This is a genomic window from Acinetobacter johnsonii CIP 64.6 (assembly GCF_000368045.1).
GTDB lineage: Bacteria > Pseudomonadota > Gammaproteobacteria > Pseudomonadales > Moraxellaceae > Acinetobacter > Acinetobacter johnsonii.
On sequence record NZ_KB849236.1, the window covers coordinates 675,325 to 727,532 of the forward strand.

Consider the following 52,208-nt stretch of genomic DNA (forward strand, 5'->3'; position numbering starts at 1 on the left):
CAGCGCCGCAAGGTGTGAGAGTTCGAGTCTCTCCGTCCCCACCATCAGTAATGAAGCAAGGTATTAAGCCTTGCTTTTTTATTGCCTGAAATTTAATAGATGATTCATATATAAAAAAAGCCCCTTTAAGGGGCTAAATTTTGATTCATCACGCGAAGTAAGTATGGAGCAATTTAGGCTTTCAAATGGTCTTCGAATTCTTCACCGAGCTGCATGGCCAAGTTATTGCCCGCTAGGTCGCAGGTCACCAGTCCATATTCTTTTTTAAAGCTAAAAGTAAAGCCACGGTTGTCTGCTAAGGTTTTAACTGAATAACCTAATTTCTCTAGCCAAATGCGAAAGGCGATGAGGTTTTTTGCTTTCACTACTTTTTTCACGAGGATATTCCTTTTTCACTGATAAATTATTAATAGGGATATTTCACGCTTTTTTAAAGGGGATTTTTTTATATATTTTTGTTTTTGTCTCTTTTTAAAGCAATCTAAACTAAGGCGAAAACGTATAGAAAGCATAAATGAGAGTATTTCATTGTTTAAAATAATTTTATCATGATGAAAAATAAGAATATTTTGAGATGAGTCTCAATACTTTAGAATTATGTGCATTCGTTGTAGAGAAATATTTTGTCGTAAATAGAAATGTAATGATTTTTTTCAAAGGCTGGGTACTTTGAGACAGTAATGCCATTCAGTCTTGCTCGTGATCATTCGATTATGGCATCGTGTGGCTTGAAACTGCATTGGTTGAAATTTTGAGAGCTCAAAGGTTAAGGGTAGAAGCCCCAACTGATCGTTTTAACTCAATAGAAGCATACATACATAATAGGAGACTGCGTTCGTTAGCAGTCTCTAGAAGGGGGGAAGCCAATTAAAATTGATCCTTCAGATCACGCAGTCGTTTAAACTCTTCAACATTTTCTGTACGTAAAAAAGGATTGGTTTCGAGTTCGATCTCAATACGGCTAGGAAGGGTACATTGACCCAAATAGCGCATGGTTTCGACACGGTCTAAACGCTCTTGAATAGCGATATTATCTGGTTCGACATGGTTGGCAAACTTCGCGTTAGAGAGCGTGTATTCGTGCGTACAATAGACTTTGGTTTCGGCAGGCAAAGCTGCTAAACGATTGAGCGAATGGTACATCTGCTCATGTGTACCTTCAAACACTCGCCCACAGCCCATAGCAAACAGGGTGTCACCGCAAAATAAAGTCTGGATGGATTCAATAAAGTACACAATATGGCCCAGTGTGTGGCCAGGAACTGCTAAAACGTCGACATGTAAATCATGAAATGAGAAATAGTCATCATCCATCAATGCATGGGTGATGAATGGAATTTTAGATAATTCCTCACGTGGCCCATACACAGGAATATTGCGACTCGCAATCAGGTCGGCGACACCGCCAATATGGTCTTTATGCCAATGAGTCAGCCAAATTTGAGCAATGCTTAAGCCATGTTCAGTGCAATAATCTTCAACTAATCCAGCCTCAGTTGGATCAACCACCACGACTTGCTTTGATGAGCTGTGTTCCAGCAGCCAAATATAGTTTTGGAGTTGGTTTTTCACATCAATCATATGAACTTGATAAGTCATTTTTCTTCTTCAAAGAGCTGCATATATTCACTCTACTGTAGCGGGTACACGCAATGAATTCCAGTCATGAATCATTTACAGAGCATAGAGGATAGGTGTTTATTGTTCTGTATTTTTCTCTTTCTTGTCATATTGTACTGTTATCTTGGCCATAAAAAAACCACGCTAAAAAGCGTGGTTTTTTATGTGTTCAATCTAATTTAGATTAGATTTTACCTACTAGGTCGATTGAAGGAGCAAGAGTTGCTTCGCCTTCTTTCCATTTAGCTGGGCAAACTTCACCTGGGTGAGCGTGAACGTATTGAGCTGCTTTAACTTTACGAAGTAATTCTTGAGCATCACGACCAATACCACCAGCGTTGATTTCAACGATTTGGATTTTACCTTCTGGATCGATTACGAAAGTACCACGGTCAGCAAGACCAGCAGCTTCGATTAGAACGTCGAAGTTTTTAGAAAGAGTCCAAGTTGGGTCGCCAATTAATGGGTATTGGATTTTACCAATAACTTCAGAAGTGTCATGCCAAGCTTTGTGAGTGAAGTGAGTGTCAGTAGAAACACCGTAGATTTCCACGCCTAATTTTTGGAATTCAGCGTAGTTGTCAGCAAGGTCACCAAGTTCAGTTGGGCAAACGAAAGTGAAGTCAGCTGGGTAGAAGAATACTACAGACCATTTGCCTTTAAGATCTGCTTCAGTTACGTCAACAAATTGACCTTTGTGATATGCAGTAGCTGCGAATGGTTTTACTTCAGTATTAATCAAGCTCATCATTGTCTCCATGATTGGGGTTTGTATTTAATGTTGAATAGGGTATCGAAATTTTTGTTATTGCTGAAACAGTATTTTTACATTACAAGAATCGGAAAAACCGAATCTTACTCCAGACTATTTCAGCGAATGTGATCATTCTGTTCATTTAGCATGATAAATATGATGACCAAATGACAAAATCATCTATTCCGCAACTCGTTTACAGACATGATGTCCCTAGGCTTAAAATTCAAGGGGATATTTGAAAAAAAGTTAAAATTAAAAAATTATGCTGTACTTTCGCTTCGCTGTATTACCACGTAAACTAAGCGATTGATGTTTTTGATGTGGGTTTTTTTCTGTGCAGCGTCCTTTAAATATAGAGCAATTGGTGATGGTCAAAGACCGTCATCGTTTAAACCGACTCAAAAAAGGAAAAGATGCCAACGAAAAGCAATATCAAGCATTATTTGAACAGTCGCATTTAAAAGTTCTAGAGCGTATTGAACGCATTCCGAATATTAAACTGAATCAAGACCTGCCTGTTACGCAGTATGCAGATAAGTTAATTGATGCCATTCAAGAGCACCAAGTGATTATCGTTGCAGGGGAGACGGGTTCGGGTAAAACCACACAGCTACCGCAAATTGCGATGTTGGCGGGTCGTGGTTTAACCGGTCTGATTGGTCACACACAGCCACGTCGTTTGGCTGCACGTAGTGTGTCCCAGCGTATTGCGGAAGAAGTTGGTGAGAAGCTTGGCGAGTCCATTTCTTTTAAAGTTCGTTTTAATGAACAAGGGTCGCAGGATTCCATTGTCCGTTTAATGACAGATGGTATTTTGCTGGCAGAGTTGGCCAATGACCGTTATCTCAATAAATACGACACCATTATTATCGATGAAGCGCATGAGCGTTCGCTTAATATCGACTTTATCATGGGGTATCTCAAACAACTTTTGCCTCGCCGTAAAGATTTAAAAGTCATCATCACTTCGGCAACTTTAGATGTAAACCGTTTTAGTCAGTACTTTAATAATGCACCTATTTTTGAAGTAGAAGGTCGTAGCTTTCCAGTCGAACTACGTTATCGCCCTGTATCTGAGATGAGCATTGTCGGTAGTGATGATGATGAGTTTGATGACTTTGAAGAAAATCTACCTCGTGCTGTCGTGCAAGCTGTAGAGGAATGTTTTCGGGATGCACAAGAAAAAGGCCATCCTGAATATGCCGATACTTTAATTTTTGCCAGTACCGAACAAGAGATTCGTGAATTACAAGAAACTTTGCAAAAGCATGGGCCGCGACATACAGAAATTTTGCCTTTATATGCGCGTTTGGCCTTGGCTGAACAACAAAAAATCTTTAATCCATCAGGTGGTGGGCGACGCATTATTATCGCCACCAACGTTGCAGAAACAGCGTTGACTGTACCCAATATTCGTTATGTGATTGACAGTGGTTTTGCGCGTATTTCTCGCTATAACTATCGTTCACGCGTACAGCGTTTACCGATTGAAGCAGTTTCTCAGGCCGCAGCAAATCAGCGTAAAGGTCGTTGTGGTCGTATTGCCCCAGGTGTATGTATTCGTTTGTATTCTGAGGAAGACTTTCAAAGCCGCCCTGAGTTTACCGAACCCGAAATTAAGCGAACGAACTTGGCATCAGTTATTTTACAGATGCAAAGTTTAGGGCTGGGTGCTTTAGAAGATTTTGATTTTATTGAGCCACCAGATCATCGTTTAGTCAACGATGGTCGTAAGTTGTTGGTTGAACTTGGGGCTATGACGGAGAAAAGTAAAGCCCCTCTTTTGCTAAGAGGGGTTGGGGGAGATTTAACAGAATCGAGTCAGGTTAAAGAAGAAAAATCAAATACAAATCCTCCTAAATCCTCCTTTAATAAAGAAGGACTTCAAAGCAGTGGATTAACCAAAATTGGTCAACAAATGGCCAAAATGCCAATTGACCCACGTTTGGCCCGTATGATTTTGGGTGGGGCACATTTTGGAGTGTTGAATGAAGTATTGGTGATTGTTGCCGCCTTGGCCGTACAAGACCCACGTGAACGCCCTGCGGATAAACAAATGCAGGCAGATCAAAAACATGCATTGTTCCGTGAAGCCGATTCTGACTTTTTATTTTATATCAAACTTTGGGAAGCACTGGTTGCCAACCGGGATATGAGTGAAAACAAACGTCGTACTTTTGCGCGTAATCACTTTTTAAGCTGGTTGCGTTTACGTGAGTGGAAGAAAACTCATGAGCAATTGGTTGATTTGGCAAAAGGCTTAAAGTTGTCTTTTAATGAGAAAAAAGCCAGTTATGAAAATTTACACCGTGCACTTTTAACAGGTTTGTTGTCTTTTATTGCCAATAAAACCGATGAACGCAATGTGTTTATGGCTGTGCGTCAGCAAAAGGCCCGCATTTTTCCAGCATCTACCTTACATAAGACCAATACGCCTTGGGTCATGGCTTTTGAGATGGTAGAAACCTCACAGGTCTACATTCGTACACTAGCAAAAATTGAACCTGAGTGGATTTTGCTTGCAGCAGGTGATTTGCTGAAGCACCACTATTTTGAGCCGCACTGGTCGAAAAAAGCAGGTGTGGTTAATGCCTATGACCAAATTTCATTGTTTGGCCTAATTATTGAGCCAAAACGTCAGATCAATTATGAAAAAGTCGATCATGTTGCGGCACATGAAATTTTCCTTCGAGATGCACTGACGACAGGACATTTAGGCATTACGCCACCATTTTTAAAACACAACCTGCTTAAACTTGAAGAAGTAGAGCGGGTCGAAGATAAGCTACGCCGCCGTGATTTGGTGGTGGATGAAGAGACTATTTACCAGTTTTATGCGGCTAAAGTTCCTGAAGAGGTCGCAAGCCGTCGTAGTTTTGAAGACTGGCGCGCTACGGTTGAACCGCAAAACCCACGTTATTTATTTATCGATGATGATGCGCTGTGGATGAACGACCGTCCAACCACACAACAATTTCCCGATTTTTTACGCAATGGCGAACTGCGCCTAGCAGCCAGTTACCGTTTTGATCCAAGCCATGACGAAGATGGTGCAACAGTGAAAATTCCGTTGCAAGCCTTGCCTCAGGTGGATGAAAACTTGTGGTCGTGGGGCATTCCCGGCTGGCGTCAGGATTTAATGGAAGCCTTACTCAAAGCACTGCCTAAAGATAAACGTCGTCACTTGGTGCCTATCCCTGATACGGCTGCAAAGCTAATGGCGAAAGTAGATGCGATGCATTTGCAGCAGCATATTTTTAGTTTTTTAGCTTTCCAGTTACGTGGCGAACAAATCACTGAAAAAGACTTTAGCTTTGAGCGGGTTGAACAATATTTGTTGCCGCTGATTAAAGTGATAGATGACAAAGGCCGTGTAATTGAACAAGGTCGTGATTTGTCTGAGTTAAAAGCGCGTTGTCGAACAGAAACTCATAGTCCAGTCAAACAGCTTAAAGGTGAGTTCCAAATTTTCCCTGAAAATTTTGTGTTTGAAGCATCACAAAAAGTGACGGGTGTGGTGGTGAAGCAGTATCAAGCTTTAGTCCCGACCAAGGCCTTTGCTGCACTGGAACAAAAGGATGAGTCCGGTGTGGTGATTCAGACCTTTAATGATCAAGCTGAGGCGATTAAACGGCACCGCGAGGGTGTACTTCGTTTGGTGCATATACAACTGGGGGATTTGGTCCGTCAGTTGAAAAAGCAAATTTCCAAACCGTTGGCATTGGCGTATTCACCTTTGGGCGATAAGGCGCAGCTGGAGCAAATGTTAGTTTATGCCACACTGCAAATGTCGATCAATGAACTGCCTGTCAACGCACAAGAGTTTGAAAACTTGGTTGCAAATGTCAAAAAAACTTTTCTGACCCATGGGCAAAAAGCACTGGCAGATGTGACAGAGATCTATATTCAATGGCAGGATATACGTCGAAAACTGTTGGTCTTAGATGATGCAGTGTTTGGGAAAAATATTGATGATGTTGAAGATCAGCTAGATTTGATGTGCTTATCAAATTTTGTTTATGTGAAATCTTCCGACATTTGGCTTGAATTTCCTCGATATTTGAAAGCATTGGTCTTGCGTTTGGAGCGCCTGCCCAATAACCTACAGAGGGATAATTCTGCCATTGATCAAGTTGACTCGTGGATGGAAAAATTATTTAAGTTTAAAAATGACACTCGCCTTAAAGAATTGTATTTCATGGTTGAGGAGTTTCGGATTTCTTTATTCTCTCAACCGATGAAGACAAAGATGCCCATTTCTCCGACTCGCTTGCAAAAAGTATGGGAAAAACTTGGAATCAGTTAAGATATAGGTAATTTAAAGAAGGAGTTTTACATGGGCATCCGCATTACAGGTACGGGTCTTTATCATCCTGAAGACATCATTACCAATGAAGAGTTAGTTGAAAGTTTAAATGCTTATGTGGAACAGTATAACCTAGACAATGCTGACAAAATTGCTTCGGGCGAGTTGGAAGCCCGTCGTGGGTCAAGCGCAGAGTTTATTGAAAAAGCATCTGGTGTAAAACGTCGTTATGTGGTTGAGAAAACAGGGATCTTAGATCCGAAGCGTTTACGTCCATTGTTACATGAGCGTTCAAATGATGAACTCTCGATTCAAGCCGAATGGGGCGTGATCGCTGCAAAACAAGCGATGGAAAATGCAGGCGTAACTGCAGAAGATATCGATGTGGTAATTTTATCGTGCTCTAATTTACAGCGTGCTTATCCTGCTGTTGCAATTGAAATCCAAACAGCATTGGGTATTCAAGGCTATGCCTACGACATGAACGTAGCATGTTCGGCCGCAACCTTTGGCATTAAACAAGCGTATGATGCGATTAAAGCGGGCGGACGCCGTGTATTATTGGTGAATGTAGAAATCACCTCTGGTCATACCGACTACCGTTCACGTGATTGCCACTTTATCTTTGGTGATGTTGCAACGGCTTCAATCATTGAAGAAACCGACAGCAAAACTGGTTTTGAAATTGAAGACATTAACTTATTCACACAGTTTTCAAATAACATCCGCAATAACTTTGGTTTCCTAAACTTAAGTGAAGTCGATGCAGACATTGAAAATAATCGTTTTGCTCAAGACGGTCGTAAAGTGTTCAAAGAAGTTTGTCCACTGGTTGCCAAAATGATTACAGCGCAACTTGAGAAAAATAACATTGCACCGACTGATGTGAAGCGTTTTTGGTTACACCAAGCCAATGCCAGCATGAATGAGTTGATTCTGAAACTGGTCGTAGGCAAAGAAAATGCTCAGCCTGATTTAGTGCCGATCATTTTAGATGAATTTGCAAATACCTCTTCAGCAGGTGTCATCATTGCGTTGCATCGCACAGCAGACCAAGTCAATGACGGTGAATACGGTGTCTTGTGTTCATTCGGCGCAGGTTACTCTGTTGGTGCTGTGCTTGTGAAAAAACACGTCGCATAAGCCCGTATGTTGCAGGTTGAGCATGATGCAAAATGGATTAAACGCCTGAGTGCTTTATCCAAAGTTTATTTCACACCGACATTTATTGGTGCTGAACAGTTAGATGCATCACAACCTGCAATGTATGTAGGAAATCATTCTATGTATGGTGTGCTTGATTCACCTATGTTGATTGATTATCTCTACAATGAGCATCAGGTGGCTGTGGTCAGTATTGCTGATCATAGCCATTTTTATTTGCCACTGTGGCGCAGTGTGGTGAAAAAATTTGGTGCGGTCGATGGCGTCCCAGCCTATGTGCGTGAAGCCATGCAACAAGGCTATTCTATTTTGGTTTTTCCTGGTGGCGGACGCGAAGTTCTAAAACGTGAGGGCGAACAGTATCACCTGATTTGGAAACAGCGCTACGGCTTTTTAAAGCTCGCTCAAGAATTTGGCTATGACATCGTGCCGTTTGCCGCGTTAGGCGGAGATGAAGTCTTTGATATTGGTTTTGATGCAAATAAAGTGGTTCAGCACCAATATTTTCAAAAGTTGCTACAAGTGCCACAGTTGAGTCGCTTGCTGCGTAAAGGGGAGGTGATCCCATCTTTGCCGAAACATTTGATTCCGAAACGCTTGCCTTTTTATTTTAAGTTTATGCCCAGACAACGTTTGATGCATATTGAAAACCTAGAACAGTTACAGCAGTTCCGAGACCTGATTGCAGCAGAAATTTATACTGGGCTTGCAGACTTAAGAGTATTGCGTCAACAGCAGCATGGTGACCGATTTGATTGAGCATTTACAGGCGTAAAATCTGCTTAGTCTTCTTGTAAATCTTTCAACAAATGTGCAATTTTTAAAGTATGGGTCTTATTCCCTTTGACTTCCATAACCTTATTTTCCACCCACCATAAATATTCAAAAATTTCAGTTTCACTGGCTTGTTCGCAAATGAATCGAAATAAACTGGGTAAGTATTCCTCATATTCATCTTGTAGTGCAGGATTACGATAGATCCGCAGGGGATCCCAGTCTTTAATCAGTATTTTGTTAATCGCATGTAATAAAGAAACATGTCGATTTTCCTCGGTAAACATAATACACCCCGCTGTCCTTGGGTTAGTTTGACGTTTAAAAAAGAAGTTGTGATGAAGATTATTTATCTATTGTTTTCATGTGTTAAAAGATATTAGCGTGTTTTTCGCATGAGTAAATAGCACGCTCAGATAAATGGAAACTAAAGAAAAATGTCTGATAAAGTGGTAGTAAAGTTAGATCACAGATTTACTTCAAAATATTTTTCAGAATAAATGTTTCAAAATAGTGCGTAATTACGGATTAAGTAACATATAGTAATAATTTAAAAATCAAGTTTTTGTTTGAATGACGCAATTTTCACTAATGCTGTGAATTTCATCACTTTCTAAATTTACATCATCCCATTTTTGCATTTGCTGTGTGAGCCAAACAAAATCCGAAACTTGAGGCTGGGCTTGTTCGGGAATAAAACCACGAATGATGTTCTGAATCAGGTGATATTTTTCAACGTGAACACTTGCTGAACACGCAAAGCGAATGATGTTGTAATCGACCAAGACTTGCCAAACAGGCTCAAGATCTTGCATTTGTTTAAGTTCAACTTGTGCTTTTTGGATGGCTTGGACGAGGGCTGCAAGTGTATTGGGATTGGAGATAGCCCATTCTTGAGTCACAGCCAGTACTTTGTCTGCGACGCGAGGAATAATTTCTGAGCCAGTCGCAATGATTTGGCTATAGCCTTGAATTTCCGCTTGTGTGTTCCAAGGTTCCCCAACACAAAAACCATCGATCAATTGGTTTGAAATGGCTTCCACCATATAGGGCGGCGGTAAAGTGCGGAGATGTACGCGTTTGGCAAATTCAGTATTGGCCAACGCCAACCACTCACGTAAACAATAATGATGAATAGACTGCTTAAACACATGGGCAATCGGAAGATACTGTTCATGCTGCATGGCGCTAAAAAATTTCTGTGCAGTGGTGGCTGCTTCGTCAGTTTTTTTGATATCAAGCGCGTAGCATAGTTTTTGGCTTAAGCTGATAAAAGCACTGTTGTAGCTTAAGACGAGAGGGGTTTGTAGCGGAATACCGAGTTGATCTTGAGCGAGTGCAGCAGCAGGCAACATGGCAGATAAACAATGCGCGGCATCTAGAAAACCAAAAGCCAAACGATCTCTTAAGCTTGCCCAAGACGCTTCTTTGACTAAGCTTACGTCTAAGCCCACGTCCTCAAAAAAACCGCGTTGTTTAGCCCACAGTAAAGGAACACAGTCTAAAAGTGGAATATAGCCCAGATGAAGTTGTGACTTTTCGAGTTGAGCCATGACTTAGTCCTTGAGTTGAGATTGTAAAAGCTGTTGAGCATCCAACAGACGTCTTGCCATTTCACCGATGGTCATACGGTGGCTCATGGCATTTTTACGCAGCAATTGAAAGGCATCATCTTCAGATAGTCCATGTAATTGCATCAGCAAGACTTTCGCACGCTCCACATCTTTACGATCGGCGAGTTTATTTTTAGTGTCTTGTAAGTCTGTGAGCAACTTTTTGTGTTTACGAAACTGTTCGATCGAGATTTCTAAAATATTTTCTAACTTTGAAGGATCTATCCCGTCCACTATATAAGCCGTCACTCCAGCATCTATGGCACTTTTAATGGTGTCTTTATGGCTATTTTTAGTAAATAAAACAGTGGGTAGGTTAAATTGACTTACACAGCTTTCAATAATGTCACGTTGCGGATGGTCCATATCTAACAAAATGACGTCAGCACTTAATTGTTCAAGACGGCTAATATTGATGTGATCGATAATCAGGCAGGCAACCACATCAAAATCATGTTCGATGAGGGAACTTCGAATATATTGTGCGCGTTCTTGATTGTCATCAATCAATGCAATTTTCAGTTTAGGCATACTGTACAGTGCTCAGGAAAACCTGAAAATGAGATCTAAAAGTATACAAGCAATTTAAATGCCAAACTTAACAAATGCCAGCTTTATCTCGAATCAGGCAGTCAATCTTTATGGTCGCGATTACAGACAAAGTATGCATGTTGGCATGAAGACGATTGCGGATATGGGTTCAGTAAATCGAAGTGTTGATGTTTTCAGTCGATTTGTACCTATAAGGGCGAATTTCTAGATGTCGTGCTTAGAACAAAGCAATGTCGTTTATTTGATAAAGCAGATGCTCATCGATAATGCAAAATGCACCAAGAGGTAGCAGGGTTTTAAAAAGTCGGAAAAATTAGTTGTTGTGCTTTAAAAGTAAAAAGAGCTATTTATATCGAAGTATAAGGTTTAACTTTGAATAAAATAATAAAAAACAATAGAATAAGATTGGATTATAAATATTGGCACACTCGTTGCATTATCCCGGATGAGTCAAAGACGACTCTAAATCTAATTTGTAAGACGGCCAACGACGTCCGTTCTGATCGCTTCTACATCCCAAGTGTTTGTGCTGTAGAAAAACTATACGCTCAGTTCAGTCTGGAGAAGGTTATGTCTTCAAATTTACATGCTAAAAAAGCAACAAAAATAAGTCTTTTCAGTTTTAACGGCGCAGCAATGAGAGCCTTCCACATGAGTTGGCTCGCCTTTTTTGTCTGCTTCTTTGCTTGGTTCGCTTGTGCACCGCTGATGCCAGTGATTGCGGGTGAATTTCATTTAACCAAAGATCAAATAGCCAATATTAATATTGCTGCTGTAGCCATCACAATTTTAGTTCGCCTTATTGTGGGGCCATTGTGTGATAAATACGGCCCGCGTAAAACCTATACCGCACTTCTTATACTCGGCAGCATTCCAGTCTTTGGAGTCGCATCTGCAAATAGCTATGAATCCTTCTTGTTCTTCCGTCTATTGATTGGTGCGATTGGGGCAAGCTTTGTCATCACTCAGTATCACACCAGCATTATGTTTGCGCCAAATGTTGTCGGGACTGCAAACGCAGCGACAGCAGGCTGGGGCAACGCAGGCGGTGGTGCAACACAAGTACTCATGCCATTGATGCTCGGTGCCTTGGTGATGTTTGGTGTAGAGCAAGCGATGGGCTGGAGAATTGCACTGATTGTTCCGGGTGTCTTGATGCTGATCGTGGGTTTGATGTATTGGAAATTTACTCAAGATTGTCCACAAGGCAACTTCCAAGAACTTCGTGCAGAGGGCGTCAGTGTTGGTTCAGATAAAAAAGGTGGTGTAGCGATTCTGATGCATGCTGCGAAAAACTACCGTGTTTGGATTCTATTTGGTGCCTATGCCGCGTGTTTCGGAATCGAAATCTTTATTCACAACATTGTCGCGATGTACTACGTTGACCACTTTAGCTTTGGTTTAAAAGAAGCGGGAATGGCGGCAGGTATTTTCGGTTTACTGGCACTGTTTGCTCGTGCTCTGGGCGGCATTGTGTCAGACAAAGTCGCAACCAAAAAAGGGCTTGATGGTCGTACCAAAGTGTTGTTTGGCATGATTTTGCTGGAAGGTCTCTTCCTCGTCCTATTCTCTCAAATGAACACCCCTATCTTTGCGATTCTTGCAATGACAGTCTTTGCATTGTTCACACACATGGCATGTGGTGCAACTTATGCTTTGGTTCCTTTCATTGACCGCGATGCCTTGGGCGGTGTGGCAGGCATTATTGGCGCAGGGGGTAACGTGGGTGCAGTGGCAGCAGGTTTCCTGCTCAAAGGTATGTTGGATATTCAAACCACACTGATGATTTTAGGTGGTTTAGTGGTCATCGCTGCAAGTTTTGTTCTCATGATTCGCTTCTCTGTTGAGCATAAAGAAAAGGAACAGCGCTTATTCGAACAAGCAGTACATGATCGTAGCATTGCTGAAGCGCAAAACTAAATAAATAGATTAAACCCAAGCCTCAAGGCTCAGGCAGAACAAATGAAATATTGCGGAGAAAGAATATGAAAATCATCATGATTGGTCATGGCATGGTTGGCCACAAATTTATCGAATCAGTACTCGAACATGTGGGTGATGATGTTGAAATTACCATCTTGGCCGAAGAACCGCGCTTGGCTTATGACCGTGTACATTTGACTGAATATTTCAGTGGTAAATCAGCAAAGGATTTAACCCTTTGTCGTGCAGATTTTGCTGATGCTTATGGCATAGATTTACGTTTAAATACCAAAGCGGTTGCAATTGATCAAAGCCATAAAACGGTGACGACGAATCATGGTGATGTTCTTAGTTTTGACAAACTAATCTTGGCAACAGGTTCATACGCTTTTGTTCCGCCTATTTCGGGTAATGACCGTGAAAACTGCTTTGTCTACCGAACCATTGAAGATTTAGATGCGATTCGTGCTGCGAGTCTTAATGCGAAATCGGGTGTGGTCATTGGTGGTGGTTTACTGGGCCTAGAAGCCGCTAAGGCGCTACGGGATTTGAACTTGGAAACCCATGTGGTTGAGTTTGCACCGCGTCTCATGGCAGTCCAAATTGATGACTTGGGCGGAAAGGTTCTACGTGCAAAAATTGAAAACTTAGGCGTAAAAGTCCATACCCAAAAAGCAACTTCATCGATTGAGGAAGGTACTGCAACTAAGCATGTGATGAAATTTGGAGATGGTTCTGAGCTTGAAACAGACATCATTTTGTTCTCAGCGGGTATTCGCCCACGTGATGAGTTGGCACGTCAAAGCGGTTTAACGCTTGGAGAGCGTGGCGGGATCACGATTAATGATTATTGCCAAACGTCAAATCCAGATATTTATGCCATTGGTGAATGTGCACTGTGGCAAAACAAAATTTATGGTCTGGTGGCACCGGGCTATGACATGGCACGTATTGCAGCAAAACATGTCACTGAACAAGCTTGTGCTGAATTTGCGGGTGCAGACATGAGCACCAAGTTGAAACTGATGGGCGTTGATGTTGCTTCGGTCGGTGATGCACATGCGATGACACCGAATGCACTCAGTTATTTCTATGCTGACGAAGATACACAAGTTTATAAAAAAATCGTGGTGAACGGCGAAAAGACCAAGTTACTTGGCGCAGTTTTAGTGGGCTGTGCAAAAGAGTACAACGACTTACTACAAATGATGCTGAATGGTTTAGCACTTCCAGAAAATCCTGAAAGTTTAATCATGCCGGGTTATGCACAATCCTCAAGTAAATCTGGCGGCAGTGGAGTTGATTTACTGCCAGACAGTGCAACCATTTGCTCATGTAATAACGTCTCTAAAGCCGATATTTGCAGTGCAATTGCTGAGGGTTCAACGTCTTTAGGTGCCCTAAAAAAATGTACCAAAGCAGCTACTGCATGTGGTGGATGTGCACCATTAGTGACCCAAGTTTTAAAATCTGAATTACAACGCCAAGGCGTTACGGTCAATAATCATATCTGTGAACACTTTGCTTACTCACGTCAAGAGCTGTATCACTTGGTACGGGTCAATGAAATCAAAACGTTTGATGACCTGATTCAACAACATGGCCATGGTTTAGGCTGTGATATTTGTAAGCCAACTGCAGCGAATATTTTAGCGTCGTGTTGGAATGACTTTGTTTTAAAACCAAGCCATGCAGGTCTACAAGACAGTAATGACTACTATCTTGGCAACATTCAAAAAGATGGTTCTTATTCTGTAGTCCCACGCATGGCCGGTGGTGAAGTGACGCCTGATGGCTTAATTGCTGTGGGGCAAATTGCTAAAGAATATGGCTTATATACCAAACTTACAGGTGGACAACGTGTCGATATGTTTGGCGCGCAAATTCACCAACTTCCTGAAATTTGGGAAAAGCTCATCGCTGCGGGCTTTGAGTCAGGCCATGCGTATGGGAAATCGTTGCGTACAGTAAAGTCTTGCGTCGGCAGTACGTGGTGTCGTTACGGTGTGGATGACTCGGTGGGTTTAGCTATTTTCCTAGAGAACCGCTACAAAGGCTTACGTTCACCGCACAAATTAAAAATGGCTGTTTCAGGCTGTACCCGTGAATGTGCCGAAGCGCAAAGTAAAGATGTCGGTGTGATCGCCACTGAAAAAGGCTGGAACCTGTATGTCTGCGGAAATGGAGGGATGAAGCCTCGCCATGCCGAGTTATTGGCTTCGGATCTCGATACCCAAACTCTAATTAAATACATCGACCGATTCTTTATGTTCTATGTGCAAACCGCAGACCGTTTACAACGAACTTCGGTATGGCGCGACAACATGGAAGGTGGTTTAGATTATCTCAAAGATGTGGTTGTGCATGATTCTTTAGGTCTAGCTGCTGAACTCGAACGTCGTATGAGCCATGTGGTGGGGACTTATCAAGATGAATGGCGTACGGCTGTTGAAGACCCAGAAGTACGTAAACGCTTCGTGACCTTTATCAATGCCAAAGCTGAGCAACAACAAGATCCACATATTCAGTTTGCAGAAGTTCGTGGCCAGATTCGTCCTAAAACTGAGGCTGAACGAGATCGTAGCCGTATTCCAGTGGTAGAAGCTTAACAAATTAGGGTATTCAAACTTCTTTCTTCAGCACTCTCTCAAAAGCAAAGATAGAGGGAATAAATGAATGAAAAAGTTTAAAAAGGATCAAGATGATGACAATTTTAAAAGAAATGAATGAGCTAAATTGGGTTGATGTCTGTGCACTAGATGATGTAACACCAAACACTGGCGTAGGTGCACTTATTGAACATCAGCAAATTGCTATTTTTCGTGTCGGTGCTGAAAAGCGGGTGTATGCTTTGAGTAACCAAGACCCATTTAGCCAAGCTTATGTCATGTCGCGCGGCATTATTGGTGATTTACAAGGTGAGCGGGTGGTGGCATCGCCCATTTATAAACAGCATTTTAGTTTGGCGACAGGACGTTGTTTGGAAGATAAAGATCAAAAACTATTGGTTTTTCCAAGCAAAATTGAAAATGGCCGAGTGTGGATTAGTCCGACACCACAAAAAACCTATATCACCAACACAGGTGCATCTCAGGAAAAAATCAAGTTGGTGCTGGTTGGCAATGGCCTAGCGGGGATGCGTTGTCTGGAAGATTTACTTGACATGGCACCAGAACGTTATGACGTGACAGTGATTGGTGAAGAGCCTTGGGGGAACTACAACCGTATTATGTTATCGCCAGTGTTGTCAGGGGATAAAACCATTGACGACATCATGTTGCATCCACATGCGTGGTATAGCGACAAAGGCATTCGTTTCATTGCGGGTGACCCTGCGGTACGTATAGACCGTCCTCGTAAGCAGGTCTATACCGAAAAAGGTGAAGTGGTCGATTATGATCGTTTAATTTTAGCGACAGGTTCGAAACCGTTCATTCCTCCAATTGCTGGAGCGAATTTGAAAGGTGTCATTAGTTTCCGAGATATCTACGACATCAACACTATGTTGGATTACTGCAAGACCAAGAAAAACGCGGTGGTAATCGGCGGTGGTTTGTTGGGACTTGAAGCTGCATATGGCCTCAAACAACGTGGCATGAATGTCACAGTTTTACATCTGATGGATCGCATTATGGAGCGTCAATTAGACAGTAAAGCTAGCCAAATGCTACGCCATAGTATTGAACAAAAGGGTATCTCCATTATCACTGAGGCCAATACTGAAGCATTGGTAGGTGTAGATGGTCATGTCACTCAAATTCGCTTGAAAGACGGTACAGTCCTAGAGGCGGATCTTGTGGTTTTTGCAGTCGGTATTCGTCCGAACATAGCACTTGCACAAAGTGCAGGACTGCGCTGTAACCGTGGTGTGTTGGTGAATGACACCATGCAGACTTTTGACCCAAGTATTTACGCCGTGGGAGAGTGTATTGAACATCGTAGCCAGACTTTTGGCTTGGTTGAGCCACTTTGGGGGCAGGCGTTCATTTGTGCCTCACATTTGGCAGAGCATGGCAGCTTAACGTTCAAAGCACCAACTGTTCCAACACAGTTAAAGGTAAGTAGCTGTGATGTGTTCTCAGCGGGTAATTTTGAACCGAAGGATGACTTTGAAGACATCATTTTAAATGATGAAAAACGTCAGATTTATAAACGCATTATTATTCAAAAGGATAAGGTCGTTGGTGCGGTGTTGTTTGGTGATACAGAAGATGGTGTTTGGTATGCAGAACTTATTTCCGATCAAACCCCAATTTCTTCAATTCGAAATAAATTGTTATTTGGTAAAGATTTTGCATTAAAAAAAGCAGGGTAAAAACTTCCTCTTGAAAGGAGGGGGATAGATTTTCTAATAGTTAATTTGATACGCGGAAACGTCATTCACGACTTGTTTGAGGCAGGGTTACTTATGAAAATTAATGTTTCTGCGAATAAGTTGGGATGAAGCTGGTATGGGACGAGTTTTGTGAATGACAATGGTTTTGCCTACTTTTCCCAAAAGAAAAGTAGGTCGAACCGAAGGTTAATCCAAAATCTAAACACAAAAGAAAAGACGCCGTTGTGAGTGATTCAAAATAAATGAAAGGCAAATAGGAGCGAAGCAGAAATGAATAGTATCCCTGTAATGGAACTGCATAGCTCCACAGAAAAAATGATGACAACCACGCAAACCACCTGCCCATATTGTGGGGTGGGGTGTGGGGTAACAGCAACTGTTGAAGAAACGGCTTTAGGGCAAAAAGTGTCTGTAGTGGGCGATGCTCAGCATCCATCTAATTTCGGAAAGTTGTGCATTAAAGGCAGTAATTTAGCCGACACGGTAGGTTTAGAAACGCGCGTCTTACATCCCATGTTGGGGCGTAAACCGCAACGTGAAGTAAGTTCATGGGATACCGCAACAGATTTAATCGCCAACAAATTTCAACATTATATCGATCAATATGGGCCTGAAAGTATTGCTTTTTATGTCTCAGGTCAACTGCTGACTGAAGACTATTATGTGGTCAATAAATTTGTTAAAGGCTACCTCGGTACGGCCAATATCGACACCAATTCACGGTTGTGTATGTCTTCAGCCGTTGCTGCGCATAAACGCGCTTTTGGGGAAGATTTAGTCCCAGCCAGTTATAGTGATTTTGAGCATACCGATATGGTGGTTTTGGTGGGTTCAAATACCGCATGGTGTCATCCTGTACTGTATCAACGCATCATGAAAGCCAAAGAGGAGCGAGATCTTTTTGTCGTCGTGATTGACCCACGTTTTACAGCCACCTGTGAGGCGGCTGACTTACACTTACCGATTTTACCGGGTCAAGATGTCGCGCTGTTCAATGGTCTATTACAGTATTTAGCAACCAATCATTATACCGATACCGATTTTATTGAAAAGCATACTCAAGGCTTAGAACAAGCGCTGGCAAGCAGTGCTTCTGAAGCATCCATAGCGAGTGTGAGCGAACGGACGGGGATTTCTGTTGAAAAATTAACACTCTTTTTTGAAAAATTTGCTCAAACAGAAAAAGTGATGAGCTTATTTTCAATGGGGGTAAATCAGTCTTCACGTGGCGTAGACAAAGCCAATAGCATTACCAACTGTCATTTGTTAACTGGCAAAATTGGAAAATTGGGCGCTGCACCTTTTTCGATGACGGGCCAGCCGAATGCAATGGGCGGACGTGAAGTGGGTGGCCTTGCCAATATGTTGGCTGCCCATATGGATTTGGATAATCCAAAGCATCAACAATTGGTTCAACAATTTTGGCACAGTCCAACCATTGCAAAGCAAGTGGGTTTAAAAGCTGTCGACCTTTTTGAAGCGGTCGAAGCTGGAAAAATTAAAGCCATTTGGATTATGGCGACCAATCCTGTGGTGAGTTTACCCAATGCCGATCAGGTGAAACGTGCACTAGAGAATTGTGAGTTTGTGGTGGTGTCAGACATTTGTCTAGATACCGATACCACGCAATATGCCGATGTGTTGCTGCCTGCATTAGGTTGGGGTGAAAAAGACGGCACGGTGACTAATTCTGAACGCCGTATTTCTAGACAGCGTGCTTTTTTAGACATTCCAGAACAAGCACAAGCCGATTGGTGGTCAGTTTCACAAGTGGCGAAAAAATTAGGATTTCAGGGTTTTGACTTTGAAAGTAGTCATGACATTTTCAAAGAACATGCCCAGCTCTCAGCTTATCAAAATGCAGAAATCGATTTACGTTCATCGACTGAAACATTCCGCTATTTCAATTTGGCAGGTCTGAAGAATCTTTCATTTGATGACTACCAAGAGCTTGAACCGACGCAATGGCCTGTGCTCGTACCTTTGAAAAATGGCCAAACCACACCAAACACTTTTGCCCAATTATTTAAAGATGGTCAGTTTAGTCACCCAGATGGTAAAGCCAAGTTTATTGCAACAACAGCAGTTGGTGCAGTGAATCCAACCAGCAGTGAATATCCATTGGTACTGAATACAGGACGTATCCGCGATCAATGGCATACCATGACGCGTACAGGTTTATCAGCCAATTTAAGCACACATAAAGCAGAACCTTATTGTGAAATTCACCCAAATGACGCCCTGAAATATGGTTTGAAAGATGGAGAACTGGTAGAGATCAAATCGGCTTGGGGAAATTGCGTGCTGCGTGCCACGGTCAGTGACAATATCCGCCGTGGACAGATTTTTGCACCGATTCACTGGAGTGATCAATTCGCATCAGATGCACGGATTGGCAAAGTGGTGAATCCTGTGGTGGATGCGATTTCAGGAGAACCTGAGTTCAAGCATACCCCTGTGATGATTCATCCGTTTTATACGCAATGGCAGGGCGTCTTTTATGTCAGAACGGGCTTTGAACATTTGGTGCAACAAAGTATTGAACAATGCATTTGGTGGACCAAAATCAAAACGTCTAAAGCTATTCGTTATGAGTTGGCAGACCGTCGACGTTTTACGGAAACGACCGAACAACTCAAAGCTTTATTGCCTTTTGATGATGAAAGTTTTGAATGGCTCAATGTAGAAGATCAAACCGCTCATATCAGTCATAGTGTGGTGTTACAAGATGGCCACCTCATTGCGAGTCTGTATATTGCGCCCAAAGCCTTATTGCCAGATCGAGACTGGGTGGCAAGTCTGTTTAAGCGCGAACGCTTAAGCGCGATGCATCGGAAGGCTTTATTGGCAGGGCAAGCCATGTCAATGACTAATAGCGATGGCCCACTGGTCTGTAGCTGTTTTAAAGTTGGGAAAAATCGTATTATCGATGTCATTAAAGAAAAAAATATCACCCATGAAAAACAAGTCACTGCATGCTTAAAGGCAGGAGGCAATTGCGGTTCTTGCTTACCTGAAATTCGAGGTCTGATTAAAGCTTGTCAAACGGAGGATGTAGAATGAAAAGAAAAATACTCAAACCCGTGAGCTACCCAGAAACTGAAGTTGTTATTTTGGCGGGTGGTCAGGCGCGCCGTATGAATGGCATTAATAAACTCTTGCAAAAATTTGATGATGAAATTCAACTTATCAAAATTCATCAGCAGTTAAAGTCACGTGCAACCAAGTTATGGGTCAACAGCCATCGGGATCATTCCATTTATGAGCGGTTGATTCCGTCGATTGGCTTTTTTGAAGATGAGGCAATAGGCTTTCAAGGGCCCTTGATGGGGATGAAAAGTGCATGGACACATGTGCAATCAGACTATGTGCTGTTCGTACCTTGTGATGTGACTTTTATTCCGAAAAAAGTGTTTTCACGGCTACATCAGGCGATGCAACAAGATCCGAACTGTGGTGTCGTTATTGTAGAAATCAATGACCGTGCACTGTATCCGTTTTGTTTGTTAAAACGGAGCAGTCTACCGACATTGATTCAGCACCTTGAGCAAAATCAGCGCAGTTTAAGGCAGTGTTTTGCAGATTTGCACCTACAAGTGGCACGATTTAAAAATCATGCACTGTTTTTTCACAGCATCAACTCTTTGGATGAGCTACAACAGCATCGGCAACTCAATTTTTTATGAATACCTCAGATATTGAAAAGAGGAGGTTTGTGTCGAGAGTAGAAGATGTTGCCATAAACTGATTTGACTGTTTAAATAAAAATCTATAAAAGAACCAAATAAGTATTCATGTTGATACTAAATTTATTATAAAAACAATCATTTGAAATAAATTTAGAGGGAGTCGTTATTTTATTTAGATTATAAATGTATGCAGCAGTGATCACTCATTGCGGCGGTGAACTGAAATACTCAAAATTTAGAAAGTGCACAAAGTTGGAACAGTTATTGCAAAATATACTTCAGAAAATAGGGCGTGAAATATGAACTGCACCCACATCGCTCAAAGGACGCATAGGTAAGACAGATGAACAGCATGACCCATGTATCTGCAGTTAGAGTATTCCAAGATCAGTTTGGACGTGAAAAGCGCAAACTACGAATCTCGGTGACGGATCGTTGTAATTTTAAATGCGTCTATTGCATGCCAGAACATCCCGAATGGATGAAAAAACACGACTTGCTCAGCTTTGAAGATCTTTATCATTTTTGCAAATTTATGGTGCAGCATGGCATTGAGCAAATTCGTATCACGGGGGGTGAACCGTTGATGCGCCAAGGTGTGGTACATTTTATCGAACAGTTACAAAGCCTAAAAAAACAGGGGTTGAAGCGTATTTCCATGACCACCAATGGTCATTATTTAAAACAATATGCCGTTGCTTTAAAGCAAGCAGGGCTGGATGATTTAAATATTAGTCTAGACAGTTTAGATGCCGAGCAATTTCAACACCTCACCAAGAAACAACTACATACAGTGTTGGAGGGCATTCAGGCTGCACAACAGCTTAGTTTTAACATCAAAATCAATACTGTGCTGATGAAGGGCATCAATGATGATCAAATTGTCCCTTTGGTGCAGTGGGCAAAGCAGCAAAAGGTAGAACTGCGTTTTATTGAGTTTATGCCTTTAGATGGCGATCAAAATTGGTCGCAAGCCGATGTCGTCACTGAACAAGAGATTTTGTCCCAACTCAGCTCGCAATTTACGGTGCAAGTGCTTGAAGGACAAGGTGCCAATCCAGCGCGTAGTTATCGGGTAGATGGTGGGAAGGTTGGGATTATCTCTACCATTAGCAACTCGTTTTGTGGGGAATGTGATCGACTGCGGTTGAATGCGCAAGGTGAGTTTTATAATTGTCTTTTTGCCAAGCAAGGCTTAAATTTAAAGTCAGACATTCAACAACTTGCCCAAATCAATCAGCATGAACCCTTTGTTTTAGAGGGGAAACTTTCAACTTATGTTTGGCATAAAGAGCAAGACTTTCATGCTATTCAAAAACAGCAATTGCATCAACCTGTGCGAAAAATCAGTATGCATATGATTGGAGGTTAGGATGACTCAGGAATTAAACAACGTGATTAGAGTGAAGATCGAAGCTTTTGGTGCGATTGAACGGCAGTTGCCCCCCAATTTAATGCTGCAATGTGAGCTTGATTCATCGGTTGCAGCGGTATTAAAGGATGTCGTTGCTCAATACCCAGCTGTCCACACGTTATTGGAGCGCTGTGCCTGTGCAATGGGTGAAGACATTATTCCAAGACAGACTATTTTAAGTCGAGATTGTACTTTGGTGTTGTTGTCCCCTGTGGCAGGAGGTTGATATGGAATTAAAACAATTTCCGCGGATTCAAACCGTGGTTTTTAGTCAAAATGACTTTGATGGCATCCAACATTTTCCTGAGTGTGGTGGCATTGGCATATTCATTGGTACGGTGCGGAATCACCATCAAGGCAAAGCTGTAAAAGCGTTAAAATATACCGCTTATGCACCTGTCGCTGAAAAAATGATTCGTCAAATTGAACAAGAAATCCAATTAAAATATGGTGTGTCCTACGTTCGGGTGGTGCATCGCATTGGTGCTTTAGATATTGGTGATACTGCGATTATTGCGATGGCGTACGCTGCGCACCGCCGTGAAGCCTTTCAAGCCTGTGAGGAAGCAGTAGAACGGGTGAAACATGAAGTTCCTGTGTGGAAAGAGGAATTTTATGTGGACGGTACCAGTCAGTATGTCGAAGGTTGCTGTATACGAACAGATCATGAAGCACCAAAACCTCATAGGTATGAGAACTGCGAGCATGCACATCCTTAGTAAAGAGCATCATGCACTGCCAATATTTACCAGTAATTCCTTTCAGATCTGAATAAAGGAAATTTAGTAATAGTTGAGTATGAATGAAAAGTGGCGAGATAATTGAAAGAAAAATCTTCTGAAAACTTTATGAAAAATAATGCTTAGGTTAAGATGATCCATTCTTATATTTGAAGTCTTTTGAATCGCTATGCAACCATTTGTTCTATATAACTCAGAGCAACGCAAAAAAGTAGAATTCGTACCTCGTGTTGAGGGGCATATTGATATGTATGTCTGCGGTATGACGGTGTATGACTACTGTCATATTGGACATGCGCGCGTGATGGTTGCATTTGACTATATTATTCGCTTCCTGCGTAGCCAAGGTTGGAGCGTGAAATATGTACGTAACATTACCGACATTGACGACAAAATCATTAAACGTGCCAATGAAAATGGCGAGTCGATTACTCAACTGACAGACCGCTTTATTCAAGCGATGAATGAAGATGCTGAAAATCTAGGCTGCCTACATCCAGACGAAGCACCGCGTGCAACGGATTATATTGATCAAATGCAAAGCATGATTGGTAATCTGGTTGAAAAGGGCACAGCTTATCCATCTGCCAATGGTGATGTGTATTTCCAAGTGGAAAAATTCGCTAAATATGGTCGTCTTTCAGGACGTAAACTGGAAGATATGCAAGCGGGTGCATCTGAACGTGTCGATGTTGAAGTTGAGAAAAAACATCCCTTTGACTTTGTACTTTGGAAACATGCCAAAGAAAATGAACCTGCATGGGCTTCCCCGTGGGGCAAAGGTCGTCCGGGCTGGCATATTGAATGTTCTGCAATGTCGACATGCTGCCTAGGTAACCATTTTGACATTCATGGTGGTGGTTCAGACCTCATGTTCCCGCACCATGAAAATGAAATTGCACAGTCTGAGGCTTCAACCGGCGAGCAGTATGTTAACTACTGGATGCATGTCGGTTTCATCAACGTTGATGGCGAGAAAATGTCGAAGTCATTGGGCAATTTCTTTACCATTCGCGATGTGATGGATAAGTTCCACCCTGAAGTGATTCGCTACTTCATTGTGTCATCACACTATCGTAGCCCTGTGAACTTCTCTGATGTTGCCTTAAAAGAAGCAAAAACAGCACTGTCACGTTTCTATCATTCATTCAAAGCTTATCAACAAGCCTATGGCGATACACAAGTCGATACCTTAGATGAAACATTGCTTGAGCGTTTCAATAGTGCCATGCGTGATGACTTCAATACCGCTGAAGCCATTGCGGTATTGTTTGAAGTGAACAAAGAATTGAACCGTGCCGTGAAAGAGCAACAAGCGGAACAAGCTGCGATTTACTATGCAACTTTACGTCATTTAACCAATATTTTAGGTTTGGTTCAGCACAATGTTGAAGAGTTCCTGAAGTCTGATATTGGGCAAGAGGCTTTGGCTTTGTCTGAAGAGCAAATTGAAGATTTGATTCAACAACGTCAAGATGCGAAAAAAGCCAAAGAATTTGCCAAAGCGGATGGAATTCGTCAGTCCTTGTTAGATCAGGGTGTAGTTTTGGAAGACACTCGCCAAGGGACAATCTGGCGCCGTGCTGATTAATTCAGCAATTGCATTATAGAGTGTTGACAGTTTGATGAAACTCTCTATAATGCACATCCATATTGCGGGAATAGCTCAGTTGGTAGAGCACAACCTTGCCAAGGTTGGGGTCGCGAGTTCGAGTCTCGTTTCCCGCTCCAAAATTTAAAAGCCTCAAGTTTAACTTGGGGTTTTTTTATGCCTGTAATTTGAGTGTGTTGAAAATAATTCATTTAAATGTGAAATTATCTCGGTGTTTCAGCCCATAATTTTGACAAAAATATGCTTAAATTATTCATCCTAATTTGTGAATAAAATTGTGTTTCTTCAACCCCATAGCACTGTAGTACCGACCGAAGCTCGAGACTATCCTGAATGGCATTTGGGACGAGAGCGCTATGCACTTTGGTATATTGAAGTGGATGATCCCGTTTTGATCAGCTATTTAACCCAGCTTCGTGAGCAGTTTTCAGATCTACTTTATCAACCAAATCAACGGCAGTTTCATATCACTTTATTTGTTGCAGGTTTTTGGGTAGAACAGGCAACACAGTCGGATGACTTTAGTCGAGTGCAACTGAATCAGCAGCTTGAACGCCTTAAAAATTTAAAACTAGAATCTTTTCAGTTACAGATGGGTGCATTAAATAGTTTTGAAAGTGCCTTATTTTTAAAAGTGGATGATACCGCAGGCATGTTGGATAAAATTAGAAAAACATTGCTGCAAACCTCGCAGGAAGTCGCGGCATTGAGTTATTGTCCACATATTACATTAGGTCTATACCGTGAAGCAGTGTGCAGTGATCATGTATTGGAACGTATGGCTGAAATTGAAGCTATCAACTCTAGCTTAAACATCTCAAAGCTCACGTTTGGCTTTTATCAGGCACATGTCCTACAAGGGCCATTGTTTTCACGTACACAAATTGAGTTGGGGAATGCGCAATGCAACTGATTTTAGGTGGTGCACGTTCGGGGAAAAGCCGCTTGGCGGAGCAGATTGCACAACAGTTGGCGCAGCCTGTGGTTTATGTGGCAACTGCACAAGCCTTGGATGGGGAGATGCAAGCGCGTATTCAACACCATCAGCAACAACGACCCGAAGATTGGGGACTGTGTGAAGAACCCATTTATCTTGCAGCGAAGTTGGTTAAATTAGACCGTCCAAACCAAACCATTTTGGTCGATTGCCTGACTTTATGGATGAGTAATTTACTGATGCATACTGACCCAGATTTGCAAGTTCAAGAATGCCAAAAGTTGTTAGATGTTGTCGGAAATTTACAGTCCGAGCTGATTTTAGTGAGTAATGAAACAGGCTTAGGTGTGGTTCCCATGGGACAAATCAGCCGACGTTTTGTTGATGAAACAGGACGATTGCATCAGCAGTTAGGTCAAATTGCTCAAAAAGTGGTGTTCTGCGTAGCAGGATTTCCAATGATTTTAAAAGGAGAACAAGTGTGAGTTGGTGGTTAGAAGCATGTCAAAGTCCGAGTGAGTCTGTATTGGCTCAAGCCCTAGCACGCCAGTCACAGTTGACCAAACCGACAGGCTCGTTGTCGGAGCTTGAATCGGTTGCAGTGACTTTAGCGAGTTTGCAAAACACTGTAAAACCCAAGATTGATCGTCCATGGATTACGATTTTTGCAGGTGATCATGGGGTGATGGAAGAAAATATTTCTGCCTACCCGCAAGCGGTGACACGTCAAATGTTGCAGAACTTCGCAACAGGTGGGGCGTGTATTAGTGTGATTGCCAAAGAGTATCAAGCCAAGTTACAAGTCATCGACTGTGGTTCAGTCGGTGAAGCTTATGAATATGTCGGGGTTGAACGCCACTGCATCCGCGCGGGGACGGCTAACTTTGCTCAAACTCCAGCCATGACTGAGGCTGAATGTGAAGCTGCTTTTGCTTTGGGGCAAAAAAGTGTGGAAGATGCCATCGCTTATGGGGCAGATATCTATGTTGCGGGTGAGATGGGCATTGGAAATACCTGTTCAGCCTCAGCCGTGGCTTGTTTTTTATTGGCTGAACCTGCTGAAAAGTTAACAGGTGTTGGAACGGGTATCCGTACTGAACAATTGATACATAAAAAACAGGTGATTGATCAAGCACTTTCACTGCATGCGCAATATGTCGGGAATGATCCGTTTAAAGCCTTATGTGCCGTGGGTGGGCTTGAAATTGCAGCTATGACAGGCGCGTATATTCGCTGTGCACAATTGGGGCTGCCAATGGTGGTAGATGGGTTTATCAGTACCGTTTCGGCATTGCTTGCAGTACGTTTAAATCCACAGGTTCGCGCTTGGATGCTTTTTGGGCATCAGTCGGCTGAATATGGTCATGTACGTTTGTTAGAAGAACTTAAAGCGATGCCTCTATTGAAGCTGAATTTGCGTTTAGGTGAGGGCAGTGGTGCAGGGGCTGCACTGGGGTTGATCAAACTCGCCTGTCGCTTACATAATGAAATGGCAACATTTGCTGAAGCAGCCGTGATTGGTGAGAAAGTTTAAGGATGTTGTGTTTAGATTTCCTACGCCACGGCGAAACCAGCTTAAGCCATACTCTACGGGGAAGAACGGATGATGCTTTGACTGCGAAAGGTTGGGCGCAAATGCAGTCTACTATTGCTCAGGCTGAGCAGGTTAGTCAGGCGTGGGATGTCATTTATAGCTCACCATTACAGCGCTGTCGTCTGTTTGCAGAGCAGTGGGCGGAGCAAAAACAGCTCCCTTTGTATATAGAACCGAATTTGCAAGAAATGGATTTTGGAGAATGGGAAGCTCAGCCGACCGAGCGACTCTACCAACAATTTCCTAATGAATTGGCTCAATTTTGGCAAACGCCGTTAAGTTTTACACCGCCTCAGGCAGAAAGCTTATTGGCATTTAAAAGCCGTGTTCTAGAGTCTGTAGAGACGTTAACCCAGCAAATGCATAAGCAGGGCTGGCAACGGGCGTTGATTATTTCCCATGGTGGAGTGATTAAACTCTTAAAATGCCAAGCGCTGAAGCAAAATGATAACGATCTTTTAAAAATGTCAGCAGAGTTGGGACAATTGAACCGCTTTGTATTCGATCAAGGACAACTTCAGTTTATTCAAAGTGAGGATGTGTAATGACACCTTTTTGGATTGCACTGCAGTTTTTAACGACGTTTCCAGTTCGTTTAAGCACAATGCCAACGCCTCAGCAAAATGCGCAAGCACTGTTATTTTATCCTGTGGTGGGTTTGCTCATAGGAGCCATTCTGTATGGGATAACCCTGTTATTGTATGCTTTGCCACTTGTGCTGTTAAGCAGTGTGATTCTGGTGCTATGGATTTGGCTGACGGGTGGTTTGCATCTGGATGGTTTGGCCGATACCGCAGATGCTTGGGTCGGTGGTTTTGGCGATAAAGCACGCACACTTGAGATCATGAAAGATCCGAGTTGTGGGCCGATAGGTGTACTCAGCCTTGTCATTGTATGCATATTAAAGTGGTCTGCACTGTATGTGTTATTGCAGCAGCAGTGTTATAGCACACTCATTTTATTTCCTGTCTTAGGGCGTCTTGTGCCGCTATTTTTCTTTTTAAGCACAGACTATGTGCGTGCTAAAGGACTCGGCAGCCAGTTGGGCCAATATTTAGCACGACCAATTGCAATGGCACTTTTACTGCTGATACCTTTGGTGGCTTTGTATTGGACATGGATTGGTGTTGTGGTGATTGCCACTTTTTATCTGGTATTATGGTATTTGCGGTATAAATTTATACAGCGTATTGGTGGTGTGACGGGAGATACCATTGGTGCCAGTATTGAAATAATTGAATTAGCGACATTGTTTAGCTTTGTGGTGGCTACTTTTTATTTCACTTAAGTTAAGAAATTAATAAGAGCCTCTCAGCGTGAAAGATGTGCAGTCATACGTGGTCGAAAGAAAAAATAATAAAAAGGGAGCGAGCTATATGCACTTGAAACAAAGGTCTTCCATCATCAGCAAAACACATTTGTAGATATGTTGTGAAAATCCAAAGATTTCCACGATAGTTGTCTACAGAGATATGATAAAATTGCGAAAATTATTTTTTATGTGCTGACGTTTCATTTCGTCACACGGTTCAGGTAAAACAACGTTGAATTCTGAAAATATGTCAAATCCCATTGATTTCCAAAAAGTTGCTTTAGAAACACTAGAGATAGAGCGTCAGGCACTCTCGGTACTTGCTAAGCAAATCGATGATCGTTTTAGCCGTGCTTGTGAAATTATCTTAAAGTGCAAAGGTCGCTTAGTCATTACTGGCATGGGTAAATCAGGGCATATTGGCCGAAAAATGGCAGCTACATTTGCCTCTACAGGTACGCCATCATTCTTTATGCACCCAGGTGAAGCGGGGCATGGTGATTTGGGGATGTTGGTTGCAGGTGATGTGCTGATTGCGATTTCAAACTCGGGCAAGAGTGATGAAATCATGATGCTGATGCCTTTGATCAAATATTTGGGTGTGCCTTTAATTACCATCAGTGGTGATGAGCGTGGGCCGATGCCACAAAATGCTGATGTGGCACTGACATTGGGCAATATTCAAGAAGCTTGTCCATTGGGGCTAGCACCAACATCGAGTACAACGGCGACTTTAGCTTTGGGTGATGCATTGGCTGTTGCACTATTAGATGCACGCGGGTTTACTTCCGATGACTTTGCACGCTCGCATCCTGCGGGTGCTTTGGGTAAACGCTTGTTATTACATGTGAAGCATTTAATGCACACTGGAGACGAACTACCGAAAGTGTCTCCAGATACAGCAATGAACAAAGTTCTGTACGAAATCTCTAACAAACGCCTAGGTTTAACCACAATTGTGGATGAAAATGACTGTCTATTAGGAATTTTTACTGATGGTGATTTACGCCGTTTGATTGATAAACAGCAAGGATTTGATGTGAATTTGGCGGTGTCTGATGTGATGATTAAGAGCCCGCTGACGATTTCACCTGAAGCACGTGCTGTTGAAGCATTAGAGCGAATGAATGAAAAGAAAATTAACCAATTTGTCGTTGTTGATGAGAGCAATAAAGTCATTGGTGTTTTGAGTATGCATGACCTGATTCAAGCTGGGGTAAATTAAAAAATGGCTTCTTATATTTTGTTAGAACAAGCGCGTTATGTAGAAGCTCTAGTTTTGGATGTTGATGGTATTTTAAGTGATGGTTTTGTGACTTTGACCAATTCTGGAGACGAAATCAAATCTTTCGATATCCGTGATGGCTTAGGCATGAAACTGGTTCAGCAAGCTGGTGTGAAAGTGATTATTATCACAGGGCGTAAAAGTCAGATCGTAGAAAAACGGATGTCTGATTTGGGCGTAGACCTTGTTTATCAAGGCCGTGAAGACAAAGGTGTTGCACTGCGTGAGGCTTGTGCAAAATTTGGTATTTCAGCCGAAGATTGTTTATACATGGGTGATGACTGGCCTGACCTATCTGCATTTGCCATTGCAGGCATGAAAGTGACCGTGCCAAATGGTCATTTAGAAGTACGTCGTCGTGCCGATTTGGTAACTCAAGCGATGGGTGGACGTGGCGCGGTACGTGAAATCTGCGATATGATTTTACAAGCCAAAGGTGTATACGAAACTTTACTTGAAAAGTACACCGCAGTCCCGCATTAATCTGTATGCATGCATGAGAGTTTAGTTAACATTTATGGATACTAAAGTTTTATATATCACTGCTGTAGCCATTGCGGCTATCAGTAGTGGTTATTACTATTACAGCGGAAAAGGGCAAAAGCTCGAGGTCGATGGTGCGCAAAGCATGACCTATTCTGCTGAACAGATCCAACTGACTCAAACAGATGAGCAGGGTAATTTATACGTCCGCGCAAAAGTAGATCGTCTTGAGCAGGACATGCAAAAGAAGACCTCTAAGTTAGAAAACTTAAATGCTGAGATGTATAAAGATGGAAAAGTGGATGCGACTTTCTATGCCAAGCAAGCCAATGGCATCAACGACAACGAAAAAGTCGTTCTGACAAACCAAGTGGTTGCAAAGAAAATGTTGGATCAAGGTCAGATGCAGTTTGAGACCGCAGAATTGACTGCGTTTCCACAGACGCGTGAACTTGAATCTCAGCATCAAGTGGTTGTTACGACACCACAAGCCGAATTTGTTAGTCAGGGCTTAAAAGCGAATTTAAATACGGGTCAATATGACTTTTTCCATATTCGAGGGAAGTATGAACCATAATCCAAAATTTTCTATTTCGAAAACTTTCCTCAAGCAAACACTTGCACTGAGTTTAGGTGTGGCTGTTTCAACTTTTGCTTTGGCATTGCCAAGTGACCGTAGTAAAGCGATTTCGTTGGTGGCAGATCGAGCAACATTTAATGAAAAAACGGGTGTTACGACGTACACAGGCAATGTCATCATTGAACAGGGTACGATGAAACTACAAGCGGATTCGATTGTTGCCAATTTAAATCAAACCCGTCAAATTAGCACCATTACGGCCAATGGTAAGCCTGCACGTTTCCAACAACAAGTTAGTACCAACAAAGGTATTGCCAAAGGTCAGGCGCAAAAAATTATTTATAATGCAGAAACAGGCATTATTACCTTATCGGGCAGTGCACTTCTAGAACAAGATGGTGCCAGTATTCGCGGTAATACATTGCGTTATAGTATGAATAAAGGTGATATCGAAGCGATTGGTACACCAAATAACAGTGGTTCGTCGAGTGGTCGTGTTCAGATTGTGATCCCACCTTCAGGTTCTCAATCCTTCCCAGGAGCGCGTGACTAATGGAGCAAACTCTCAATCAGCCACAAACCCTATGTATTAAGCATCTCGCGAAAAACTACAGTAAGCGTTGGGTAGTGAAAGATGTATCTTTTAGCATGCAAAGCGGACAAATCGTAGGTTTACTGGGCCCTAATGGTGCTGGGAAAACCACCAGTTTCTATATGGTGGTTGGACTGGTGCGTATGGACAAAGGTGAAATTCATCTTGATGACCTAGACATGTCTGATTTGGCCATGCATGAACGTGCGCGTAAAGGCATTGGTTACTTACCTCAAGAAGCATCAATTTTTAGAAAACTCACTATTTCTGAAAATATTATGTCTATTTTGGAAACGCGCAAAGATCTAAATAAAGAACAACGTAAACAGCGTCTGCATGAATTGCTGGCCGATTTCAAAATTAGCCATATTAAAGATTCATTGGGTATGAGTGTGTCAGGTGGTGAACGTCGTCGTGCTGAAATTGCACGTGCACTGGCAGCCGATCCAAAATTTATGTTACTCGATGAGCCTTTTGCTGGGGTTGACCCAATTTCAGTGGGTGACATTAAAGATATTATTCGTACTCTAAAAGACCGTGGTATTGGCGTTCTTATTACGGATCATAACGTTCGTGAGACTTTGGCGATTTGTGAACGTGCTTATATCGTGAGTGAGGGTGCGGTGATTGCTGAAGGCTCTCCAGATGAAATCTTAGCCAATGAAACCGTGCGTCAAGTTTACCTTGGTGATGATTTCACTGTATAAGATTTTTCTGCGTCAATGAAAATAATTGGCGCAGATTTCCCTCTCATATTTTTAATCCATCGCTGTGCATTGAATTAAGAATAGGGCATCCCTTTATATTCAAACTGCGCGCTCTGCCATCCTTTTGAAATCGCTTTTTTTAGCATGCATACATAGTATGCATATCTCTTTATTTTGTGTGGGCTTAAAGCGAAAAGCTATTTTCATACGATAGCTGATTGAAAATACGTTATAATTTTTTGTGAAATTTTTAAAAATTACGCTATGCCATTTACCATCTCTAGTTTAGTGAGCTATGAAGAAGTCATTAAAAAAAGTCGTTTTCAAGCTTTTGCTGTGCCTGTAGAAAATGAACAAGCTGTTAAAGATTTTCTAGAGCAATATAAAGATATCAGCACCACGCATCAGTGCTGGGCATGGAAAATTGGCCACAATGTTCGTTTTAATGATGACGGTGAACCCTCAGGTACTGCAGGTCGTCCTATTTTAGCGACCATTGAAGGCAATGAACTAACCAATATTTTGGTTTTGGTCAATCGTTGGTATGGTGGCGTCAAGTTAGGCACAGGCGGGCTGGTACGTGCTTATGGTGGAACAGCAGGACAGTGTTTACTGTTGGCTGAAAAAATTGAACTGATTGAAAAGAAAAAAGTGCATTTTGCCTGCCAATTTAATGAATGGGCGATTTTCCAGTATGAGCTGAATAGCCAGCAGATTGAGTTTAATGAGCAATATACTGCGGATGGCGTGCTTGTGGAGGCATTATTACAAGTGCATCAGATTGAAGCGCTCAGGCTTAAAATACAAGACGTAACCCGTGGGCGTGAAGCGTTAAAAATTGTGGATAACCATCATGACTGATCCCTTATTAAAATATCGTGAGCAGCATAAGCATCGCTTAAACTATATGCCTTGGTTGTATTGGTCGCTCAAGCCTAAAAACCGTGTGTGGGCTGAAGCATGGCAGCAAGAATACCAAGCTTATTTAATGGAAATGGAAACCGTTGAAATTGGTCAAAACTGTTTTATTTCTCCATTGGCACACATATTTGCAGAGCCTGGTCGTAAAATTGTCATTGGGGACAACACCTTTATTGCTGCCGATTGTACTTTGCATGGGCCTTTAGAGATCGGCAGTGAAGTTGCGATTAACCATCATTGTATTTTAGATGGTGGACGTGTGGGGATTAAGTTACATGATCAAGTGCGTATTGCGGCCTATTGTCACTTGTATGCCTTTGATCATGGCATGGCACTCAGTGATCCGATTTATCAGCAACCTGTGCGTTCACAAGGGATAGAAATTGGTCGGGATGTTTGGTTGGGTGCACATGTGGGCGTGAAAGATGGGGTGAAAATTGGTGCACATGCTGTGGTGGGGATGAATAGTATGGTAACCAAAGATATCGCCGAGCAATCGATTGTTGCTGGCAATCCTGCTCACTTTATTCGTTTACGTGATTAAGATATCAAAGAATATTGAACATTTATCAATACTTAATTACATAAAAACCTGCCATCAAAAAAAAAGATATGCTAAGTTTAGAACAACAATGAGACCTTATACCAAATGCGGTGTAATGAGAGGCGATAATGAAACGAGTCATTGCATGTATTGATTCCTCCCCTTGTATTAATGCCCTAGCAGAAGCTGCGGCGTGGATTGCAAAGCAGACGGGGCGGGAATTGGTCCTTTTACAAGTTTTGGATTATTATCCTGCAAGTTATCACTTAGGTGAAATTAGTGGGGTAATTGGATTTGAAAGCAATGCAATGTTGCTCAAAGAGCTGGCTGAATTAGAGCAAAAACAAAGTGAACTTGCGCTCAGTTATAGCAATAATCTACTCGATCATATTTCTAAACTCATTCTTGAAACGCATGGCCTACATACAACGCATATTCAAGAAAAGGGTGACTTTCTAGAGCAAAGTTTTAACTTATTGCATGAAGATGACATTGTGGTGATTGGCCGTGTGGGTGAGAAATCAGCTGAACGCAATAAACCATTGGGCAGTAATGTTGAAAACTTTATCCGTGGCGCAAACTGTACCGTCATGACGGTAGGCGATAGTTTTAAGCCACCTACGCGCTTTATCTTTGCCTACGAGTATTCACCGACGTGTGTGAAGATGATGAAGCGGATTGCGCAAAGTGATTTACTGCGCCTCTTACAATGCCATTTGGTCTATGTCGGTGACCACCCTGAAATTTTAAGAGAGCCTGAACAGTATCTGAAAGATGCAAATTTGGATGTGATTACAGAATATCGTTATGGCGACGTGGCTGAAAATATTCTGGAATACCAAAATGAGCATGGCATACAACTGATTGTGCTCGGTGCGTTCAGCCACAGTAAAATTCATCAGTTCTTCTTGGGCAGTATTGCAACCACCATTTTTAGGAATGCCAAAGTTCCTTTACTGGTTGCCCGTTAATTTAGAGTGATTTATCTAAATTGGAACTGTTTTATCCATAGTTATCCGCATTAATTGTGGATAACTATATGGACAGTAAATGTAAGTTTATAATTTATATAAGCTTAAATTAATCGATTGTTTTTTAATCTAAGTTTTAGCTTATTTTACAATAGCTAAGGCAAATCCATCATGTCCTTTGCTACCAACAGTTTGAAGTGCGGTGCACGACAAAATTTTCGGATGGTTTTGCATCGCTTTGAACATATTTCGAATCCCTTCAATACTTGGTTTATGATTTTCAGGATTGATAATATCGCCTGCACGAATCACGTTATCGAGGAAAATCAAAGTACCTGAATGAGATAGGTTCAGGCTTAATTCCAAATACTCTGGGTAGCTTTGTTTATCGGCATCAATAAAAATAAAGTCGAAAGGTTCAATGTCTGCAGGCAGTGATTTAAGGATATCTGCTGCACGTCCACATTTGAGTTCAATGGTTTGTTTGAGCTGAGCTTTGTCGATATTTTCTTGGCCCATCGCGGCATGCGTATCACGACCTTCAATCGTTAAAATATAACCATCTTCAGGTAAGGCGCGCGCTAACCACATGGTGCTATAGGCAGCAAAAGTGCCGAGCTCAAGTACACGTTTGCATTGATTCATTTGAATCAGCATTTGTAAAAGCATGCCTTGGTTCGGTGCAACAGCTAAGTGATCTGGAAAACCATGCTTCTCTGTATTTTCTAAAGTTTGCAGTAAAATGGGGTCTTCAGGAATTAAATGTGCATCGATATAGTTATCAATCTCTGTCCACATTTGTTGCATAGCATGTTCACCTTGGTTGCGATGTGGAGCATTTTAAACTTTTATTTTCAGAGTGCAATTTTTCCGACCATATTTGTTGAAATCAATGCTCAAAAAAAAGAGGTCATATTGACCCCTTTTAATTTTTAAAAACTAATAACTACACATCGAAGAATTGCGACTGAGGTCTGGGCCCCATGTACGATATCCTTGGGTATCAATGTGAATCTGACCAGAAGCATATAAACCTAAGCCCATGTTCAAGCTCTGACCATGTTGGCTCCAAAATTGGCATAGACGATATTTTGTATTTTCAATATAAGCATAATCTTCGGGCTGTGGGTTTTCAGACCCAATTCGAAAATCAATGGCAGAATTGAATAAGTGGCGTGATGAATTTGCACCGCCAGCACATTGGTTTAAAGGCAAATCACGATAAACTGAAGTAACTTCAAAATCGGTCAGTACTTTGGCTGCAACTAAATATTTAAATACTTTTAAGGTCGCAATTTGGTTTTTCCAAAGTTCACGGTTTGGGATCATGTATTGTGAACGACCACATTTTTGCCAGTCACGTGCTGTTCTGAGCAGTTCAAAGCTTGGGATGATATTTCCCACACCATTACGTTCAAGAAAAACTTCATACTCACGTACGCGTGCTAGCGTGTCACCGACAGACATCCAAGCATTGTAGGTATAAGGAATAATTTTAGGTGGAGCAGGGCGGTCAAAACTAATTTTCTCTTGCGGGATAAAAATACGTTTTCCATCAGGAGTCGTGATGGTCTTGCCTTTGTGAGATGAAGTCGTACAGCCAATCATCACCAAGGGGATTATGCTAACCGCAAATAATCCCTTTAAAAATTTCTTCATTATAGAAATCAAATATTTAAAAAATACGCCTATTATTTTAATCCAAATTTGTGAGGAAAAATTGGAAATATTGCAATCAAATGTGTGTTTTAGGTATAAAAAAAGATCAGCTTATGCTGATCTTTTTCTGGCTTACTTTTCTAAGTATTGTAACTTATCTGCTTTACCGTTCCATTCTTCACGGTCAGCAGGTTGGTCGCCAATCTGGGTGATGTTCGGCCAAGTTTGTGATAACTCAGCATTTAGTTCAATAAATACTTCTTGACCTTCTGGCAGTTCATCTTCAGAGAAAATTGCATTTGCTGGACATTCAGGTTCACACAGTGCGCAATCGATACATTCATCCGGATTGATCACTAGAAAGTTTGGACCTTCATAGAAACAGTCCACTGGGCAAACTTCTACGCAGTCTTGATATTTACATTTAATACAATTTTCAGTGACAACAAAGGTCATGGCGAAGGCTACCTAAAAATATGGTTCTAATAACTAATGTGTATTTTAGGCAAAAACAGCACCAACTAACAATTGCTTTTATTGATATTTGTTATATGCACGGCTGTTAAATTTGATAAAAACTGAACATTCTGCTGAAAACTGCTTTTGAAAATAAAAAAGACCGTCATTTTGACGGTCTAGATGGGTTACAAAAATAGAAAACTACTATGAATGTAACTGATCTTTTAATGCATAAAGCTGCTGTAAAGCTTCACGTGGGCTTAAGTTATCAACATCAATGCTTTTGAGTAGTTCAAGTGCGGCAGAAGGTTTCTCAATTTCGACTACACGTTCAATGATTTCAAGTTCAGGCGTTTCTATTGCAGCAAACAAATCATTTTGAACGACTTTAGGTTTTTGCAGTTGTTGCTTCTCTAAAATTTTCAGACGATTTTGTGCTTCTTTGATCACACTGGCAGGAATACCTGCTAATTTTGCTACTTGTAAGCCGTGACTTTGGCTCGCTGGCCCATGTTGGACTTTATGTAACAAAATGAGGTTGCCGTTGAGCTCTTTTGCAGTGACATGGTAGTTATCAATAGCAGTTTCTTTGGCCAGTTCGGTCAGTTCAAAGTAGTGTGTGGCAAATAAACATAAGCATTTAATGCGTTTGGTTAAGTCGAGTACACAAGCCCATGCCAAAGATAAACCATCATAGGTACTGGTGCCACGACCAACTTCATCCATCAAAACCAGTGACTGATTGGTTGCATGATGTAGGATTTGCGAGGTCTCGGTCATTTCCACCATAAAGGTCGATTTGCCTGTAGATAGGTCATCTGCAGAACCAATACGGGTAAAGATTCGATCAATAGGGCCTAATACTGCCGATTGAGCTGGTACATATGAGCCACAATAGGCCAATAGGCTAATTAAAGCCGTTTGACGCATAAAGGTTGATTTACCCCCCATGTTAGGACCCGTAATAATGGCCATACGGTGGTTAAAATCAAGTGTCGTGTCATTCGGTGTAAATGAGGCTTTGTTCAAAGCCTCAACCACTGGATGACGTCCCGCAATAATTTTAACCCCAATTTCTGGACTATACTCAGGACGTGACCAATTGCGTAAGCGAGCCTGATGTGCAAAGTTAGCTAAGAGGTCGATCTGCGCAATAGCGCTGCTCATCATTTGTAAATGACCAATGTCGGCGCGGAGTTCATCTAAAAGCATTTCGAACAGCATTTTTTCGCGAGCTAATGCACGGGATTCACTTGAAAGCACCTTGTCTTCAAAGGTTTTCAGCTCAGGGGTGATATAACGCTCAGCATTTTTCAAGGTTTGACGTCGAATGTAGTGATCAGGCGCTTGCTCGGCTTGCGCACGGGTCAGTTCAATGTAGTACCCACTGACACGGTTATAACCAATTTTTAAGGTCGAAATTCCAGTATTTTGACGTTCTTGAATTTCAAGGTCGATCAAGTACTGTCCTGCATGATCACGGATTTTACGGAGTTCATCGAGTTCATGATCAAAACCTTCCGCTATCACATTTCCATCTCGTAAAAGCACAGGCGGATGTTCAACGATGGCAGACATTAAACGTTGATGTAAGCCATGGAAATCACCCAACTCCTCATTCAATTGGGTAATGAGTGCGGACTGTTTGCTTTGGATCACGGGTTGAATGGCATGACGTAAATAAGGGACTTGCGCACAGGCTTGGCGCAGTTGCACTAAGTCACGCGGACGGGCGCTATCTAAAGCCACCCGACTGAGGACACGTTCGATGTCTCCAATCTCTTTTAATACTAAACGGACTGGTGATTCATGGTAACCATCCACAAGACTCTTGGTGGCATCTAAACGTGCGTCTAAGAGTTTGGTATCACGTAAAGGCTGCATTAGCGTACGGCTAAGTAAACGTCCACCCATTGCCGTTTGACAGTCATTGATGAGTTGGAATAATGATGTGCCGTGTTCAAACAGAGGCTCAACTAGCTCTAAGTTTCTACGTGTCACAGGGTCAAGCGCAATGAAATCACTGCTTTGTTCAAGCTGAATAGAGCGAATATGCGGTAAGGCTGTTTTTTGCGTTTCTTTGGCATAATGAATCAGGGATGCTGCTGCTGCTTTGGCAAGTGGCAAATGGTCAATACCGAAACCGGCTAAAGTCGATACAGCAAACTGATCACATAAGGTTTTTTGTGCGTTGTTTAGGTTAAAGTCGACATTTGGACGGCGTGTTACAGGACAGTCGAGCAGTTTTTTAATGTGTTCAATGATATTGGGGTCGACAATATTTTCATCGACCAAAATTTCACTTGGCATGAGGCGAGACAGTTCAATGCCGAGTTGCTCAAGCTGAAAATCTTGTTGCTGAACTTTAAATAAACCTGCACTCAAATCTAACAGCGCAATACCAATTTCATTCTGTTGTACGCAAAGCGCGACAAGGTTTGAACTTTGATGTGCCGTCAGTAAAGCATCGTCAGTCAGTGTACCTGGGGTAATAATCCGGACAACGCCACGTTCAACAGGGGCCTTACCTGTAACTTCACCAATTTGCTCGCAAATAACGACGGTTTCGCCTTTTTTCACCAAGCGAGCAAGGTAGCCTTCAGCTGCATGGTAAGGAACACCTGCCATAGGGATGGGTTGACCATTGGCTTTGCCACGATGGGTCAGGGTAATTCCGAGAAGTTTAGCGGCCTTATGTGCATCTTCAAAAAATAGCTCGTAGAAGTCACCCATACGATAGAACATCAAAGAGTGCGGATGTTGCATTTTGACGCCCATGTACTGTTGCATCATAGGGGTGAGGGTGGACAAATCAGTTATGATTCCCGAATTGCTCATGTAGGTGAAATCCTTAAATCTTTGAAAATACACAATATAAAAATAGAACGAGCGACACCGCTTACCGTATGTATTTATGCGCTATGAACAGCTATTGTATGAATGGCATTATCTTAGCAAAATTGAAAACGACTAAACAATAAATCATCTATAAAGCGAACAGTTGTTAAACAGCCAAGTGATTATTGCTGTAGGCGTTAGGCGTTAAGCAAAAATAAAAAAGCCTAAACATCTGTTTAGGCTTTTAAAGATTTAAGGCTTATACATACCGAGTTCAGTCAGGTGCAACCGCAGGATACGACGTAACTCCAGAACGGCTTCAGGCGTTTCTTGAATAGAATGTCCCCCTTTAATAATCTTCTCAGACAATGCACCATCTAGATGGGCACTCGTATAAGGCACGACATCGTCTGTAATGATATTGATGTCATCACTTTTGGTCGCATTCCCCATGATGCTGTGGAATTTCATGCCTTTGTATGGAACGACGTTTTTAGTTAACCGAGTGAAGTTAGAGTTCTTGCTGAGATCACTTGGCCCATTTTGTATGAGTCCATTATCTACATCTTTAATAAATTCTTGTAGGTCAGGGTCACTACTTTGTATAACATCGGTCAGTGCCCCCAAAAATGCACCTGGTAGACGAATGACTTTACGCGCCGCGAGGGTAAACCAGCGGTCAGCAAACTCTGTCCCACGATGTGGCGCTGCTAAGAAAATGGCCCGACTGAAATTTGGAATCGGTTGAATGTCGAGGCGCGATTTAAACAGAGGATCATTTTTAAATTGTTGCACACGTCGATTGGGTAGCAGTTTCATTGCCGCAGGGGTTAAGTCAGCATCGCTTACCAAAAGCCGCGCAATAATACCGCCCATACTATGACCCACTAGCACGGCATCCTTTTTGGCAGGCGCTTTGCTATCGACCAAATTAAAACTTTGTTGAATGATTGCATAGATTTGGAAACGACTTTCCAAAATTGGCATATTGGTCGAGTAGAACACTTGCCAGACTTGATAGTGTTCACGTAGCACGGGATCGCCCATGACATCATTCGTCAAACGAATCCATGCCTCTGGACTACTGGCTAGTCCGTGAACGAGCACCACCACTTTTTTATTTGGGTTGTACGGCTCAAGCATGTATAGGTGCGGCATAGTGAGGCGTGCATCACGATCAATCAGTGATAAATACGCGGCTTTACCTAAATTGTTTTGTGCCAACCATAAGCCATAAGGCGCAGAAAAGTTTGCAGCAAGAGGGTAACTTTTGCCTGCAATTTTCGCAGATTCAAACTTATAGGGATCATAAGCTGAGATTTCAAACTCAGGGTTGTTTAAGATCTCATCGATATTGGATGCAGAGCGTGGTTGTGCGGTAATAGTCGCTGCTAAATAACGGGCATTGTGAATGTTAGGATTACGACCATTGGTGTACTGATAATGCAGTGGATCGACAATATATTTGGCTTTTTCGGGGGAGGTGTCGTTGTGCTCGGGTGGGAGGACAATCAGAAACTCTGAACCAAAACCATCGCGACGTGTGATAGAGCGTAGGCCTGAAAAGTTCATATTGTAAGTTGACATCAGTTGTTCAACTTGACGGTTTTTTAAAAGTGGGTAGTTGTCATAATTTATGCGGTAAATACTTTGCCCCACTTTTATTTGATTGCCGACTTCAGATGGCCCATGGCGTAAGCGATAACTATTTACAAGTTTAGCGATAGCTTGGTTATAAAAGTCACGCAGTTGGACTTGTCGGTTATCAAAAATACGGTCTTGGGGGCCACGTTTGGTGTTAAACATGTAGGCATAACTATAGCGAATGCTTTTATCCAGCATACCAAGTTGTTGATCTAGGCAGTTTTGGTAGTTTTGTTTTTGCAGCGCCTGTTTTTCTTCAGACTGGGTCTTGGCTAAAATACTCACTTTACAGGCTGATGATTTTTCTAAGGAAAGTGCTTTAGCGAGATAGAGTTCGCTGGCAGTAGAGAGGAGCTGTTCATCTTGAATTTGTGGAATTTGTTTGAGTTCGCTGACACATTCTTCAGGTTGCTCTGAACAGATTTTTGCTTCTCGGCCTGTCATAGACAGCACGTTTAGACTCGCTTCACTGAGCTTATCCCGCGTTAAAATACTCTCACGCTCATTGGTAATCGTGACGTTCAGTGATTGATTTTTCACACTGACCACTTGGCAACCACTCAAAAGCGAAACGAGAGTGGTCATCATCAAGGTGCTACGGATGTATTTAGGCATAAAAAGCGTCGACTACCGTTTATTCTTTTGAATTTTTTAAATCATACGATAATTCTCGGATTTATCAATTCGCCTAAAATAAAAATAGACCGAAAATTCTGTCTATTTTTAGATGCATCATAAATGATGGGATTATTTTGCAGTATTTAGAACTTGCCAAACATTCCAACGACCTTGTTTTTCAATTTCATTAATCAAGCGATCCGCAACTTCGGCTTCTTGTGGATATTTCAGCTTGTAGTTTTTCAAGGTTTGCACCGCATTTTTCTTTTGTTCCATCGCGATGTAGTTATTTGCGGTCGCTAAATAGGCTTCTTGAACACCAGCTTTCATTGCTTTATCGAGGTATGGCATTGCTTCGCGTTGACCACCACCTTCAGACAAAGCAAAACCGAACCAGAAGTTTGCTTCAGGGTCTTCTTGGTTAATTTTTAAAATACGCTGTGCATAAGCTAAAGACTTGGTGGTATAGACTGAACCAAGGTCTAAATTACGTGCCATAACGCTAGCTTTGAACGCACGAACCAGTACATCAAATGAAGCATTGTCTTTCGATGCTAACGTATCAAGCTGTTGTGTCACTTCTTTTAGTTTTAACTCAAAACCTTTACGTTCTTGGCGTTCCGTAAAGCGCGGTGGGTAGTGACGGGCTTTGCCTTCAACCAACTGTAAGAAGTCATCAATTTCAGTAATGTCGACTTCATTGTCACCTGCCAGTACGGCAAACTTCAACTGACGGTCTTTGCTGTTTACGGTTGGAATAATCAGTTTATTGGTGTCTAAAACCATTTTTTTAGATGGATCGTCAGAGCGAGTCACTTCCATTTTAGTTACAGGCTGAGCCGCTGCTTTTTTTAAGTTAATTTCAAATGGAGGTGGCGCATCATAATTAAATGGATTGAGTGCATAAAATGGTGCAGTTAATTCAGGCTCTGTAAAAACGATGGTATCGCTATTGTTCTTCGTTGGGTTTGAGCTACACGCTGTTAAAAACGAGACAGCAAGAACAGCAACCGCTAAGGGTTTAAGCATCATAAGGTTCATCCATTCATTATTTTAAGAAGTGGTATAAAAGGCATGTTCGTCAGTCTAAAAAAACTCTGATGAACATGCAAGGTTTGCTATAGGCAGGTTTTCAAAAACTAACACTTTTCATGTTTAGTCGTTGGATGGCAGGCTTTGAGCTTCACATTCGCGGCGTACATCTTCCAAAATTTTCAATTCTTCAGCACTAAAGGGTTGTTCATTTTGTTGTTGCTTTTTAAAAGTTGGATCAAGCAAAGACAAACGTTGGCATAGAGTGTTCATCCGTTTCTCATTCAGCTGAATGCGGTCAAGTAGAACACGCATACCTTCAAGAATTGGATCAGACTGGTCTTGCGTTGCAGCATAAGGTTGGAAACCAATACTTTCTGCATAATCGCGACGACGTGTTTCTGCTTCATCTTTCGGTTTATCTTTAGAAATAAAGCGTGCAGGGTTACCAACTGCGGTCGTGTCGGCTGGAACTGCTTTGGTGACGACTGCATTTGAGCCGACTTTCGCATTTTTACCGACAGTAAAAGGGCCTAAAATTTTAGCACCAGCACCAACCACCACGCCGTCTTCTAAGGTCGGGTGACGTTTGCCTTTATTCCATGTAGTTCCACCTAAAGTGACACCATGATATAGGGTCACATCGTCGCCAATTTCAGCGGTTTCACCAATCACGACGCCCATGCCATGGTCAATAAAAAAACGACGACCAATTTTAGCACCCGGGTGAATTTCAATACCTGTTGCAAAACGGCTAAAAGAAGACAATAAACGTGCTGAGCCTTTACATTCTTTTTTCCATAACTCATGCGCCATACGGTGCATGATCAAGGCATGAATGCCTGGATATGTGGTTAGAACTTCTAAAGTGTTTCGTGCCGCAGGATCGCGCGCGAATACAGCTTGTATATCTTCTTTGAGCTGTTTAAGCATTAGATTGATCCTCTGTTTGATCCGTATTTGACTTTTTCCATGTGCCGTTATTTAAAGCTTGTACACGACTAAAAATACCACGAAGTAAATGATATTCCATACGATCTAATTGTATACGTCCAAAAAGACGACGCAAGCGTAAAGGCAGTAATCGTGGATTTTTGGGATCTAAAAATTCAATCTCGGCCAACATTTTTTCAATGTGCGGGTAGAACTGTTCCATTTGCTCATGGGTGACCAAAGGCTCATCCCATTGCATAGACTCAGTATCTGTGACAGGCATGGTTGCAGCTTCATCTTCAGCGCTTTCTACAGCAGCAAGAGTTGCCATACGCATTTCATAACAAATCACTTGAATGGCTTGAGCCACATTCAGTACACCATAGTCTGTATTTACAGGAATGGTGACATGATAGTTAGCCATGGCGAGTTCTTCGTTGGTCAGTCCGCGGTCTTCACGGCCAAATACAACAGCAACGTCTTGCTGATCATTCACCACTGCTGAAATTGATTTTTCAGCTGCGGGACGTGCGTCTAGCAAAGGCCAAGGAATGGTACGACTACGCGCACTCGTGCCAAACACTAAATGGCAGTCTTTGATGGCATCAGCAAGGGTTTCAACGATTTCAATCTGCTCAATTAAATCAGTTGCACCCGCAGCCAAAGCATCGATATCGGGATGTGGATAGGTTTTTGGCGCAACCAAAACCAGTTTTGAGAGTCCCATCGTTTTCATGGCGCGCAGTGCGCTACCAATGTTTGCAGGGAGTGTGGTATTGACCATGACAATACGCACATGGGAGAGATGCGCTGAAACAGCGGCATTGTCAAATTGGCTCATGATTTTTCCAATGAATCTTTAAAATTTAAATAATTAAGAGAACTGACCGACTTCAGCCTGATATAAGTCCATGGCATCATCCATGCTCATATCCGCAGGTGGCGGTGGTACATCTACAGGTTTGGCTTCTTCATAGCTCACCGCTTTGGCTGCTTTGGATTTGACTTGATATTCCACATGAAGATTTTCTTTACCAAAATAGTCACGGAGTTTAGAAAGTAGTTCATCCTGCGGCGCCACTTTCCAATTAATCCCTAAGTGTAATTCGGCCGTGGCATACGGGTAGTCCAACAGCAATTGCAGCGGAATGTGATTACACATATCGACATTACAAAAGGGTGCAAGTATATTTTTTAAATCTTGACTCAGTGTTTTTGTACTATGTGTTGGGTCGAGACGAATTTGAATACAGTTGGCGCGTTTTTGACGAATTTCATTCAGAGTAAATGCTTTGGTTAAGCGTCCCATTGGACGGTCAAAACCTTCACGCTCGTAAATTTCGCCTTCAATTACCACGACTTTTTCATTTTGAATGATGTCTTTAAAACGCATAAAGCGTTCATGATTCGCAGAGACTTCAATTCGTGAGGTACCATCATCCAACGTCACCATCATTCGGTTCGGGAAGTTAGCTACATCAACCACGAGACCTGCAAAAACCGTAGTAACACCACGACGGGTTGGGGTAAGTTCATTAATTTTATTCGGAATAAACGCTTTCAACTCAGTGCGATAAACATCGATTGGGTGGCCGGTTAAATACAAACCTAGGGTGTCTTTCTCACCTTTGAGACGGACTTCATCTGACCAAGGTTTAACGGGTTTAGCGGGTTTACGTTGTACTTCTTCAACCTCACCAAACAAGTCCATGATGCCTGTTTCACGGTTTGAGCGAGCTTGTTCAGCCGCTTGTACCGCTTCAGGTAATTGCGCCATTAGACTTGAGCGTTCAATGCCGAGACAGTCTAAAGCACCTGATCGAATCAACGCTTCTAAAGTCCGCTTATTAATTTTTTTCAGATCAATACGATGGCAGAAATCAAATAAGTCACGATACGGCCCATCTTGAATACGTGAGTCAATGACTGACTGCATCGCTGCTTCACCGACGCCTTTAATTGCACCGAGCCCATAGACGATCGTTTTGTCGTCCGAAGCATGGAATTGATAGATAGACATATTGACCGAAGGCGGCAATACCTCTATATCGTTGTGTCGACAGTCATCAATCAAGAACACCACGTTATCGGTGTTTTGCATTTCCGATGACATCACCGCTGCTAAGAATTCAGCAGGATAATGCGCTTTGAGCCATGCAGTTTGATAAGCTACAAGGGCATAGGCTGCGGCATGTGATTTGTTAAAACCATAACCTGCGAACTTTTCCATATAGTCAAAGATATGGTTGGCAGTGGCTTCATCAATATCTTTTTTCGCTGCACCTTCCGTGAAAATTTGGCGCTGTTTGACCATTTCTTCAGGCTTTTTCTTACCCATCGCACGACGAAGTAAGTCCGCGCCACCCAAGCTATAGCCCGCACAATACTGTGCTGCCTGCATCACCTGTTCTTGGTAAACCATAATGCCGTAAGTCGGCTCAAGTACACCTTCAAGTAGGGGATGAAGATATTCAAACTCGCCACCATGCATACGGTGGATAAAGTCTGGAATCAGGTCCATCGGACCCGGACGGTAAAGGGATACGAAGGCGATAATTTCTTCAAATTTGCTTGGGCGTGCTTCCTTGAGCATTTTTTTCATGCCCACGGATTCAAACTGGAAGACCGCTGTGGTGTTGGCATTGGCAAAGATCAGGTATGCATCTTTGTCATCAAGCGGAATGAACGCAATGTCTAAAGGCACATCTAGCTGAATGCGCTTATTGATATTCTTCACGGCATCTTCAATGACCGTTAAGTTGCGCAGACCCAAGAAGTCGAACTTTACTAGACCTGCAGATTCAACATCGTCTTTATCGTATTGCGCAACACGGCCTGTACCATCTGCATCACACAGCACGGCAGAAAAGTCGGTAATTTTAGTCGGGGAAATGACCACGCCACCTGCGTGCTTACCTGTGTTACGGGTAATGCCTTCGAGTTTTAATGCCATTTCCCAAATTTCAGCGGCATCGTCATTGTCTGGGTTAGATGGGTTGGTGACAATGTCTTTAAGTTGTGGCTCTGCTTCAATCGACTCTTCGAGGCTTAGACCTAAAGGCTTGGTCGGAATCATTTTTGAGATTCGGTCTGCCAAACCATAGGATTTGCCCAAGACACGTGCCACATCACGAATAGCACCTTTGGCTGCCATGGTGCCGAAAGTGGCAATTTGTGATACTGCATCGCGTCCGTATGTACGCGCCACATAGTCAATCACACGATCACGACCAGCAATACAGAAATCGACGTCGAAATCGGGCATTGAAACACGTTCTGGGTTTAAGAAGCGTTCGAAGAGTAGTCCGTATGGGAGAGGATCGAGATCCGTAATTTTTAAGCTGTAAGCAACAAGTGAACCTGCACCTGAACCACGACCTGGACCAACGGGAACGCCATTACCTTTGGACCATTGGATGAAGTCCATGACAATCAAGAAGTAGCCCGGGAAACCCATTTTAAGAATGGTCCCGATTTCATACTCTAAACGATCATCATATTCTTTACGTTTTTGAGGCCAGTATTCATCACGCGTTTCAGGTGGATATAAAAAGTCTAAACGCTCTTCTAAACCTACTTTGGATAAATGTGCAAAGTAGGTGTCGATGGTATGGCCTTCTGGAATAGGGTAGTCAGGCAGGAAGTATTTACCTAATTGCAGGGTAACGTTACAACGTTTAGCAATCTGATAAGTATTTTCAATTACAGAGGGAATGTCTGCAAATAATTCCGCCATTTGTTGGCCAGATTTAAAATATTGCTCTGGAGAGTAATTTTTTGGACGGCGGTTATCCCCTAATACATAGCCATCGGCAATACAGACACGGGCTTCATGTGCTTCAAAGTCTATTTCTTTCATGAAGTGCACATCGTTGTGCGCAACTACACCAATATTGTATTTTTTAGCCAGTTTTAAGGCTTCATAATTGAAGTCATCTTCACCTGAGCGTTCTGTTCGACATAGGGCTAAATAAACACGATTGCCAAATTTTGCAATCCATTCTTCGAGTAAAGGTTCGGCTTTTTGCGGATTCGATGTACAGAGCATTTTGCCGACATCAGATCGCATGCCAAGTAGCGCAATCAGGTCATGGTTTTGTTCTAAAATCCAGTCTTTTGCAACGCAAGGAATATCAAGCTGTTGACCACGGATAAAACCTTCTGAAACCAGTTCGGTTAGATTACGCCAGCCAACATTGCTCATCGCCAATAATGTCACGCGATGTTCAGCATCGTTCAAGCGAACTTCTGAACCCATAATCGGTTTGATGCCATTATCTAAGCATTTACCATAAAATTTTACAGCAGCGTGTAAGTTAGATAAGTCAGTAATGGCAAGGGCTGGCATACCTTCTGCCTTAGCAGCTTTGACTAAATCAGGTATACGTACAATTGATTCTGTGATTGAAAATTCTGTATGAATACCAAGATGTACAAAGTGCATAAGTGAGTCCCTGCAAAAACCGCTGAATAGTTTAACATGCTCTGCCTTCATTCTGAGTGCGATTCAAATGAATTGGCAAAATTTAATAGGCCGCAGTGTTTGGACTGTTTATTTTATTGTCAGTAAGTTTAAAACGACTTAGAAAAGGCAATGTTAGTCGCATTGTTTCTTGGCATAAAAGCCTTCAGCAGGCCACTGCTTGCTGAATGGCAAAGTTGCTTAACCGTCCATTCTTAAAACCAAAGTTGAGATAAGCCGTGTAGGGTGAGGCAAAGTTTTGTGATTCTTTTAGAAAGGCTTTGATTTCATTGGGCTGCAAGAGCAAAACTTGGGCTTCACCTGATGCTGCCATGCCTTGTGCACTGTATGTAAAGTCTTGTTTAAACTGCTGCAAAGTATAATTCGGTGTGATCTGAATATTTTGCACGCGTATATTTTCGCTCATCGTTTGAGTGCTTTTCCAGTCAAGCCAAACACGGCTTTTGGTTTGACCGAGTTGTTTTAAACTCGTTTTGTCTTTATAGAATTTTTCAGTCAGAATCTTTGGATTATCTTCGTTAAAAATCTCAAACTTTAGGCTTTTGGACTGGGTACTGGTAATACTGTATTCATAGTTGCCTGTACATTCGGCATATTGTTTGCTGGTTTTTCCATTCGGAGGAGCGAGTAATTGACTGACTTGATGTGCTGTCACAGATGCATTGAGTTCAACCTGATTCACTTTCATACTGGTGACGTAGTTATAGGGATTTGAAGCTGCATGGCTGAGCATCGGCAAAAGACTTAGACTGATCAATAGAGTTGTTATTTTCATCGTTATAGCTTTTAAAAGTGTTGTTTGCCAGATTATATAAAACTTAGACCTGAAAAAAGCTCCCAATATTGAGAGCTTAATTTTGTTAGCGTAGTTTAGATAGCCAATCGCCAACGGATTGTACAATTTGTACCATGATCAACAGCACAATCACCGTGAGGATCACGACACTGGTGTCAAAACGTTGATAACCATAAGAAATAGCAAGGTCACCAATACCGCCTGCACCCACTGCACCGGCCATCGCGGTTGCACCAATTAAGCTAATCGTGGCTGTGGTTAAGTTTAAAATCAGTGAACTGCGTGCTTCAGGTAAAATAAATTTAAAGATGATTTGTAGCGGAGTTGCACCCATGGCTTGTGCAGATTCGATAATCCCCTCATTCACTTCAAGTAATGAAGTTTCCACCAAACGACCAATGTATGGTCCAACATAAATGGTGAGCGGAACAATCGCTGCCCACGTGCCAATCGATGTTCCGACGATGAGTTTGGTTAAAGGTAAAACCGCAATCAGTAAAATAATAAAAGGCAGAGAGCGCAGGGCATTCACAATCGGGTTGAGGCTGTGATAAATCGCTTTGTTGGGCAAAATACCATCAGGACGTGTGACCAATAAAATGATGGCCTGAATAAAGCCCCAAATACAGCCAAATAGCATTGCAAAAAACACCATATGAAATGTTTCTTGCAAAGCAGTAATAAACTGGTCAATCGATAAAGAGCTTTTCCAAAAAGGCGCTGTGATTTGAGTTAACCACTGGACAATTAAATCTCTCATGCCAGCTCTCCTGATTGTTCAACAGCCACACCATGTTGTTTTAAAAACTCAACCGCTTCAGCAATCAGGCTTTCATCGCCCAAGAGCTGAACAAACATTTGTCCAATCACATTGCCATCAATTTCAATCATGTTGGCAAACAGGATATTGAGACTAATATCAAACTGTTTAATTAAGTTTTGAATTACGGTTTCGTGTGCAGAGTTACCCAGAAACTGTAAGCGGTAAATACTATGATGATGCTTATGTTCGAGGTTATTCAGAAGTTTAATCGGTAGTTGTTGATGCAAAATCGTTTGAATAAAATTCTGTGTTGTTGCATGTTGCGGGCGACTAAATAAGTCCACCGTTTTCCCCGTTTCAACTACTTTGCCGAGTTCCATCACGGCCACATGTGAGCAGATGCTTTGAATCACATCCATTTCATGCGTCACCATGACGATGGTAATACCTTGCTCTTGATTGATTTTTTTGAGCAAGTCTAAAACTGACTTGGTGGTTTGTGGGTCTAGTGCAGAAGTCGCTTCGTCACAAAGTAATATTTTAGGATGGTTGGCAAGCGCACGTGCAATACCGACACGTTGTTTTTGACCACCCGAGAGCTCATCTGGATAAGCTTCTTTTTTGTGTTTGAGATCAATAAACTCAAGTAGCTCATTCAAACGTTTTTCACGTTCAGCTTTGCTATAACCTAAAAGTTTCATGGGCATTTCAATATTGGCTGCAACGGTTTTGGTTTGCAGTAAATTAAAATGCTGGAAAATCATGCCAATATTTGCACGTTCTTGACGTAATGCTTTTGCATCTAATGCAGTAAAGTCTTTCTGATTGATAATTACTTGGCCTTCGGTTGGACGTTCAAGTAAATTGATCAAACGAATGAGGGTACTTTTACCTGCACCACTATAGCCAATAACGCCAAAAATACTGCCTTCTGGAATGTCCAAATTGATTTGGTCCAGTGCAGGAATGATTTGGCCTTTCAGCTGATAGTGCTTTGAAATGTTTTTAAATTGAATCATATCGTCAAAAACTACACAAAAATGAAAAAACAGGCAAAGAGACTTTGCCTGTTTCGTTGATTTGATTATATTACTATTTAGCTTGAGTAAGGTAGCTTACTGGCTTGTTCACATCAATTTTTGTGCCGCCAAAATGTTCTTGAACATATTTGCCTACTGCAGCGACATGGTAAAGCTCACCGACTTTTTTCAGTACAGGGTCATTTTGACGCGCTTCAGCCACCGCAAGTACGTTTACGTTCATTTTTGTGGTTTGATCGATTGGCTCATAGTAAATCGCATCTTTCAATACGTTTAGACCGCCTTCCATTGCAAGGGTATTACCCAAAACAATTGCATCAACTTCGTCTTTCACACGTACAGCCGTTGCCATTTGAATAGGCTTGATGACGAGAGCTTTGTTGTTTTCAACGATGTCTTTCGAAGTGCCCTTCACGAAGTCAAAGTCATTTTTTAACTTCACTAGACCCGCAGATTGTAATAATAACAATGCACGTGATTCGTTCGCACCATCATTTGGAATCGCAATCGTTGCACCATTTTTAAATTCAGCCAGTGTTTTTACTTTGCTTGAATAGATGCCCATTGGTTCTAAGTAGGTCGTTGAAAGAGGGGCAATCTTCGCTGTGTTCGCTTCATTATATGCCACAAGGTAAGCATAAGATTGGAATGCGTTTACATCGACTTCATTGTTTGCAACAGCAGTATTCATTGCAACATAGTCAGTGAAGTTTTTAATGTCTAACTTTAAGCCAGCTGCTTTAGTTTCTGGCAAAGTTGCAATATAGCGCCAAATGTCTGCATCAGACCCAGTCGATGCGATGGTTACTGTTTGCTCAGCTGCTGCAGTATCCGTTTTAGCCGCATCTGCTGCAGGTGCTTCAGGTTTACTACAACCCGTTAAAACAACAGATAAACCCAGCGCAATTCCTAGAATTTTTTTCATTTTTTCTTCCCGAGTAAGCACCCAAACGAGGCTTAACTTAGCTGAACAATAGAGAGATCGATTGATTTTAAATCAGGTATTCCTGATTTGATGCATATGACTGTAATGTGAGTTTTGCAAGTGTGCAATTCGATATCAGTCGAATATGTACTTTCACTTTGGAAAAGATTAACTTTTTCAAATCACTAGAAACATCTTTGCTCAATCGTTAAATTTTGCACATCATATCAACAAAGTAATATTCGATATAGAGCATAAAAGTTCAATACTTATCTTATTTAAAGATTAGTAATTTGAATTTTGTTTATAATTTTATAATGAAAACAATATATTATTCTTAATTAATCTATTTAAAAATAATAATTTGCATAAATTTTGTTCTTTATAAGATTTTATCCAAACTAAATACAAAAAATAGATATAACGAGTATAAAGGGCTTTGTTGCACAAACCTATCTGTAAAGGGTTTTTCAGCGATATAATTTTCAAATGAAGAAGCCTACACACAAAATCTACCGCACAACCAATTGGCCCGCATATAACCGAGCACTCATGAGTCGCGGAAATATTGCCATTTGGTTTGATCCTGCTA

The 52,208-nt window shown here is 41.9% G+C and carries 44 protein-coding genes, 1 tRNA gene and 1 pseudogene; 27 read left to right on the forward strand and 19 right to left on the reverse strand.

Annotated features, from left to right (window positions below; all coding sequences use genetic code 11):
* Positions 1–173 precede the first annotated feature (173 nt).
* From F986_RS14420 to ahpC, 3 genes are all read right to left on the reverse strand, one after another.
* The gene (locus F986_RS14420; RefSeq protein WP_004696295.1) at positions 174–377 is read right to left on the reverse strand and encodes a hypothetical protein; all 204 of its coding nucleotides are present in this window, start codon (positions 375–377) and stop codon (positions 174–176) included.
* Between the two features lie 490 nt (positions 378–867).
* Positions 868–1,599 carry a hydroxyacylglutathione hydrolase gene (gene gloB, locus F986_RS14425; RefSeq protein WP_004696297.1) on the reverse strand — a complete coding sequence of 244 codons (732 nt, stop codon included), beginning with the start codon at positions 1,597–1,599 and terminating at the stop codon, positions 868–870.
* A gap of 205 nt (positions 1,600–1,804) precedes the next feature.
* The gene (gene ahpC / locus F986_RS14430) at positions 1,805–2,368 is read right to left on the reverse strand and encodes an alkyl hydroperoxide reductase subunit C (RefSeq protein ID WP_004696299.1); all 564 of its coding nucleotides are present in this window, start codon (positions 2,366–2,368) and stop codon (positions 1,805–1,807) included.
* 343 nt (positions 2,369–2,711) lie between these two features.
* Here ahpC and F986_RS14435 point away from each other — a divergent pair, with 343 nt between their 5' ends.
* The 3 genes from F986_RS14435 to F986_RS14445 are packed head-to-tail and all read left to right on the forward strand — an operon-like array spanning position 2,712 to position 8,606.
* Entirely contained in the window at positions 2,712–6,683 is a 3,972-nt protein-coding gene (locus F986_RS14435) for a DUF3418 domain-containing protein (RefSeq protein ID WP_017397179.1), read from the forward strand.
* 30 nt (positions 6,684–6,713) lie between these two features.
* Complete coding sequence (locus F986_RS14440) at positions 6,714–7,826, forward strand: beta-ketoacyl-ACP synthase III (protein ID WP_004696303.1); 1,113 nt, start codon at positions 6,714–6,716, stop codon at positions 7,824–7,826.
* 6 nt (positions 7,827–7,832) lie between these two features.
* Entirely contained in the window at positions 7,833–8,606 is a 774-nt protein-coding gene (locus tag F986_RS14445) for a 1-acyl-sn-glycerol-3-phosphate acyltransferase (protein ID WP_004696305.1), read from the forward strand.
* A 23-nt stretch (positions 8,607–8,629) separates the two neighbouring features.
* On the opposite strand, the gene F986_RS14450 is transcribed toward F986_RS14445, so the two are convergent.
* From F986_RS14450 to F986_RS14460, 3 genes are all read right to left on the reverse strand, one after another.
* Positions 8,630–8,908, reverse strand: a complete 279-nt coding sequence (locus F986_RS14450) for a hypothetical protein (protein WP_004696307.1) — start codon at positions 8,906–8,908, stop codon at positions 8,630–8,632.
* A gap of 270 nt (positions 8,909–9,178) precedes the next feature.
* Entirely contained in the window at positions 9,179–10,174 is a 996-nt protein-coding gene (locus F986_RS14455; protein ID WP_004696309.1) for an ABC transporter substrate-binding protein, read from the reverse strand.
* A gap of 3 nt (positions 10,175–10,177) precedes the next feature.
* Positions 10,178–10,765: an ANTAR domain-containing response regulator gene (locus F986_RS14460; RefSeq protein ID WP_004696311.1), complete on the reverse strand. Its 588-nt coding sequence runs from the start codon at positions 10,763–10,765 to the stop codon at positions 10,178–10,180.
* Between the two features lie 591 nt (positions 10,766–11,356).
* Here F986_RS14460 and F986_RS14465 point away from each other — a divergent pair.
* The 23 genes from F986_RS14465 (at position 11,357) to F986_RS14575 (ending at position 34,426) form a co-directional block, all read left to right on the forward strand.
* Positions 11,357–12,706 carry an MFS transporter gene (locus tag F986_RS14465; protein WP_004696313.1) on the forward strand — a complete coding sequence of 450 codons (1,350 nt, stop codon included), beginning with the start codon at positions 11,357–11,359 and terminating at the stop codon, positions 12,704–12,706.
* Between the two features lie 65 nt (positions 12,707–12,771).
* On the forward strand, positions 12,772–15,318 hold the full coding sequence (gene nirB, locus F986_RS14470; RefSeq protein WP_004696315.1) for a nitrite reductase large subunit NirB: 2,547 nt from the start codon (positions 12,772–12,774) through the stop codon (positions 15,316–15,318).
* A 95-nt stretch (positions 15,319–15,413) separates the two neighbouring features.
* Positions 15,414–17,024: a nitrite reductase small subunit NirD gene (gene nirD, locus F986_RS14475; protein WP_004696317.1), complete on the forward strand. Its 1,611-nt coding sequence runs from the start codon at positions 15,414–15,416 to the stop codon at positions 17,022–17,024.
* A gap of 291 nt (positions 17,025–17,315) precedes the next feature.
* Positions 17,316–20,108: a nitrate reductase gene (locus F986_RS14480; RefSeq protein WP_004696320.1), complete on the forward strand. Its 2,793-nt coding sequence runs from the start codon at positions 17,316–17,318 to the stop codon at positions 20,106–20,108.
* Complete coding sequence (gene mobA / locus F986_RS14485; protein ID WP_004696322.1) at positions 20,105–20,731, forward strand: molybdenum cofactor guanylyltransferase; 627 nt, start codon at positions 20,105–20,107, stop codon at positions 20,729–20,731. Before F986_RS14480 ends, mobA begins: the two co-directional genes overlap by 4 nt.
* 346 nt (positions 20,732–21,077) lie before the next feature.
* Entirely contained in the window at positions 21,078–22,106 is a 1,029-nt protein-coding gene (gene moaA / locus F986_RS14490; RefSeq protein ID WP_004696324.1) for a GTP 3',8-cyclase MoaA, read from the forward strand.
* A gap of 1 nt (position 22,107) precedes the next feature.
* A complete protein-coding gene (locus F986_RS14495) occupies positions 22,108–22,374 on the forward strand; it encodes a MoaD/ThiS family protein (RefSeq protein ID WP_004696326.1) in 267 nt (88 codons plus the stop codon).
* A gap of 1 nt (position 22,375) precedes the next feature.
* Entirely contained in the window at positions 22,376–22,867 is a 492-nt protein-coding gene (locus tag F986_RS14500; protein ID WP_004696328.1) for a molybdenum cofactor biosynthesis protein MoaE, read from the forward strand.
* A gap of 190 nt (positions 22,868–23,057) precedes the next feature.
* Entirely contained in the window at positions 23,058–24,479 is a 1,422-nt protein-coding gene (cysS, locus tag F986_RS14505; protein ID WP_004696330.1) for a cysteine--tRNA ligase, read from the forward strand.
* Between the two features lie 64 nt (positions 24,480–24,543).
* Positions 24,544–24,619, forward strand: a tRNA-Gly gene (locus F986_RS14510).
* Between the two features lie 146 nt (positions 24,620–24,765).
* Positions 24,766–25,413 (forward strand): 2'-5' RNA ligase family protein, encoded by a 648-nt coding sequence (locus F986_RS14515; RefSeq protein ID WP_004696332.1) that lies wholly within the window; start codon positions 24,766–24,768, stop codon positions 25,411–25,413.
* Complete coding sequence (gene cobU / locus F986_RS14520; protein ID WP_004696334.1) at positions 25,404–25,922, forward strand: bifunctional adenosylcobinamide kinase/adenosylcobinamide-phosphate guanylyltransferase; 519 nt, start codon at positions 25,404–25,406, stop codon at positions 25,920–25,922. Before F986_RS14515 ends, cobU begins: the two co-directional genes overlap by 10 nt.
* Positions 25,919–26,971, forward strand: a complete 1,053-nt coding sequence (gene cobT / locus F986_RS14525) for a nicotinate-nucleotide--dimethylbenzimidazole phosphoribosyltransferase (RefSeq protein WP_004696336.1) — start codon at positions 25,919–25,921, stop codon at positions 26,969–26,971. The genes cobU and cobT overlap by 4 nt, the downstream gene beginning before the upstream one ends.
* A 2-nt stretch (positions 26,972–26,973) precedes the next feature.
* Positions 26,974–27,576, forward strand: coding sequence for a histidine phosphatase family protein (locus F986_RS14530; protein ID WP_004696337.1), 603 nt, complete (start codon positions 26,974–26,976; stop codon positions 27,574–27,576).
* Entirely contained in the window at positions 27,576–28,319 is a 744-nt protein-coding gene (locus F986_RS14535) for an adenosylcobinamide-GDP ribazoletransferase (protein WP_004696339.1), read from the forward strand. Before F986_RS14530 ends, F986_RS14535 begins: the two co-directional genes overlap by 1 nt.
* A 271-nt stretch (positions 28,320–28,590) precedes the next feature.
* The gene (locus tag F986_RS14540) at positions 28,591–29,568 is read left to right on the forward strand and encodes a KpsF/GutQ family sugar-phosphate isomerase (RefSeq protein WP_004696341.1); all 978 of its coding nucleotides are present in this window, start codon (positions 28,591–28,593) and stop codon (positions 29,566–29,568) included.
* 3 nt (positions 29,569–29,571) lie between these two features.
* A complete protein-coding gene (locus F986_RS14545) occupies positions 29,572–30,111 on the forward strand; it encodes a KdsC family phosphatase (RefSeq protein ID WP_004696343.1) in 540 nt (179 codons plus the stop codon).
* Between the two features lie 34 nt (positions 30,112–30,145).
* Entirely contained in the window at positions 30,146–30,688 is a 543-nt protein-coding gene (gene lptC / locus F986_RS14550) for an LPS export ABC transporter periplasmic protein LptC (protein ID WP_004696345.1), read from the forward strand.
* Complete coding sequence (lptA, locus tag F986_RS14555) at positions 30,678–31,244, forward strand: lipopolysaccharide transport periplasmic protein LptA (RefSeq protein WP_004696346.1); 567 nt, start codon at positions 30,678–30,680, stop codon at positions 31,242–31,244. The genes lptC and lptA overlap by 11 nt, the downstream gene beginning before the upstream one ends.
* Positions 31,244–31,990, forward strand: a complete 747-nt coding sequence (gene lptB, locus F986_RS14560; protein ID WP_004696348.1) for an LPS export ABC transporter ATP-binding protein — start codon at positions 31,244–31,246, stop codon at positions 31,988–31,990. Before lptA ends, lptB begins: the two co-directional genes overlap by 1 nt.
* Positions 31,991–32,254: 264 nt before the next feature.
* Complete coding sequence (locus tag F986_RS14565; RefSeq protein ID WP_004696350.1) at positions 32,255–32,851, forward strand: IMPACT family protein; 597 nt, start codon at positions 32,255–32,257, stop codon at positions 32,849–32,851.
* Complete coding sequence (locus F986_RS14570) at positions 32,844–33,455, forward strand: acyltransferase (RefSeq protein WP_004696351.1); 612 nt, start codon at positions 32,844–32,846, stop codon at positions 33,453–33,455. Before F986_RS14565 ends, F986_RS14570 begins: the two co-directional genes overlap by 8 nt.
* 128 nt (positions 33,456–33,583) lie before the next feature.
* Positions 33,584–34,426: a universal stress protein gene (locus F986_RS14575; RefSeq protein WP_004696353.1), complete on the forward strand. Its 843-nt coding sequence runs from the start codon at positions 33,584–33,586 to the stop codon at positions 34,424–34,426.
* A gap of 141 nt (positions 34,427–34,567) precedes the next feature.
* Here F986_RS14575 and F986_RS14580 read toward each other — a convergent pair whose 3' ends face one another.
* From F986_RS14580 to F986_RS14640, 13 genes are all read right to left on the reverse strand, one after another.
* Entirely contained in the window at positions 34,568–35,233 is a 666-nt protein-coding gene (locus F986_RS14580; RefSeq protein ID WP_004696355.1) for an O-methyltransferase, read from the reverse strand.
* A gap of 132 nt (positions 35,234–35,365) precedes the next feature.
* On the reverse strand, positions 35,366–36,085 hold the full coding sequence (locus F986_RS14585) for a D-Ala-D-Ala carboxypeptidase family metallohydrolase (protein ID WP_004696357.1): 720 nt from the start codon (positions 36,083–36,085) through the stop codon (positions 35,366–35,368).
* A gap of 132 nt (positions 36,086–36,217) precedes the next feature.
* Complete coding sequence (gene fdxA / locus F986_RS14590; protein ID WP_004696359.1) at positions 36,218–36,541, reverse strand: ferredoxin FdxA; 324 nt, start codon at positions 36,539–36,541, stop codon at positions 36,218–36,220.
* Between the two features lie 207 nt (positions 36,542–36,748).
* Positions 36,749–39,382 carry a DNA mismatch repair protein MutS gene (gene mutS, locus F986_RS14595; RefSeq protein WP_004696360.1) on the reverse strand — a complete coding sequence of 878 codons (2,634 nt, stop codon included), beginning with the start codon at positions 39,380–39,382 and terminating at the stop codon, positions 36,749–36,751.
* Positions 39,383–39,634: 252 nt separating this feature from the next.
* Positions 39,635–41,641, reverse strand: a complete 2,007-nt coding sequence (locus F986_RS14600; RefSeq protein ID WP_004696362.1) for an esterase/lipase family protein — start codon at positions 41,639–41,641, stop codon at positions 39,635–39,637.
* Positions 41,642–41,773: 132 nt separating this feature from the next.
* Complete coding sequence (locus F986_RS14605; RefSeq protein WP_004696364.1) at positions 41,774–42,676, reverse strand: ABUW_2363 family tetratricopeptide repeat lipoprotein; 903 nt, start codon at positions 42,674–42,676, stop codon at positions 41,774–41,776.
* 123 nt (positions 42,677–42,799) lie between these two features.
* Entirely contained in the window at positions 42,800–43,609 is an 810-nt protein-coding gene (cysE, locus tag F986_RS14610) for a serine O-acetyltransferase (RefSeq protein ID WP_004696365.1), read from the reverse strand.
* A complete protein-coding gene (locus F986_RS14615) occupies positions 43,602–44,450 on the reverse strand; it encodes an RNA methyltransferase (protein WP_004696367.1) in 849 nt (282 codons plus the stop codon). Before F986_RS14615 ends, cysE begins: the two co-directional genes overlap by 8 nt.
* A 33-nt stretch (positions 44,451–44,483) precedes the next feature.
* On the reverse strand, positions 44,484–48,053 hold the full coding sequence (dnaE, locus tag F986_RS14620; protein ID WP_004696369.1) for a DNA polymerase III subunit alpha: 3,570 nt from the start codon (positions 48,051–48,053) through the stop codon (positions 44,484–44,486).
* 184 nt (positions 48,054–48,237) lie between these two features.
* On the reverse strand, positions 48,238–48,867 hold the full coding sequence (locus tag F986_RS14625; protein WP_004696371.1) for a hypothetical protein: 630 nt from the start codon (positions 48,865–48,867) through the stop codon (positions 48,238–48,240).
* An 85-nt stretch (positions 48,868–48,952) separates the two neighbouring features.
* Entirely contained in the window at positions 48,953–49,648 is a 696-nt protein-coding gene (locus tag F986_RS14630; RefSeq protein ID WP_004696373.1) for a methionine ABC transporter permease, read from the reverse strand.
* On the reverse strand, positions 49,645–50,670 hold the full coding sequence (locus F986_RS14635; RefSeq protein WP_004696375.1) for a methionine ABC transporter ATP-binding protein: 1,026 nt from the start codon (positions 50,668–50,670) through the stop codon (positions 49,645–49,647). Before F986_RS14635 ends, F986_RS14630 begins: the two co-directional genes overlap by 4 nt.
* Positions 50,671–50,743: 73 nt before the next feature.
* Positions 50,744–51,616: a MetQ/NlpA family ABC transporter substrate-binding protein gene (locus tag F986_RS14640; protein ID WP_004696377.1), complete on the reverse strand. Its 873-nt coding sequence runs from the start codon at positions 51,614–51,616 to the stop codon at positions 50,744–50,746.
* Between the two features lie 489 nt (positions 51,617–52,105).
* Between F986_RS14640 and F986_RS18315 the strand changes: the two are divergent.
* Positions 52,106–52,208, forward strand: a pseudogene (locus F986_RS18315) (IS5/IS1182 family transposase); the annotation flags it as partial.

Coding starts and splice junctions, on each gene's coding strand:
- F986_RS14500 (WP_004696328.1), top strand. CDS start 22,376: ATGGAATTAAAACAATTTCCGCGGATTCAAACCGTGGTTTTTAGTCAA.
- F986_RS14565 (WP_004696350.1), top strand. CDS start 32,255: ATGCCATTTACCATCTCTAGTTTAGTGAGCTATGAAGAAGTCATTAAA.
- F986_RS14575 (WP_004696353.1), top strand. CDS start 33,584: ATGAAACGAGTCATTGCATGTATTGATTCCTCCCCTTGTATTAATGCC.
- F986_RS14585 (WP_004696357.1), bottom strand. CDS start 36,085: ATGAAGAAATTTTTAAAGGGATTATTTGCGGTTAGCATAATCCCCTTG.
- F986_RS14540 (WP_004696341.1), top strand. CDS start 28,591: ATGTCAAATCCCATTGATTTCCAAAAAGTTGCTTTAGAAACACTAGAG.
- nirD (WP_004696317.1), top strand. CDS start 15,414: ATGACAATTTTAAAAGAAATGAATGAGCTAAATTGGGTTGATGTCTGT.
- F986_RS14455 (WP_004696309.1), bottom strand. CDS start 10,174: ATGGCTCAACTCGAAAAGTCACAACTTCATCTGGGCTATATTCCACTT.
- F986_RS14535 (WP_004696339.1), top strand. CDS start 27,576: ATGACACCTTTTTGGATTGCACTGCAGTTTTTAACGACGTTTCCAGTT.
- F986_RS14440 (WP_004696303.1), top strand. CDS start 6,714: ATGGGCATCCGCATTACAGGTACGGGTCTTTATCATCCTGAAGACATC.
- mutS (WP_004696360.1), bottom strand. CDS start 39,382: ATGAGCAATTCGGGAATCATAACTGATTTGTCCACCCTCACCCCTATG.
- F986_RS14600 (WP_004696362.1), bottom strand. CDS start 41,641: ATGCCTAAATACATCCGTAGCACCTTGATGATGACCACTCTCGTTTCG.
- mobA (WP_004696322.1), top strand. CDS start 20,105: ATGAAAAGAAAAATACTCAAACCCGTGAGCTACCCAGAAACTGAAGTT.
- F986_RS14625 (WP_004696371.1), bottom strand. CDS start 48,867: ATGAAAATAACAACTCTATTGATCAGTCTAAGTCTTTTGCCGATGCTC.
- gloB (WP_004696297.1), bottom strand. CDS start 1,599: ATGACTTATCAAGTTCATATGATTGATGTGAAAAACCAACTCCAAAAC.
- F986_RS14465 (WP_004696313.1), top strand. CDS start 11,357: ATGTCTTCAAATTTACATGCTAAAAAAGCAACAAAAATAAGTCTTTTC.
- cobU (WP_004696334.1), top strand. CDS start 25,404: ATGCAACTGATTTTAGGTGGTGCACGTTCGGGGAAAAGCCGCTTGGCG.
- cysS (WP_004696330.1), top strand. CDS start 23,058: ATGCAACCATTTGTTCTATATAACTCAGAGCAACGCAAAAAAGTAGAA.
- lptA (WP_004696346.1), top strand. CDS start 30,678: ATGAACCATAATCCAAAATTTTCTATTTCGAAAACTTTCCTCAAGCAA.
- moaA (WP_004696324.1), top strand. CDS start 21,078: ATGAACAGCATGACCCATGTATCTGCAGTTAGAGTATTCCAAGATCAG.
- fdxA (WP_004696359.1), bottom strand. CDS start 36,541: ATGACCTTTGTTGTCACTGAAAATTGTATTAAATGTAAATATCAAGAC.
- dnaE (WP_004696369.1), bottom strand. CDS start 48,053: ATGCACTTTGTACATCTTGGTATTCATACAGAATTTTCAATCACAGAA.
- F986_RS14530 (WP_004696337.1), top strand. CDS start 26,974: ATGTTGTGTTTAGATTTCCTACGCCACGGCGAAACCAGCTTAAGCCAT.
- F986_RS14580 (WP_004696355.1), bottom strand. CDS start 35,233: ATGCAACAAATGTGGACAGAGATTGATAACTATATCGATGCACATTTA.
- lptB (WP_004696348.1), top strand. CDS start 31,244: ATGGAGCAAACTCTCAATCAGCCACAAACCCTATGTATTAAGCATCTC.
- F986_RS14615 (WP_004696367.1), bottom strand. CDS start 44,450: ATGAGCCAATTTGACAATGCCGCTGTTTCAGCGCATCTCTCCCATGTG.
- F986_RS14460 (WP_004696311.1), bottom strand. CDS start 10,765: ATGCCTAAACTGAAAATTGCATTGATTGATGACAATCAAGAACGCGCA.
- F986_RS14480 (WP_004696320.1), top strand. CDS start 17,316: ATGAATAGTATCCCTGTAATGGAACTGCATAGCTCCACAGAAAAAATG.
- lptC (WP_004696345.1), top strand. CDS start 30,146: ATGGATACTAAAGTTTTATATATCACTGCTGTAGCCATTGCGGCTATC.
- ahpC (WP_004696299.1), bottom strand. CDS start 2,368: ATGAGCTTGATTAATACTGAAGTAAAACCATTCGCAGCTACTGCATAT.
- F986_RS14635 (WP_004696375.1), bottom strand. CDS start 50,670: ATGATTCAATTTAAAAACATTTCAAAGCACTATCAGCTGAAAGGCCAA.
- F986_RS14640 (WP_004696377.1), bottom strand. CDS start 51,616: ATGAAAAAAATTCTAGGAATTGCGCTGGGTTTATCTGTTGTTTTAACG.
- F986_RS14495 (WP_004696326.1), top strand. CDS start 22,108: ATGACTCAGGAATTAAACAACGTGATTAGAGTGAAGATCGAAGCTTTT.
- F986_RS14445 (WP_004696305.1), top strand. CDS start 7,833: ATGTTGCAGGTTGAGCATGATGCAAAATGGATTAAACGCCTGAGTGCT.
- F986_RS14450 (WP_004696307.1), bottom strand. CDS start 8,908: ATGTTTACCGAGGAAAATCGACATGTTTCTTTATTACATGCGATTAAC.
- cysE (WP_004696365.1), bottom strand. CDS start 43,609: ATGCTTAAACAGCTCAAAGAAGATATACAAGCTGTATTCGCGCGCGAT.
- F986_RS14545 (WP_004696343.1), top strand. CDS start 29,572: ATGGCTTCTTATATTTTGTTAGAACAAGCGCGTTATGTAGAAGCTCTA.
- nirB (WP_004696315.1), top strand. CDS start 12,772: ATGAAAATCATCATGATTGGTCATGGCATGGTTGGCCACAAATTTATC.
- F986_RS14630 (WP_004696373.1), bottom strand. CDS start 49,648: ATGAGAGATTTAATTGTCCAGTGGTTAACTCAAATCACAGCGCCTTTT.
- F986_RS14570 (WP_004696351.1), top strand. CDS start 32,844: ATGACTGATCCCTTATTAAAATATCGTGAGCAGCATAAGCATCGCTTA.
- F986_RS14605 (WP_004696364.1), bottom strand. CDS start 42,676: ATGATGCTTAAACCCTTAGCGGTTGCTGTTCTTGCTGTCTCGTTTTTA.